General features: G+C 65.2%; 52 protein-coding genes and 1 pseudogene (1 of these 53 only partly in view). 22 read left to right on the forward strand and 31 right to left on the reverse strand.

Going from position 1 to position 55,601, the window contains the following annotated elements:
* Positions 1-153: 153 nt before the first annotated feature.
* The 6 genes from ACODRZ_RS06395 to ACODRZ_RS06420 all read left to right on the forward strand — a co-directional run bounded on the left by ACODRZ_RS06395 (position 154) and on the right by ACODRZ_RS06420 (position 6,329).
* The gene (locus ACODRZ_RS06395; RefSeq protein ID WP_488971245.1) at positions 154-1,230 is read left to right on the forward strand and encodes an endonuclease/exonuclease/phosphatase family protein; all 1,077 of its coding nucleotides are present in this window, start codon (positions 154-156) and stop codon (positions 1,228-1,230) included.
* 785 nt (positions 1,231-2,015) lie between these two features.
* Positions 2,016-2,252, forward strand: coding sequence for an acyl carrier protein (locus tag ACODRZ_RS06400; protein ID WP_488971244.1), 237 nt, complete (start codon positions 2,016-2,018; stop codon positions 2,250-2,252).
* A complete protein-coding gene (locus ACODRZ_RS06405) occupies positions 2,252-3,448 on the forward strand; it encodes a beta-ketoacyl-[acyl-carrier-protein] synthase family protein (RefSeq protein ID WP_488971243.1) in 1,197 nt (398 codons plus the stop codon). The genes ACODRZ_RS06400 and ACODRZ_RS06405 overlap by 1 nt, the downstream gene beginning before the upstream one ends.
* Complete coding sequence (locus ACODRZ_RS06410) at positions 3,445-4,524, forward strand: type III polyketide synthase (protein ID WP_488971242.1); 1,080 nt, start codon at positions 3,445-3,447, stop codon at positions 4,522-4,524. Before ACODRZ_RS06405 ends, ACODRZ_RS06410 begins: the two co-directional genes overlap by 4 nt.
* Before the next feature lie 3 nt (positions 4,525-4,527).
* Positions 4,528-5,229, forward strand: coding sequence for a methyltransferase domain-containing protein (locus ACODRZ_RS06415; protein ID WP_488971241.1), 702 nt, complete (start codon positions 4,528-4,530; stop codon positions 5,227-5,229).
* Positions 5,226-6,329, forward strand: a complete 1,104-nt coding sequence (locus tag ACODRZ_RS06420; RefSeq protein ID WP_488971240.1) for an NAD(P)/FAD-dependent oxidoreductase — start codon at positions 5,226-5,228, stop codon at positions 6,327-6,329. The genes ACODRZ_RS06415 and ACODRZ_RS06420 overlap by 4 nt, the downstream gene beginning before the upstream one ends.
* 218 nt (positions 6,330-6,547) lie before the next feature.
* Here the strand turns inward: ACODRZ_RS06420 and ACODRZ_RS06425 are convergent, their stop codons facing one another.
* The 4 genes from ACODRZ_RS06425 to ACODRZ_RS06440 form a co-directional block, all read right to left on the reverse strand.
* On the reverse strand, positions 6,548-7,018 hold the full coding sequence (locus tag ACODRZ_RS06425; RefSeq protein ID WP_488971239.1) for a nuclear transport factor 2 family protein: 471 nt from the start codon (positions 7,016-7,018) through the stop codon (positions 6,548-6,550).
* Positions 7,018-7,647 (reverse strand): pyridoxamine 5'-phosphate oxidase family protein, encoded by a 630-nt coding sequence (locus ACODRZ_RS06430; protein WP_488971238.1) that lies wholly within the window; start codon positions 7,645-7,647, stop codon positions 7,018-7,020. The genes ACODRZ_RS06425 and ACODRZ_RS06430 overlap by 1 nt, the downstream gene beginning before the upstream one ends.
* A 64-nt stretch (positions 7,648-7,711) precedes the next feature.
* Entirely contained in the window at positions 7,712-8,689 is a 978-nt protein-coding gene (locus ACODRZ_RS06435; protein WP_488971237.1) for an alpha/beta fold hydrolase, read from the reverse strand.
* Between the two features lie 137 nt (positions 8,690-8,826).
* The gene (locus tag ACODRZ_RS06440; RefSeq protein WP_488971236.1) at positions 8,827-9,705 is read right to left on the reverse strand and encodes a LysR family transcriptional regulator; all 879 of its coding nucleotides are present in this window, start codon (positions 9,703-9,705) and stop codon (positions 8,827-8,829) included.
* Positions 9,706-9,960: 255 nt separating this feature from the next.
* On the opposite strand from ACODRZ_RS06440, the gene ACODRZ_RS06445 reads away from it, so the two are divergent.
* A complete protein-coding gene (locus ACODRZ_RS06445) occupies positions 9,961-10,506 on the forward strand; it encodes a class I SAM-dependent methyltransferase (protein WP_488971235.1) in 546 nt (181 codons plus the stop codon).
* 147 nt (positions 10,507-10,653) lie between these two features.
* Here ACODRZ_RS06445 and ACODRZ_RS06450 read toward each other — a convergent pair whose 3' ends face one another.
* Together ACODRZ_RS06450 and ACODRZ_RS06455 are read right to left on the reverse strand one after the other, a co-directional pair.
* Positions 10,654-10,974: a hypothetical protein gene (locus ACODRZ_RS06450; protein ID WP_488971234.1), complete on the reverse strand. Its 321-nt coding sequence runs from the start codon at positions 10,972-10,974 to the stop codon at positions 10,654-10,656.
* 171 nt (positions 10,975-11,145) lie between these two features.
* Positions 11,146-11,976, reverse strand: a complete 831-nt coding sequence (locus tag ACODRZ_RS06455; protein ID WP_488971233.1) for a 23S rRNA (adenine(2030)-N(6))-methyltransferase RlmJ — start codon at positions 11,974-11,976, stop codon at positions 11,146-11,148.
* Positions 11,977-12,232: 256 nt separating this feature from the next.
* Between ACODRZ_RS06455 and ACODRZ_RS06460 the strand changes: the two are divergent.
* A pseudogene (locus ACODRZ_RS06460) lies at positions 12,233-13,214 on the forward strand (IS30 family transposase).
* A gap of 263 nt (positions 13,215-13,477) precedes the next feature.
* Here ACODRZ_RS06460 and ACODRZ_RS06465 read toward each other — a convergent pair.
* Together ACODRZ_RS06465 and ACODRZ_RS06470 are read right to left on the reverse strand one after the other, a co-directional pair.
* Entirely contained in the window at positions 13,478-14,785 is a 1,308-nt protein-coding gene (locus ACODRZ_RS06465) for a protoporphyrinogen/coproporphyrinogen oxidase (RefSeq protein WP_488971232.1), read from the reverse strand.
* A gap of 10 nt (positions 14,786-14,795) precedes the next feature.
* Positions 14,796-15,527, reverse strand: a complete 732-nt coding sequence (locus tag ACODRZ_RS06470; RefSeq protein ID WP_488971231.1) for a hypothetical protein — start codon at positions 15,525-15,527, stop codon at positions 14,796-14,798.
* Positions 15,528-15,663: 136 nt separating this feature from the next.
* Here ACODRZ_RS06470 and ACODRZ_RS06475 point away from each other — a divergent pair, with 136 nt between their 5' ends.
* Positions 15,664-16,581, forward strand: coding sequence for a DUF7064 domain-containing protein (locus tag ACODRZ_RS06475; RefSeq protein WP_488971230.1), 918 nt, complete (start codon positions 15,664-15,666; stop codon positions 16,579-16,581).
* A gap of 16 nt (positions 16,582-16,597) precedes the next feature.
* On the opposite strand, the gene ACODRZ_RS06480 is transcribed toward ACODRZ_RS06475, so the two are convergent.
* The 8 genes from ACODRZ_RS06480 to ACODRZ_RS06515 all read right to left on the reverse strand — a co-directional run bounded on the left by ACODRZ_RS06480 (position 16,598) and on the right by ACODRZ_RS06515 (position 27,418).
* Positions 16,598-17,671, reverse strand: a complete 1,074-nt coding sequence (locus ACODRZ_RS06480) for a phosphotransferase family protein (protein ID WP_488971229.1) — start codon at positions 17,669-17,671, stop codon at positions 16,598-16,600.
* Between the two features lie 61 nt (positions 17,672-17,732).
* The gene (locus ACODRZ_RS06485) at positions 17,733-18,947 is read right to left on the reverse strand and encodes an Rv3169 family protein (RefSeq protein ID WP_488971228.1); all 1,215 of its coding nucleotides are present in this window, start codon (positions 18,945-18,947) and stop codon (positions 17,733-17,735) included.
* Positions 18,948-18,960: 13 nt separating this feature from the next.
* On the reverse strand, positions 18,961-20,403 hold the full coding sequence (locus ACODRZ_RS06490; protein ID WP_488971227.1) for a phosphotransferase family protein: 1,443 nt from the start codon (positions 20,401-20,403) through the stop codon (positions 18,961-18,963).
* On the reverse strand, positions 20,403-21,869 hold the full coding sequence (locus ACODRZ_RS06495; protein ID WP_488971226.1) for a phosphotransferase family protein: 1,467 nt from the start codon (positions 21,867-21,869) through the stop codon (positions 20,403-20,405). Before ACODRZ_RS06495 ends, ACODRZ_RS06490 begins: the two co-directional genes overlap by 1 nt.
* A complete protein-coding gene (locus ACODRZ_RS06500) occupies positions 21,866-22,888 on the reverse strand; it encodes a DUF7064 domain-containing protein (RefSeq protein ID WP_488971225.1) in 1,023 nt (340 codons plus the stop codon). The genes ACODRZ_RS06495 and ACODRZ_RS06500 overlap by 4 nt, the downstream gene beginning before the upstream one ends.
* A 73-nt stretch (positions 22,889-22,961) precedes the next feature.
* Entirely contained in the window at positions 22,962-25,193 is a 2,232-nt protein-coding gene (locus tag ACODRZ_RS06505) for a TonB-dependent receptor (protein ID WP_488971224.1), read from the reverse strand.
* 285 nt (positions 25,194-25,478) lie between these two features.
* Entirely contained in the window at positions 25,479-26,312 is an 834-nt protein-coding gene (locus ACODRZ_RS06510) for an SDR family NAD(P)-dependent oxidoreductase (RefSeq protein WP_488971223.1), read from the reverse strand.
* Positions 26,312-27,418: a hypothetical protein gene (locus ACODRZ_RS06515; protein ID WP_488971222.1), complete on the reverse strand. Its 1,107-nt coding sequence runs from the start codon at positions 27,416-27,418 to the stop codon at positions 26,312-26,314. The genes ACODRZ_RS06510 and ACODRZ_RS06515 overlap by 1 nt, the downstream gene beginning before the upstream one ends.
* Positions 27,419-27,572: 154 nt before the next feature.
* On the opposite strand from ACODRZ_RS06515, the gene ACODRZ_RS06520 reads away from it, so the two are divergent.
* On the forward strand, positions 27,573-29,183 hold the full coding sequence (locus tag ACODRZ_RS06520) for a class I adenylate-forming enzyme family protein (RefSeq protein ID WP_488971221.1): 1,611 nt from the start codon (positions 27,573-27,575) through the stop codon (positions 29,181-29,183).
* Positions 29,184-29,468: 285 nt separating this feature from the next.
* On the opposite strand, the gene ACODRZ_RS06525 is transcribed toward ACODRZ_RS06520, so the two are convergent.
* Positions 29,469-30,266, reverse strand: coding sequence for an enoyl-CoA hydratase/isomerase family protein (locus ACODRZ_RS06525; protein WP_488971220.1), 798 nt, complete (start codon positions 30,264-30,266; stop codon positions 29,469-29,471).
* Positions 30,267-30,307: 41 nt separating this feature from the next.
* Here ACODRZ_RS06525 and ACODRZ_RS06530 point away from each other — a divergent pair, with 41 nt between their 5' ends.
* The 7 genes from ACODRZ_RS06530 to ACODRZ_RS06560 all read left to right on the forward strand — a co-directional run bounded on the left by ACODRZ_RS06530 (position 30,308) and on the right by ACODRZ_RS06560 (position 36,878).
* Entirely contained in the window at positions 30,308-31,081 is a 774-nt protein-coding gene (locus tag ACODRZ_RS06530) for a tyrosine-protein phosphatase (protein WP_488971219.1), read from the forward strand.
* Positions 31,082-31,153: 72 nt separating this feature from the next.
* Positions 31,154-31,951 carry a hypothetical protein gene (locus ACODRZ_RS06535; protein WP_488971218.1) on the forward strand — a complete coding sequence of 266 codons (798 nt, stop codon included), beginning with the start codon at positions 31,154-31,156 and terminating at the stop codon, positions 31,949-31,951.
* Positions 31,948-33,039 carry a spirocyclase AveC family protein gene (locus ACODRZ_RS06540; RefSeq protein ID WP_488971217.1) on the forward strand — a complete coding sequence of 364 codons (1,092 nt, stop codon included), beginning with the start codon at positions 31,948-31,950 and terminating at the stop codon, positions 33,037-33,039. The genes ACODRZ_RS06535 and ACODRZ_RS06540 overlap by 4 nt, the downstream gene beginning before the upstream one ends.
* A complete protein-coding gene (locus tag ACODRZ_RS06545; protein WP_488971216.1) occupies positions 33,036-34,379 on the forward strand; it encodes a protoporphyrinogen/coproporphyrinogen oxidase in 1,344 nt (447 codons plus the stop codon). The genes ACODRZ_RS06540 and ACODRZ_RS06545 overlap by 4 nt, the downstream gene beginning before the upstream one ends.
* A 20-nt stretch (positions 34,380-34,399) precedes the next feature.
* Positions 34,400-35,320 (forward strand): 3,5-dioxohexanoate:acetyl-CoA acetone transferase, encoded by a 921-nt coding sequence (gene kce / locus ACODRZ_RS06550; RefSeq protein ID WP_488971215.1) that lies wholly within the window; start codon positions 34,400-34,402, stop codon positions 35,318-35,320.
* Positions 35,321-35,350: 30 nt separating this feature from the next.
* On the forward strand, positions 35,351-36,154 hold the full coding sequence (locus ACODRZ_RS06555) for a hypothetical protein (protein WP_488971214.1): 804 nt from the start codon (positions 35,351-35,353) through the stop codon (positions 36,152-36,154).
* Positions 36,147-36,878, forward strand: coding sequence for a hypothetical protein (locus tag ACODRZ_RS06560; RefSeq protein WP_488971213.1), 732 nt, complete (start codon positions 36,147-36,149; stop codon positions 36,876-36,878). Before ACODRZ_RS06555 ends, ACODRZ_RS06560 begins: the two co-directional genes overlap by 8 nt.
* 252 nt (positions 36,879-37,130) lie before the next feature.
* Here ACODRZ_RS06560 and ACODRZ_RS06565 read toward each other — a convergent pair whose 3' ends face one another.
* The 9 genes from ACODRZ_RS06565 to ACODRZ_RS06605 form a co-directional block, all read right to left on the reverse strand.
* Positions 37,131-38,108 (reverse strand): alpha-ketoacid dehydrogenase subunit beta, encoded by a 978-nt coding sequence (locus ACODRZ_RS06565; protein ID WP_488971212.1) that lies wholly within the window; start codon positions 38,106-38,108, stop codon positions 37,131-37,133.
* 12 nt (positions 38,109-38,120) lie between these two features.
* Positions 38,121-39,104, reverse strand: a complete 984-nt coding sequence (locus ACODRZ_RS06570; protein ID WP_488971211.1) for a thiamine pyrophosphate-dependent dehydrogenase E1 component subunit alpha — start codon at positions 39,102-39,104, stop codon at positions 38,121-38,123.
* Between the two features lie 17 nt (positions 39,105-39,121).
* Positions 39,122-40,300, reverse strand: a complete 1,179-nt coding sequence (locus ACODRZ_RS06575; protein WP_488971210.1) for an acyl-CoA dehydrogenase family protein — start codon at positions 40,298-40,300, stop codon at positions 39,122-39,124.
* On the reverse strand, positions 40,297-41,175 hold the full coding sequence (locus ACODRZ_RS06580) for an HpcH/HpaI aldolase/citrate lyase family protein (RefSeq protein WP_488971209.1): 879 nt from the start codon (positions 41,173-41,175) through the stop codon (positions 40,297-40,299). The genes ACODRZ_RS06575 and ACODRZ_RS06580 overlap by 4 nt, the downstream gene beginning before the upstream one ends.
* The gene (locus ACODRZ_RS06585) at positions 41,172-41,624 is read right to left on the reverse strand and encodes a MaoC family dehydratase (protein ID WP_488971208.1); all 453 of its coding nucleotides are present in this window, start codon (positions 41,622-41,624) and stop codon (positions 41,172-41,174) included. Before ACODRZ_RS06585 ends, ACODRZ_RS06580 begins: the two co-directional genes overlap by 4 nt.
* Positions 41,624-42,820 carry an acetyl-CoA acetyltransferase gene (locus ACODRZ_RS06590; RefSeq protein ID WP_488971207.1) on the reverse strand — a complete coding sequence of 399 codons (1,197 nt, stop codon included), beginning with the start codon at positions 42,818-42,820 and terminating at the stop codon, positions 41,624-41,626. The genes ACODRZ_RS06585 and ACODRZ_RS06590 overlap by 1 nt, the downstream gene beginning before the upstream one ends.
* A gap of 1 nt (position 42,821) precedes the next feature.
* Positions 42,822-44,279 (reverse strand): 3-hydroxy-3-methylglutaryl CoA synthase, encoded by a 1,458-nt coding sequence (locus ACODRZ_RS06595; protein ID WP_488971206.1) that lies wholly within the window; start codon positions 44,277-44,279, stop codon positions 42,822-42,824.
* A 7-nt stretch (positions 44,280-44,286) separates the two neighbouring features.
* Positions 44,287-45,453: an acyl-CoA dehydrogenase family protein gene (locus ACODRZ_RS06600; RefSeq protein WP_488971205.1), complete on the reverse strand. Its 1,167-nt coding sequence runs from the start codon at positions 45,451-45,453 to the stop codon at positions 44,287-44,289.
* A gap of 89 nt (positions 45,454-45,542) precedes the next feature.
* Complete coding sequence (locus tag ACODRZ_RS06605; RefSeq protein WP_488971204.1) at positions 45,543-46,376, reverse strand: enoyl-CoA hydratase/isomerase family protein; 834 nt, start codon at positions 46,374-46,376, stop codon at positions 45,543-45,545.
* Between the two features lie 205 nt (positions 46,377-46,581).
* On the opposite strand from ACODRZ_RS06605, the gene ACODRZ_RS06610 reads away from it, so the two are divergent.
* Positions 46,582-47,172 carry a MarR family winged helix-turn-helix transcriptional regulator gene (locus tag ACODRZ_RS06610; RefSeq protein ID WP_488971203.1) on the forward strand — a complete coding sequence of 197 codons (591 nt, stop codon included), beginning with the start codon at positions 46,582-46,584 and terminating at the stop codon, positions 47,170-47,172.
* Between the two features lie 98 nt (positions 47,173-47,270).
* On the opposite strand, the gene ACODRZ_RS06615 is transcribed toward ACODRZ_RS06610, so the two are convergent.
* Entirely contained in the window at positions 47,271-48,071 is an 801-nt protein-coding gene (locus tag ACODRZ_RS06615) for an enoyl-CoA hydratase/isomerase family protein (protein ID WP_488971202.1), read from the reverse strand.
* 106 nt (positions 48,072-48,177) lie between these two features.
* Between ACODRZ_RS06615 and ACODRZ_RS06620 the strand changes: the two genes are divergently transcribed.
* Positions 48,178-49,029 carry a MaoC family dehydratase gene (locus tag ACODRZ_RS06620; RefSeq protein ID WP_488971201.1) on the forward strand — a complete coding sequence of 284 codons (852 nt, stop codon included), beginning with the start codon at positions 48,178-48,180 and terminating at the stop codon, positions 49,027-49,029.
* A complete protein-coding gene (locus tag ACODRZ_RS06625) occupies positions 49,026-49,673 on the forward strand; it encodes a PaaI family thioesterase (RefSeq protein ID WP_488971200.1) in 648 nt (215 codons plus the stop codon). Before ACODRZ_RS06620 ends, ACODRZ_RS06625 begins: the two co-directional genes overlap by 4 nt.
* 3 nt (positions 49,674-49,676) lie before the next feature.
* Here the strand turns inward: ACODRZ_RS06625 and ACODRZ_RS06630 are convergent, their stop codons facing one another.
* Positions 49,677-50,255, reverse strand: a complete 579-nt coding sequence (locus tag ACODRZ_RS06630; protein ID WP_488971199.1) for a TetR/AcrR family transcriptional regulator — start codon at positions 50,253-50,255, stop codon at positions 49,677-49,679.
* Between the two features lie 103 nt (positions 50,256-50,358).
* Between ACODRZ_RS06630 and ACODRZ_RS06635 the strand changes: the two genes are divergently transcribed.
* Positions 50,359-51,171: a hypothetical protein gene (locus ACODRZ_RS06635; protein ID WP_488971198.1), complete on the forward strand. Its 813-nt coding sequence runs from the start codon at positions 50,359-50,361 to the stop codon at positions 51,169-51,171.
* Between the two features lie 115 nt (positions 51,172-51,286).
* On the opposite strand, the gene ACODRZ_RS06640 is transcribed toward ACODRZ_RS06635, so the two are convergent.
* The 3 genes from ACODRZ_RS06640 to ACODRZ_RS06650 form a co-directional block, all read right to left on the reverse strand.
* On the reverse strand, positions 51,287-53,551 hold the full coding sequence (locus ACODRZ_RS06640; protein WP_488971197.1) for an acyl-CoA dehydrogenase family protein: 2,265 nt from the start codon (positions 53,549-53,551) through the stop codon (positions 51,287-51,289).
* Between the two features lie 104 nt (positions 53,552-53,655).
* Complete coding sequence (locus ACODRZ_RS06645; protein WP_488971196.1) at positions 53,656-53,886, reverse strand: biotin/lipoyl-containing protein; 231 nt, start codon at positions 53,884-53,886, stop codon at positions 53,656-53,658.
* Positions 53,887-53,901: 15 nt separating this feature from the next.
* Positions 53,902-54,801 carry an SDR family NAD(P)-dependent oxidoreductase gene (locus ACODRZ_RS06650; protein WP_488971195.1) on the reverse strand — a complete coding sequence of 300 codons (900 nt, stop codon included), beginning with the start codon at positions 54,799-54,801 and terminating at the stop codon, positions 53,902-53,904.
* A gap of 242 nt (positions 54,802-55,043) precedes the next feature.
* Between ACODRZ_RS06650 and ACODRZ_RS06655 the strand changes: the two genes are divergently transcribed.
* Positions 55,044-55,601, forward strand: the 5' portion of a protein-coding gene (locus ACODRZ_RS06655; protein ID WP_488971194.1) for a cytochrome c oxidase subunit 3. 21 nt of this gene lie beyond the right edge of the window; only the first 558 of its 579 coding nucleotides appear in the window; its start codon is at positions 55,044-55,046; the stop codon falls past the right edge of the window.

A 55,601-nucleotide genomic window follows, 5' to 3' on the forward strand; every position in this document is an offset into this window, starting at 1 on the left:
CGCATCCGCGCCGCTTCCCTTCCATTGCCCCCCGAACAAAGCCGGGACGACATTGGGACTCCGCCACCCGCAAGGAACCGCACATCGAATTTCGAAGGTGCGGGTCGCGCCGCGCTGCGGGGTCTAATGCGCAAACCTGTAGGAGTATCCCGCATGAAGCGCCTGCGTATGCTGACCGTTGCCGCCCTGGCGGGAATCCTCGCCCTAAACCTGCCCCTGCCTTCTCCCGCCGCCGTCTCTCCCCTGCCGGTGCACGCACGCCTCCGCGCCGCCGATACGCTTTCAGTCATGACCTACAACGTGCAGGGACTGCCCTTTCCCACCGCCTACGACCGTGCAGACAAGCTCACCGAGATCGGGCAGCGGTTGGGCTACTTGCGCCGCGCCGGAGCGCAGCCGCATGTCGTACTGCTTCAAGAAGCCTTCATTCCGGAGGCCAAGGCGATCGCCCAGACCGCCGGATACGCCTATGTCGCGTTGGGGCCGCAGATTTCCGACGTAAGGAAAGTGCCCACGGATCTTGCTGCGGGTTCATCCTGGCTCAAGGGGGAAAGTCTCGGAAAATGGATCGATAGCGGCCTCCTGATCCTGTCAGACTACCCCATCGTCCGCACGCGCAAGATGGCATTCCCGGCCGACATGTGCGCCGGCTATGACTGCCTTGCCGCCAAAGGCGTGCTGCTCGCATGGATCAAGGTGCCGGGGCACGACGCTCCCTTCGCCATTGCCGATACGCATCTCAACTCGCGCAGGGCCTCCGGCGTCGACGTGCACCGGGCCAACACCGCTTACGGGCTTCAGGTCGCCGCCGTGCGGAATTTCATCCGCGCCAACGTGCCAGTTGACGCAGCCATCATCTTCGGCGGCGACTTCAATCTCGGCCACGACCCCCGCCGCCTTGCCGCCGAGGCGGCCGCTGGCGGGATTGTGCCCGGAGCGCGAGAGGTGACCTCTCTGGCGCATTCAATCGACACGACAGGAATGACCGCGGGCGACCGTGCAGCAATTTTCTCACGCGCCAAGGACAAGCAATATTTCCGCGCAGGCGCGGGCGCCGGCAACGGACTCGCCTTGCGCGATCTGGAAGTACCGTTCGGGATCGGCAATGGCGGCCCCGAGCTGTCGGATCATCTGGGCTTCGTCGCCAGCTACGCGGTTCAGTGCCGGCGCAATTCTGCCATGAAAAAAGTTCGCGATGAACCAGGCGATAAAAAGTGCGCCGATCTCTAGCCCGACCACGCTGATAGGCCGAAGTGAGCGCGCGGCGTATCGTGATTCTCAACCCCAGCGCGGCGCCTGAGCGCCGGTGTCGCCTCGATCCTCGATTGATATTGCCGTTGAATCAACCCCAAACGCCGAGACCATGGCGCGCCTCTCAATTCATCTGTGCCATTTCAGGTATACGTCTCAGCCTGCACCTTTAGTCACCTGACATTCAGCCGGCCGGGTGCGAAATCGTGGCATGCAGATTATCCCGCAAGCCATCCGATGCGGCCTCGACAGACACGACCCTGACCGCAGAAATGCCAAGTGGGACGGTCTCTACTACACCGGACAGTGCCGGACATGCGGCATTTCGGTCTATCGCGCATCCAAAGGTAAGTGGCGGGCTATGCCTGTCAAATGTCGAGAGCGCGTTTGAGAAGGCAGGCTTACGCTGTATTCTCCGAAATATCGCGTGGTCACGGAACCTCCGACCCGGCATGAAGAAAAACTGGTCCGACACTAACGAGCCACCTGCTGCCGCAGCGATAGCGGGAAGGAACGCCAAGATACCTCGATGCACCATCATCCCGCCAGTCACAGGCTTGCGCCACCTGAGCGAACATACGTTTGCTCAGGTGAATGCATCAGGAATTGCCCTTCATTCATGCCTTGCCGAGACGAAAATTGGGGCCGATATTCCGGGTTGCCTCAAGGCAACTCCCTTACGGCGTGAGAGACGCTTGACGCGCCGACCTTCCGTCCGCAAGTTGCAATGCGACTGAGGTATCGGTCCGGCGGAGAGCAATATAATGTCGATCAGCCCAGATGCCATCCTCGACATTTTCGAGACCGAGACCGGCCTCCCTCGCGACAAACTCCGCCCTGAAGCGACCTTGGCAGAACTCGACATTGCTTCACTCGACCTTGTCAGCATTGCCTTTGAAGTCGAAGATAAATTGGGGGTCGAGATAAAAACGGACGACCTCAACGCCGACATGACCGTCGGCGCGCTGATAGAGCAGATCCAGCTTCTGCATTCCGCCTGATGGGAGAAGCTGTCGTCCTCACTGGCATGGGCTGCATTAGCGGTCTGGGTGTGGGGATAACGAGAAACTGGTCGCGAACGCTTGCTGGGGAGAGCGCGATCCGACCTATCGAACGGAATGGAATTGCCGGCATAGCTGCTTGGATCGCGACACAGGACAAGCCGGATTCAGCTGTCTGGCGCCGTTTTGGACGGCTCGATCCACTGTCTCTATTTGCGTTGGTTGCCGCAACAGAAGCCGTGGCGCAGGCCGGCCTTGAAGGCCATTCCGTGTTGGCGGACCGAACTGCCATCCTCTTGGGCTGTGGCAGCGGCGGCAATGCCACGATCGATGAGGCATATGAGCGCCTCTATGCTCACCAGTCAAAGATTCATCCCCAGACCATCCCATCCTCGATGATCTCCGCGCCAGCCTCTCACGTGGCCATGGCTCTGGGCGTGCATGGCCCGACCTTCATCCTCGGCAGTGCCTGCGCCTCATCCGCCCATGCACTTGGAGAAGCGATGCACATGATTCGTTCAGGTCGGGTCGACGTTGCCATAGCGGGGGGCACGGAGGCTTGTCTGACGCCGGGGTCATGGACGGCATGGTCGGCGCTGGGCGTGCTGGCGTCCGACACATGTCGTCCCTTCTCCCGTGGCCGGCGGGGCATGGTGCTGGGAGAAGGGGCTGCGATACTGGTTCTGGAACGCGAAACGCATGCCCGGTCGCGCGGCGCAACCATCCTGGGCGAACTGGTCGGCTATGGCGCCAGCAGTGATGCCGCTCATATCACAGCACCTGACCGCGAGGGCGTCATACGCGCCATCCGGGCTGCATATGCCGATGCAGATATCGATCCCACCGCGCCTGCGCTTATCTCCACCCATGGCACGGGAACGCTGCTTAACGATGCGTCAGAGGCGCAAGCACTGCACGCCTTCTACGGCGCTGGCCTCAAAGCGCATCGTGCCCTGGCGACCAAATCAAATCATGGCCATATGATTGGAGCCACCGGCGCGATGGAATTCCTGCTCGGAATGGTGGCTCTTCGCGAGGGATGGGCACCGCCTGTACTCCATCATCTAGGCCCGGACGATAGCTGCGACATGATGCCACTGACATTGAAAGCGGAAAGGATCGGGCAGCGGCTGCTCGTGTCGAACAGTCTCGCGTTCGGGGGCCTCAACGCGGTGCTCATCGGGCGAGTGGAATGAAGGCGCTTGCGCACATCAACGCCATCGGCACCGCCAAGCCGCCGCATGAGGTCCATGATGCTTTCGTTCGTTTCGTTGCGGGTCGCATCGAAGCCCCCAAGACGCGACGGCTGTTCGAGCGGATGGTGGAGCGTGCAGGAATAGAACGGCGTTTCTCCTATCTCGAGCCCGTTACGCTCGAAGATGGGACGATCACGGATAGCGACGGTTTCTATGGTCCTGGGGAGTGGCCTGGGACTGACGAGCGCATGGCACGCTACGAGCGCGACGCTCCACGTCTTGCCCTGGCCGCCATCAGCGCCTTGGGCAAGGCGCTTGACCCTGGCTCCGTGACTCATCTGGTGGTCGCCTCCTGCACCGGTTTCATGGCCCCGGGCCTCGATCAGCGGATCGCTGCGGCGCTCGGCCTCCACCCTGGTGTGGAGCGGACAGTAGTAGGGTTCATGGGGTGTTATGCCGCCGTCAATTCGTTGCGGCTGGCGCATCATATCGTTCGCTCGGAGCCGGCTGCGCGCGTGCTTGTGCTGACGCTGGAACTGTGCACGCTACATTTCCAGAAGACGCTCGATCTGGAGCGGCTTTTGGCGATGCTGTTGTTCGGCGACGGAGCAGCCGTCGCGCTCGTGAGTGCCGACCCGCATGGTCTTGCGCTCGATGATTTTCGTGCAACCACCCTGCCCGGCTCGGCCGAAGCGATCCGATGGTCGATCCGCAATCAGGGCTTCGATATGCACCTGGGCGGCGAGGTCCCGGGGCATATCGGCAATGCGCTGCGGCAGGAGGTGAGGCGGAACGACGCCGACGGGCTGCTACGCGGACAAAAAAATTATGATCTCTGGGCCGTTCATGCCGGTGGCCGATCCATCCTCGATGCCGTGGAGCAGGCACTGGAACTGTTGCCCGATGCGCTGGACGCCTCGCGCACGGTTTTGCGGGAGCAGGGCAACATGTCCTCCGCCACATTGATGTTCGTGCTGGCACGCATGCTGGCAGGGCAAGGGCACGCGCGCGGCATCGCCATGGCTTTTGGACCGGGATTGGCCGCTGAGAGCTTTCGCTTCACGCGGCTTGGTTGATCCATGATCGACCTCTCTGCGCGATCTGGCCAACTGGAATGGATGGACGGTGAGAATGTACCGGAAGCGCTGTTCGCCGCCTGCCTCACCGATCTGGCCAGGGTAAACACTGTCACGCTCGCCCGGCCGCCGACGCTGCGTTTTGTGGCGCAGGCGTTCGAGAGGACGCCGCCGGGCCAGATCCTGACCCTGGTGGATGTAGGCTATGGCGCGGGAGACATGCTGCGCGCCATTCGCCGGCTGGCCGAGCGCAAGGGACGGGAGATCCGTCTGATCGGCATCGACATCAACCCGCGTAGCCTGCCCGCTGCTCGGACCGAGACGCCAGCGGAAATGGCGATCGACTTCCGAACCGGCGACGCCATGGCGATGGATGAGCCGGTCGACCTCATCATCAATTCGCTGGTCACGCATCATATGAGCAATGAGGAGATCATACGCTTCCTCGGCTGGATGGAAAATCGAGCGCGAGTCGGCTGGTTCGTGAATGACCTGCATCGCCATGCGCTGCCTTATCATGGCTTTCGACTGCTTTCGGCGGTGATGCGCTGGCACACCTTTGTACGACATGACGGACCACTCTCCATCGCACGCGCTTTTCGCCGGGAGGATTGGCTAGCGCTGATGGAGCGAGCAGACCTTGCAGACAAGGCCACGCTCCGCTGGCATTTCCCTTTCCGTTATTGCGTGTCGCGCTGGCAGTGAAGCCAGACGCACTGATCGTGGGCGGCGGACTGTCCGGGGCTGCAGCGGCAATCTGCCTCGCGCGGGCGGGCCGATCCGTCCATCTGCTGGAATCGCAGGAAGGCGCTCATCACAAGGCCTGCGGCGAATTCCTGTCCATAGAGGCGCAACAGCATCTGGAGCATATCGGGCTCGACCTCGACGTCTTTGGCGCCTCCCATGTGCGCTTCATGCGGCTGGTGACGAGCGGTGGAATAGCCGAGGCCCGTCTTCCGTTCGTGGCGCGAGGTCTTAGCCGCTGGCGGTTGGACGAAGCACTGATCGACATAGCGACGAAGTCCGGGGCATATATCGAGCGGCCGGTACGCGCGCTTGAACTCCTGCCAGGCGGCATACGCACTAATGTCGGCGAGCGGAAAGGTGGAGCTATCTTGCTGGCGACTGGCAAGATCGGTCTGCGCACCTTGCCAAAGGTAGTGCCCGAAAACGCGCATGTTGGTTTCAAGATGCACTGGCGTCTGCCTGTCCCCGCACTCGCCCGGCTTGAAGGGCTGATCGAATTGACGCTTTTCCCCGGTGGCTATGCAGGTCTTCAATTGGTCGAGGGTGGCACCGCGAACCTCTGTCTTGTCCTGCGGCGGGAACGGCTGGCTGCGCTGGGTGGAAGATGGGAGGATGTACTGGCAATGATCTCCCAGCTTTCGCCTGGCCTGCGCACCATTGCAGATTGGGAGCCCCTATTCGCCCGGCCTGTAACCATCGCCAATCTGCCCTATGGGCGCATCCATGCGTCAGACGATGCGAAAGACATTTATCGGGTGGGAGACCAGGCCGCGATGACGGCCTCGCTCACGGGTGATGGTATGGCCATAGCCCTACGCAGCGGCTGGCTTGCGGCGCAAGCCATTCTCGCAGGACAACTCGCGCCAATCTATCATGAAAGGCTGCGTGCAATGATCGGCCCGCAGGTTCGGCGAGGTATGGCCTTGCAGCGTCTTGCCGAACTATCCTGGTTGCCTGGCACGGCCGTTGACCTGATACGAACTTGCCCCGCTTTGCTTCGATGGATGGTGAGCATGACCAGATTGCCCGACATGAGGGAGGAAGAAGGAGCCGCCTAAGGATAGATGCTCAATTCCCGCGCTTTGTGCTTGCTCGATCATCCAGTGCGCAGAGATATGTCGGGGCGATGACTGGTCACAGAACAGATCGGCCGGCAAGATCCTGAGAAAGGAAAATTTTCGACGGAACGCCTTAAAGGGTTGGCGACCTGCAAACGGCTGGGCCTGCCGGAGACCGCCACCAATGGATTTTGTTCGGAACGAACTAGACGCAGCCGCTAGAAGCCAAGGTCGCTGAGGCCTGTATGTTCATCGGGACGTCGACCGAGAGGCCAGTGAAAGCGCCGGTCTTCGATGGCGATCGGAGTGTCGTTGATGCAGGCGAGGCGCCTTCGCATCAGCCCACTCTCGTCGAATTCCCAGTTCTCGTTGCCGTATGAGCGGAACCAGTTGCCCTTGTCGTCGTGCCATTCGTATGCGAAGCGCACCGCGATGCGGTTGTCCTGGAAAGCCCAAAGCTCCTTGATCAGCCGGTAATCCAGCTCCCGCTGCCACTTGCGCGTCAGGAACGCGATGATGGCGGGGCGACCGTCCAGGAATTCGCTGCGATTTCGCCACTGGCTGTCCGGGGTATAGGCCAGGGAGACCCGGGCGGGATCGCGGCTGTTCCAGCCGTCTTCGGCCAGACGAACCTTCTCCACCGCAGTCTCCATCGTGAAGGGCGGCAAAGGCGGGCGTGGACTGTCCATTATGCTTCTCCTTGGTGTTCCAGGCGGAGGCGCAGCGCCTCGTTCTCGGATTGAAGTTCGGTTATCCGCTCATGCAGCCGGCGGACGGCCTGTTGGATCTCCCGCTCGGTGAAGCGCGGGGTGATGTGCTGGGGACAATTCCAGTCAAACGCCTTCAGTCGGAACCGGAAGATGCGCTCCGGTCGCGCCTTGTAGACCTTGTCCGAGACGAGATCCGTCAGTGCCGGATCCTCGTCGAGCGACAGCCTGTCGGCATGGGCATAGATTTTGAGCCGCATGCGGCGGGGGTAGTCCATCAGGAACAGCGAAGCCTGGTCATTCGCTACCAGATTTCCGGTGCTGATGTACTGGCGGTTGCCGCGATAGTCGGCAAAGGCCAGCGTGCGCTCGTCAACTATCTTGAGGAAGCCGGCGGGGCCGCCGCGATGCTGGACATAAGGCCAGCCGTCTTCCGAGACGGACCCCATATAGAAGCTGTCGCGCGCGGCGATGAAGGCGGCCTCGTTCGCGGTGAACCGGTCGAATTCGCGGTTCCCTTCGAAATTGGCCCACTGCCTGTCCGCGCCCATCTCCGCCTGCGCCGCGCGGACGCTGGGGGTCATGGCGATATCGAGAAATCCGTAAGACATGGTGCATCTCCGGTTTGACGAGCATCAGCGCGTGGGGCAGCCTGGGCGACTGCCCCGCCCTCTTTCAGCGCGCCGCGACCTTGCGATCGAGGAAATCGCGGATCAGCGGCGCCATCTCGTCCAGCTTGTCCTCGAGGGCGAAGTGCCCGGTATCGAGGATGTGGAGTTCGGCCTCGGGCAGATCCCGCAGGTACGGGTGGGCGCCGGACTCGGGGAAGATCGTGTCGTTCTTGCCCCACAGGATGATCGTCGGCGGCTTGCGCTCGCGGAAGAACTGCTGGAACTGGGGGTAGAGCGGCACATTGGTGCGATAGTCATAGAACAGGTCGAGCTGGATATCCTTGTTGCCCGGCCGGTCGAGCAGGGCCTGGTCGTGAACCCAGTTGTCCGGGCTGATCCGCGAGACGTCGCTGACGCCATCGGTGTACTGGAACCTGGTCGCCTTCGGCGTCACCAGCCATGCCTGCGCTGCGCGGTCCTTTGCCGAACCGCTCTTCCAGTAGGTCTTGATCGGATCCCAGAAAGCGCCAAGCCCTTCATCATAAGCGTTGCCGTTCTGGACTATCAGCCCGCTCACCTGTTCCGGGTGCTTGAGCGCCAGCCGGTAGCCCACAGGCGCGCCGTAATCCATGACGTACATCGCATAGCGCTGGGCACCGATCTGGCCCATCAGCGCATCGACCATGTCGGCATAGTGTCCAAAGCCGTAAGCGAACTGCTTGTGATCGGGCGCGTCACTCTCACCGAATCCGGGATAGTCCGGGGCGATCACGTGATAGCGATCCGCCAGCAGCGGGATCAGGTTGCGGAACATGTGCGAGGATGTGGGGAAGCCGTGCAGCAGCAGGACCACCGGACCATCGGCCGGTCCAGCTTCGCGGTAAAACATCTTCACGCCCTCGATTGTCGCGGTGCGGTAGTGAACGGTCGCCGGTGCCGCGCGGGACGCGGTGATCTGCTGCGCGGGGGTCGCCACTGCACCGGTCGGAGCGGTAATGGCCGCGCCCGCGAGCATCAGGGACAGGATCAGTTGCTTGGTCATTTTTCCACCCTCGTCGAGAAGCGCTGAGCGATCTGCATCAGCTTCTGGAGGGAGATATAATTCTTACGATTTGAAGCGATAATTCGAGAATTTTGAAAATCATTGTTCCTATAAATGGAATTATAACGCATTGGCCGTTATTGAAGGCGCGCGTTGTTCCGTAGCGTTTCGACGGCAAGATCGACGAACGCCCGCACTTTGGCGGTCGCGCGTTGACCTTCGCCATGGACCACGTGGATCGGCATCGGGCTTTCCGCATGATCGTCGAGCACGGACTGGAGGCGGCCCTGCGCCAGTGCCGGAGCGATCTGGTAGGACAGCACGCGGGTAATGCCCCAGCCCTGTTCGGCTGCAGCTATGGCTGTCTGGTTGGTGTTGCACAGCAAGCGCGGGTGAACGGTGACACTGGTGCGCGAATCCGGGCCAAAATGCCACTCGGGCGAGACCCAGGCGCCGGTCGGCATGATGACGCGATGCTCCGCAAGATCGGCAGGGGATCGGGGAACACCGTGCTCGGCAAAATAGGAAGGCGCGCCGCAGATCACGCGGCGCACCCAGCCCACGCGGGTGGCGGTCAGGCCTGACGGCGGCAGATTCCCGATCCTGATCGCGACATCGATCCCTTCCTCGATGATATTCACGCTGCGGTCGAGGAACAGGCTTCTTCCGGTCACGCGCGGGTAGAGGTCAAGATATTCCAGCAGGATGGGAAGCACGTGCATCTGCCCGAACATGACCGGCGCGGTGACGACGAGCGTGCCTGCGGGGTTGCCGTGCGATCCCGCCGCAGAAGCCTCGGCCTCCGCAATATCGACAAGGATGCGCCTGCAGTCGTCGAAATAGCGCTGCCCGGCCTCGGTCATCTTCACCGACCGGGTGGTCCGTGCAAGGAGTCGCACGCCGATCTCGTCTTCCAGATACGATATCGCGCGTGTGACGGCTGGTGGACTAAGGTGCATTTGCCTTGCCGTCTCGGCGAAGCTCGCGGTTTCTGCCACCCGGATGAAAATCCTCATGGCCTGCCAGCGATCCAATTTCACGTCCTCCGTCAACACAGCGCGTCGATGGAGATGATCGGAATCAGCCCATGGGGTCAATGCTTTCGTCCCGACTTCGGCACCGAACCTAAGTTGTGAGGCGGCTCCGGGGACGCTTGAGGTGTGAAGCCCGTTGTCTTGATCTTGGGCCGCACTCGAATATCAACTTGGACTCATTTTAGGACGGCGTTGTGGCTAATGCTCAGGGTGGGGGCGCGTTAAGCCATTCCCGATATGTCAATTACCCAAGATGATGTCGAAGCCCGCACCATGGACGGACAGGCCCTCGCGCTGCCCGACGGGGCGTTCGACGCCGTCTTCTCGATTTTCGGGGTCATCATGTTCCCCGACTGGCGAAAGGGGCTAGCCGAAATGGCACGGGTTACGCATCCAGGCGGGCATGGCATTGTCGCTACCTGGCAGGAACGTGGCGCAGCAACCTTCCTGCTGCTGGGCAATATCCGCAGGAACCTCTTTCCTAGTCGCGACAGCATGGCCATGCCGGAAGCGGTGAAAGCTTTGAGCGACCCGGACGACTTCGCCCGCGAGATGATCGCCGCCGGCTATCGCGATCCAGATATCGAGCGCGTCACCCATGACTATGCACTCGAGATCACGGCCCTGGATGATCCCGACACATTGTTCGGCATGTCGCCCGACTGGACCAGTCTTAGCGACGAGGAAAAAGCAGATGTTGTCACCGAGGTTCGGCGAATAGCGGCGGGGCGCCTCATCCTGCCCATCCCATCCACCGCGCTGATCGGAGTGGCTCGGCGCTAACATGGTCCGACCCTGTTGGTCACTCAATCGCCGATTCCCATTCCCCAGGTGCAGCCCGTCTGCTTTGTCGGTCATAAACTAGGAATGGTACGATGTTGTCCGACTAAGTCTATATCTGCGGTGTGGGAGTCCACGATTTGCGTCCGCCTAATCGCCGTTGGCATCGACCATAAATACAATAGGTTTGCCTCGCGATGTCGGATCCCATCCTGCCGACAATGCTGCTCGCACGCCGCGCGAAGCAATCGTGTCGTTGATATGCAGTCGCCCTTTCGGCAATCCTTTCAACAGGCGCTTTGGCGCCGGAAATTCCAGCACTGCTCCACGTGGCATGTCGTGCTGACGCAGGGAGACCGTCATGCCCTTCCAGCCATCGGAAGAGGATAATTGAGGGTCGGTGAGGAGTTCCCAGTCATACTTGAACCCATCGATTTCGACGGTGCCGCCACGGCCATGTTTATGAAGCATGACATGCCTCTAGCATACCGGCAGCGGCACTCCACCCTTCACTCATGCTCGTCGCCTGATATGCGCCCACTTCCTTGAGGCATGCGGCGGACGCAGGCTGATTGCCTGTGCAGGCGGCGTCCTTCAGCGCCCGGCTCTTCCCCCTTCGAAATAAGGGGGAAGAGGGGCATTTCAGCCGCCCAACCAGTCGCATATAATCTCGCCTTTATGTCCTTCGGGGGCTAACGCCGCGCGCAAAGCTTCCAGCAATGGAGCCAGTGTCTGCGTGAAAGCGTAAGGCGGATTGACGATGAAGAGGCCCGCGCCGTTATAGATGCCAGGCTGCTCGCTATCGTAGAGCCAATGCTCCACCACCAGCAATTTCGGGATGCCGAGCTTGCGCAACTGCGCCTTCCATCGCAGGTGCGTGGCGCTGTCTTTCAGCGGATACCAGATCACCGTCACGCCATGCGCCCATTTGCGGTGAGCGGCAGAGAGGGTGGCGGTGATGCGTGCACGTTCGTCTGTCTGCTCATAGGGCGGGTCGACCACCACCACGCCGCGCGCGGTACGGGGCGGCACCATAGCCAGCCACAGTTCGTAGGCGTCGCGTTGATGCACGGCCGCGCCGGTGCCCCGCATCACGCTGCGCAGGGTGTCAGCGTCTTTCGGGTGTTTTTCGTTGAGGATCAGGAAATCCTGTTGGCGCAAAAGCTGCGTCAGAAACCGCGGCGAGCCGGGGTAAAGCTGTGGTTCACCCCCCACATTCACCGCCTGCACGGCAGCACGGTAGTCGTCCAGCAAGGGGTTTGGGTCGGCAAAGGCCTGCATAACGCCCTGCGTGGCCTCGCCGGTGCGTTGAGCTTCGTCACCGCCAAGATCGTACAGCCCGCAGCCGGCATGGGTATCGATCAGAGTCAGCGCGCCCGGCTTCTGCTGCAAGGCCCGCACCAAGGCGATGAGGAGGCTGTGTTTGACGACATCGGCGCTATTGCCGGCATGGAAGGAATGGCGATAATTCATTGCGGTTCAAAAAATCCTGACGATCAGCCTTTAAACGAACTGCTGAACCTTCTGCAAAGCGAAGTTATGATCGTGGCTGTATCGTTAGGCGCGAAAGCGGAGCGGGATCCGACTGAATTGACCAATCCGGTACCTGTATGGAGACCCACATCGCGTTTCGGCGCAAGGCTTCAAGCCTGCGTTAGCGATCGTCATTGGAGGTACGGCTGCCGGTGGGTTCAACGGGTGGTGGCAACGCTTTAATCTTTTGAGGAAGATGGAGCGTCGCGATGAAGCAGCGTCGTCGGATCTCTATTACACGGCCAGTCAGCGAGCGGAGATATGGGATCGCTGGCAGCGCGGGGAGTCGATGAGTTCGATCGGACGAAGGTTTGATCGAGGGTCATCTTCAGTATTTTCGGTGATCTCGCCGACCGGTGGCATCCGGCCTGCCGATCGCAAGCGTTGCAGCCGTGCGCTGAGCCTTGCCGAGCGGGAGGAGATATCGCGGGGCCTGAACGTCAGTGAACCCTTGCGCGCGATAGCACGGCGGTTGGGCCGGGCGCCTTTGACGATCAGTCGCGAAGTCAGGCGTAACGGCGGCCTTGCATGGTATCGGACGACCGCGTCCGATCAGGCGGCATGGGACCGCGCCTTGCGGCCCAAGCCCTGCAAGCTGGCTTGCTCATACCATCCGCAGATCGCGGCACGCCAGCCTCAAGCGCAATGGACATGGCCAGATCAAGGATGCCGTGTCGATCAGTGAACGCCCCGCGTCGGTCGAGGATCGCGCCGTCCCCCGTCACTGGGAAGGCGATCTGATCGGAAGTGCGAAGAACAGCTACGTCGCGACGCTAGTCGAACGGCATTCGCGCTACGTGAAGCTGGTCAAGATCGCCAACAAGGACACAAGGAGCGTCGTGTCGGCGCTGATCAGGCAGACGCAGCGCCTGCCGCGCGAACTCTACAAGTCGCTCACCTGGGATCGCGGCAAGGAACTGGGCGATCATTCGCGCCTCTCACTGGCTAGCGATGTCGAAGTCTATTTCTGCGACCCGCAATCGCCTTGGCAGCGCGGTTCCAACGAAAACACCAACCGCCTGCTGCGACAGTATTTCCCCAAAGGAACCGATCTGTCGCTATACAGCCAGGCCAAGCTGAGTGCCGTTGCACGGCAACTCAACGAACGGCCAAGGAAAACGCTCGAATATCAAACGCCCGCAGAGCGTTTCCAAGCATGTGTTGCCGCCACCCGTTAAATCCACCATGTATAACGGGCGTAGAGAGCGACTTTGGGCATCAAGGGTCCGGTGACGAGGGCCGGCGCTTCTGGGACAGTTTTGACGTGGATAATTCAAATTATGATCGGAGAACTAAGGAAGCGGAGTGAACGATATCCGGGAACGAAGCTTTCCAAAACGTATATTGCCTCCGTGATCAAGCAGCCTGCGTATGTGGGCCGTTTGCCTGCTTGCTGTCTACCGTGACGACGAAGAGCAGTTTCGCGTCGCCGTACAGAAACTCACACTTCTACCGAAGGACTCCCGATCAAATTAGCCGCCGCCATTTCTCCCCAGTGGATCGCACTATTTTGCCCGGTGCAGGTAAAGTAATCGCCCGCTAACTGTACAGGATCGGAAGGGGCCAGCAGATTCTTCATACGATTGATCTGTGTGTAAATTCCTGGTGCAGGATTTGGAATTGCAGCCGCCCAGCGGACCACTTCCACCATGTCGAGTTTCCCCGCGAGTTCGGGAAACAGGCGGGTCACGAAATCGTCGGCCATCTTGCCGAAAACAGCATCATCGCATCCCTGCAGGTCATTGAGACCGCCTTCCTCGAAGTAGCAAGTGATGAGCGAATGTCCGTCAGGTGCGGTTTCGGCGAGCTTGTTGTGGTCAAGCCAGACGAGACCGATATGCGGGTGTTCGATGGTCGGCACCATAACCCCCAGCGCATCGGTCAGGGTCCGACGGCGATAGCCAAGATAGACGTTGACGGCACGATTGTATTTCAAGCACGCATCGAGCGGCGCTACCGCATCGACCAGATCTGGCGCCATGGCGGCCGCCTGCGGCAACGGCGTGGCGATCACGCAGCCATCGGCGGATATGGATCCGCCATCCTCAAGCGTCACCAGCACCCCGCCCCGGTCGCGTCGCACCTGCGACACCGGCGTCGATAACCGGACGTCAAGCATCGCAGCAAGCGCCGCCGGAAAGCTGCCGATGCCCCCTCGCAGCGCCAGCATCCGCTGCCCCGCCAGATTGGCGAGTCCGGAAAACCATTCGAGCGCCGACACGTTCGCACCCCGGTTTATCGTGTATGTACGGATCAAAGGGTCGACGAGAACGTCGAATATCTCGCGATTCAAGCGGCGTTCGCAGTAGGCCTCGGCGGTCTCCGTATCGGCCCGCCAGGCTTCGCTGACATCGAGCACGTCCTTGGGACGACACCGAAGGTAATCGCAAACTCCCCGGATCATCCGCAGCTTGGAACGAAACGACAGCGCCTTCGAGAACAACGCCGCAATCGGCCTTGTCCCGTCGATCTTGTATAGCCGCCCGCCCCGCATCAGCATCACGGTATTGGCGCATTCGGCGATCTGGCCGCCAAGGCCGATCTCCTCGGCGAGTTTCAGATAGGCCCGGTATCCGGTCGACAACTGCGTCGCCCCGCGTTCGAGAAGGTAGCCGTCCTTACGGAACGTGCGGGTACGCCCGCCGATTTCCGCAGCCGCCTCCAGCACGATGACTTCCCAGCCGGCCTTCTGCAGCCGATACCCTGCGGCCAGCCCCGCGAAACCAGCCCCGACGACGACAGCCTTCATTTCTCCAGCCTCATTTCGCGACCGGCACGGGATCGGCATCTGGATAGACGCCGCGCTTCATCGCCCGCACCATCAGCACGGATGCAAGCAGGAACCAGCCGCCGAACGAGCCCAGCGGAATCCAGATGCCGAACAGGCCGTTCCAGGCAAACGGCCCGGTCTTGAAGAAGAACAGCAACTGGTCGGGCAGCAACAGGAAGAACATCCACAGCGCGGTCCAGCCCGACCAGCGCGGGAACACCGGATCGGCGCTGCGGTCGCACAGGGCCGCGATCGCCATGCCCAGTTGCAGCGGCCAGAAGATCGTGGCGCCGCCGATGAGCTGGATCCAGGCCCAGTCGTTGAGCATATAGATGATCTCGGGCGAGCGGTCAGGACGGTAGGCCGCCACCAGCCAGAAGATTGCCGGGTAGAAGGTCAGCACGACGTTGCACACGCCCCCCATGACCACGGCGTACGTCAGGATGCCTGGTTTGCCTTCGATCCGCGCGACGTACTGCGCAAGGATCGAGGTGAAGGGGATGCAGAGCATCGCGCCGATCATCAGGAACACCATGCCCACTCTGATATGGGTGACCGATCCCTGGTAAATGGCGGCGATCTCGTCCGCTCCGGCGGACGGCAGGTGCGGTGGCAGGAACCCGGCGAACCCCGCCCAGCCCAGCAGCAGCACTCCCACGTACCAGAAGCCGCCCCAGGCGCAGAACCTCTGGATCCTGCGCCGCGCGCCGATGCTCATCATCCTCGTTTCTCCCGATGAAACGACGGCCTGACGCCTTGACCCCGGCCGTTCTATAAAGTGAGTTAGCGCACTAGATGTCAGGCGGTCAAGCTGCTATTTGGATGAACATACTAGACAGCGACAGCCGAGGATGCCGATGACCGAAACCGCCGAAAAACTCGAAGGCTACCTGCCCGCCGAGGGCCGGACGAAATGGAACCAGAGCTTCTACTTCAACGCCTTCGACCCGCGGACGCGGATGGGCCTGATCGCGCGGCTGGGCTTCCTGGAAGGCACGGGCAGCGCCAATAGCTGGATGGTCGCGTTCCGGGATGGCTCACCCCTGTTCCAGCGCTTCAACAATGACCTGCCCTGCCCATCCGAGCGGCTGCGCGAAGGTGTCACGCTGGGCGGCATGCACTTGCAATCGATCGTGCCGCTGCAAAGCGCCCGGCTTTCGTTCGACAGCCCCGAGTTCGCCTTCGACCTAACCTGGGAGGCGATCCATCCGCTGATGGACGCGATCGCCTTTGGCAGTGCGGGCGGCGATACCGGCAGCTTCGCGACGAGCCTTGCCCATGCCCATCTGGAAGGCAGTTGCCGCGTCACCGGAGAGATGGTCGTGCGCGGCGAGTGCTTCGCCTTCGACGGTACGGGCGGACGCGACATCGCCGCCGGAGAGCGCGAATGGGGCCGCATGGAACACTACCGCGTCGCCTGGCCGATCTTCGCGGACGGCACCGCCGTGATCGGCATCCATGGCATCGCGGGCGGACGCGATTCCTACATGAGCATGGTCCACGACGGAACCGGATGGACGCGCATGGCCTCCACCGAAGATACCTTCGAATTCGCGGATGACGCCATGACCGTGCGCGCAACCCAGTGGAACATGGTCGACGAAGCGGGGCGGAACTGGAGCTACCAGGCCCGCCCTATCTTCCGCACGTTCCTGCCTGCGGACAACTACGTTCTGGCCGAACACATCGCGCAGTTCACCCGCAGCGACGGCGTGACCGGCCACGGGCTGGTCGAATGTGGCTACCGCCTGCCGTGGCCAGCAGCGCCGGGATGACGCCGCCGGGGCAGGCTCAGCCTTCCATCACCCCCCAGAGCCGCTCGATGAAGCCGCGCTGGGCGGCGCGTACGTCATCGGGCATCGCGCGCTGGAGCGAGCAGATGGCTATGACAATCATATAGGCGCACAGGCGGCGGTAATAATCGAGGTCGTCCGGCTGCCGCCCGCCCAGTTCCTCGTAGCGCTCCAGCCACTGCGCCTGCGAAGGCGGCTGCGGCAAACCGCTCTCGACGGGCGCGGCGAACAGTTCGTTGCCCAGCGTCTGCAGCGCAAGATCGCTTTCGGGCCGCCCGATGCACGACATCTCCCAGTCGAGCATGCTGGTCAGGCGGCTGCCCACGAACATGTAGTTGTGCAGCGTGGAATCGCCGTGCGTCAGCGTTTCGCCGCCGATCGGCGCGTTTTCCAGCAGCCAGCGTCGCACCGGAATCATGCGGGCATGCTCGGGCAACTGGATCCAGTCCCAGGTGTCCCAGTACCAGTTGACGCACTTCTCCATCGGCGTCGTCCCGGCCGCATCCATCGCGAAATCGCCCAGCCCGCGCGCCGCATAGTCGAGCTTGTGGACGGTCACCAGCGAACTGAGGATCTGGTCGACCATGAGCGCTCTGTCCTGCGCGGATGCCTCTGCCATCGGTCCGACCGCGAAGGCGGAAGGGTTGGGCGCCTCGCCGGGGTTCATCTCCATGATGAAGCCCGGCACGCCCAGATGGGCACCGCCGGCATCCAGCCACAGACCGTCGGGCACCGGCAGTCCGCTGCCCTGCAACGCGCGCTGCACCCGGAATTGCCGCGCCAGATCGTAGCGATAGAAGATGCGGTTCTCGCTCGCGGGCGAATAGCGCAGCACCAGATCGCGCTCGACCAGCGCAGTGCCGCTGTCCCAATTCGCGGTGAAGACGATGATCCCGCTCGACGCGCCGACCTTGGAATTGCCACGCACGTTCGACACCCTGACGCCGCCCGCGACATCCGGCTGCGCTGCGATGAAACGCTCGATGGTGGCTGCATCGATGCTCTGCCGGGACGACTGCCCGGTGGCGATGACGGCATCCAGCACGTCCTGCGTGCGCGCGGCCTCGCTCATGTCCTTCTCTCCATTATTATGTTTGCTAGCGTACGATATTGCACTGTAACCGGATGGTCAATCACTCGAAGCCGTAGGGACGGTAGGCTCCGTTGACGTAGTGCTCGAAGTGCGCACCGCCCTCGTACGTAGTCCCGTCCGGTGCGCGCAGCACCGCGCGGGTCAGGTATTCAATGCCGATGATCGGCTTGGCGAAGTTGAAGCCCAGCCCGAAATTGTCCGGCGCATTCGGATCGGCAAGGTTGTAGGGCATGTGCGCCACCGGTTGTTCGCGAAAGTTGAACTCGTCCCATTCGGTCGCGAGGTCTTCCGACCCGTGATAGGTATGGAACGTGCCGCCGTCCTTCCAGCTTCCCGGCGTATAGCCGAGCGTAGCGGGCATCCAGGGCATTGCCACCGGGGTGAGTTCCAGCTGCCAGGCCCCGCCCTCCTCGTCGGTCAGGTCCAGCACGGCATGCGTGGCGATCCGGGTTCCCTCACGATAGGTGATGCGGTGGCTACCGCTGGCGAGGTGCAACACGTCGTCACGTCCCGGCACGTTGAACACGCCGCCGAACGGTGCGCCGAAGGGGTCATCGAGCTGCCCCTGCTCGCCGTCGGCATCCTCGTGAATATGGAAGAAGCCGCTCACCGGGCCGGTGCGAAAGCAGGTCCACACTCGCAGAGCGCGCGGCTTGCCCTTGGGTGCCATCTTCGGCGGCAGCAGGTGCGCAGGGGGAGCCAGCGGCGCGCGCTCGACGTAGAGCCCCCAGCTGTGATCGCGCCCGCCGACCCACTTCTCGGGATCGAGCGCCCAGGACCGATCGCCCAGCGACAGCGAACCGTGCACCCGCCCGGCCTGCGAATAGCGTGTCTGGTCCGTGGTGCGCCGCCCGCGATGCACCACGGTCTGGCGGTCCTCCTGATAGGCGGCGGAGGTGCCCTCCCACAACAGGTCGAAGGCGATACCGGACTCGTTGTCGTCCAGCGTTAGCGCGATCTTCTTCATCGGCTCGGGAAAGCGGATATGCAGCGGGCCGAGGTCCAGTTCGAAATTGCTGCGCCAGGTCCGGCTGAAGCGCACCGTGCGCTGGATGCCGTCGACGTTGATCATCGCATAGCCACCGAACATGTCGGTGTTCGGGTTCACCCGCGCGCCGATGCCAAGGAACACCTTTTCCTCGGGGTTGAACACGGCGAACCAGTAGCCCTCGTCCCAGCTGTAGTCGGTCGAGGGGATGTAGCTGAACGGCTGGGGGGCCTGGTGGACGGGGTATTCGTCGTAGGGGGTCAGCAAGGGACTTCTCCGTTCAAGTTCCGCGCACGGCCTCGGCCGCGGCGATCCGGGTCTCGGTGAGCGCCTGGTAGGCGCCGTGGCCGCGTAGCGGCATCTGCATCCAGTCGATCAGCGCCGGTTCGGTTTCCTGGTACATCGCGGCGGCCGACAGCGTGGAGACGAGCACCTTGCCGATGCTCAGCACGTCGAAATAGGCCATGCGGAAGCGGCTGATGCGGTTGCCGGACAGCTCTTCGTAGAGCGCCACCGCAGCATCGCGATCGATCGCAGAGCCGGCGCACTGGACAAAGAACGAGAGGTCTTCGGCGGGATCACCAAGCCGGGCGATCTCCCAGTCGAGGACGGCGCTGACCGCGTCACCTTCGACGAGGATGTTGTGCGGGCCGAAGTCGTTGTGGAGTACGCGAACCGGCTCCTCGTCTTGCGGAACGTTGGCTTCCAGCCAGTCGAACAGCCGCGCGAAGCTGGGCGAGGCGGGTGCGGGGCTCAGCCAGATCTGATGCCGCCACGCCGCGATCTCGGCGCGGGTGTTCTCCGCAAGCGTGGCATGGCCGGTCCATTGGCCGAGCGCGGTGGCGACAAGGCGGTCGTCGATGGGCTGGTTGTGAATGCGTGCCAGCGTGTCAAGGTAGGAGCGCATCAGCGCCTCCGGGAATCGCTGCGAATCCCCGTAAGCGCTGCCGGTATTGCGCCCCGCCGCGCGGCGCGACACCATGAAGCGGCGGCCCAGGCGCGCCTCGTCGGCCTCCAGCCAGAGTGGTTCGGCAACGAGGACGCCGCGCTTCCACATAAGGCGCACCACGGAGAATTCGTCGGTGATCGCGCTGGCGGTGAACTTCACGAAACGGTCGCTCTTCTCCGCGCGGATGACCATGGCGACTTCCTCACCGTCGCTGCGGATGGCGTCGACGAGGACCGTCTCCTTCTGGAACCCGCCGACGAGGCGGGTGAAGCGCGATACGCGGCTGTAATCGCCGGGAAACCGGGCGTGGAGATAGGCTTCAAACCGTTCGGCCGTCAGCGGCGGTATTTCCGATGCCGCGCCGGCGGCAGTGGGCATGAGCGCGGCATAGAAACGCGCTTCCAGCGCCTCGGCCTCCCGCAGGACGCCCGGATCGACCACAACGCCGTCGTGAAGCACAGCCGTCAGGCGTGCCATGCTGGCGGTCAGCCGCGCGACCATCGCGTCGTATCCGGTGAGCGGCGAGGCGGGCGCGATGCCTCCGCCGCAGCGGGCGACGAGGGCATCGATATCCGCCTCCAGCACCCCCAGAACCGCAAGCGTTTCGGCGCTTTCGCGGGTGACGAGATTGCCCAGCACCATCTGCGCCATACCCAACACATGCGCGATGTCGGTGCGCTCGCCGGGGTCGATCTCGGCCAGCGCCCGCAAAACGCCGCGCAAGGTGCGGTCGGTGGTCGGCACCAGCCGCGCCGGGGACTTGCCGCGCAGCATCACGCGGGCACCGGCTGGGCGAGATGCCGCAGCAGCACCTCGCACTGGTCGACGAACATGTAGGGCGCGAAGATGTGGCCTGCGAGGGCGAAGCGCATCTCGCCGGGCATATGCCGGTCGAACAGCGTCTGGGCATCGACGCAGCCCACCGCATTGCGGGTGCGCGTCCACAAGTCATAGAAAAACGAGGCTTCTTCACACGGCGCCGCGCCGCCGGCCTCGATGTAGGCGGCGAGGAAAGCGTCCCAGCCGACGATCGGGTCGACGAACTGGCGCACGAAGCACAAGTCCTGCGTCGGGTCGCCGAGGGTCGAGAATTCCCAGTCCAGAAGCGCCGTCACCTGCCCGTTTTCGTCGAACATCAGGTTGTGGAAGCCGACGTCGCCGTGGACCACGCGGGCCGGGCGATCGAACAGGACGGGCGGGACATTGGCGCGCAGCCAGACCAGCGGGAGTTCCTGCAGGGGGAAAGCTTCGGCGCGCTTGCGGTGGAACAGGTCGATCCACAGGTCGACCTCGCGCACCATCTGCTCGCCCGCCGAAAGCGCCGCCACCGCCGGGTCAGCGCCCAGCGCCACGGGGTCGTAAGTGTGGAGCCTTGCCAGAAGGCGGGCGAGTTCGTCGCAGGCGGCGCGGGCGCGCTCGGGGTCGCTGCTCCAGGCGGCGACGTCGCTGGTTCCCGCGACCCGGCGCGAGACGAGGAAGGCGCCCCCGAAAAGGCTCGCGTCGTCCTCCAGCCACAGCGGTTCGGCCACAGGAAAACCCTGCGCATGCAAATGCTTGAGCAGCGGAAATTCGCGCACCACGGTCTTTTCGATCAGCGGGACGGGCAAGTCCTTGCGGATCACCAGCGGGTCGCTTCCGCCGCATTTGGCGTCCTCCAGCGTGAAGAAGATCGTCTCTTTGGAGAACCCGCCAGGGATGCGTTTCAGGCCAGTCGCGGTCACGTCTTGGCGCCCGAAACGGGTGCGCAGATAGCGGGTCAGCCCCTCTGTATCGAGGTCTGGGAAATCGGCCTCAGCCGCGTTCACCCGCTCGCTTTCGATGCGCCCGCCGCGGTAGACGACGGCGCTGCCGTTGGCGACGTCGGGGTCCTGCGAGATGTAGAAATCGCGCTCCGCCGCGACCAGTTTCGCCAGCGCCTCACCCCCCTCGCCATCGGCCCCGGACCGCCATTCGGGCAGCTTTTCCGCCACATTCGCCTCTGCCTCGCCCCGCAGCCTTTCGAGGGTTTCGAGATCCGCATCGGCGGGCGGCGCGGGCAGGCACCCAACGGCACTCAACGTGCCCACAAGGGTACGCAAGTCCTCCTCACGCGCCGAAAGCCGCGCGGACACGTCCCACAACAGGCGCGTCACGTGATCGAGCTTGATCCGCGACACGGGGTCGCCCAGCAGCGGCAGGATTTCCCCCCGCAGCGTGGCGACCGCCGTGTCGAGCAACCGGGCAGAGCGCAGGTCCGTCATCCGTCGACCAGCGCTTCCTGGCTATGCACCGCATGCGCGAAGTCGTTCCAGATCACGCACTGCTCGTCGCCGTGACCGATGCGGCCGTCGACCTCCCAGCGGATCAGCGAGATGTGCGCGAGCATGTTCGGCCAAGTCGCATAAGGGCAGCTGGCGATCGTGCGGCCGTTGGCGGTGATCTGCGATCCGTCCTCCAGCGTCATGTCCAGCACGATCGTCTGCGGTCTGAAATTGCCGTCGTCGCGCCGCACCTGCTTGCGCGCAGAAGTGACCAGCAACTGCTTGCCGTCCTTCCACACCCAGCCGCCGTTGAGCGCCTTGTCGGTCGGGATCTCGAAGGGGGTAGTCAGTTGCGGGTTGCTGCCGACGTGATCCATCATGTTGCAGTTGAAGATGAAGTCGTCGCCGAAGCATCCGGTCATCCAGGCGACCGGCGGCATCGGCATGATCGCCTCGGGGCGCAGCTTGCCCCAGCTGCGATCGCGCACGTTGTGGCAGTCGACCGCGTACTCCCTGCCGCGCAGGCGCAGGGTGCCGCGCACGCGCATGCCCTGCTCGAAGTGCTTGCCGTCGCCGAACAGCGCGATCGGGGTGACGCCTTCGGAAATCAGGTCGATCCCGTTGCCCCGCGCCGCGTCGTCATAAGTCAGGTGGAAGCGCTTGTTGGGCTCCAGGATCTTGACGCCGAAGCCGTTGTCCAGCCGGTAGTCGTGAAGGTCGTTCGCCAGCACACCGTCATTCATGTAGGCGCGGAAGTCGAACAGTTCCGCCGCCATGCTGACCGGCTTGATGCCCTGCCAGACCATCAGCCCGCCGGTTACCACCTTGAGGTTGGGATGGTGCCACATGTAAGTGAGGCCGTGGATGTTCTCCTCCGGCACGTTGAAACCGAAATACTGCGTCTCGGTGAGCGTGTCCCCCGATACCCCGGCATTGACGGCGGGGTGCAGCAGATCGTCTTCGGGCACGGCCTGTCGCAGCGCCGCGTTGTTGGCCAGATAGAATGGCTGGTCGGTCATCCGTTCTCTCCTCGGTGTTCCAGTCGCGGACTGCGACCGGGCACGCCTGCAACGCGCCCGGTCGCAGCCACCCTTATCCGCCGAACTTGGTGCTCAGCGTGATGCCATACGTCAGCGGCGCGGCAGGCGTCGTCAGCGCCCCCAGCGCCGAAGGCACGCCCTGCGCCAGATAGTACTTGTCGAGCAGGTTGCGGCCCCACACCCGCACCCCGAAACGGTCGTCTTCGGAGCGCCACTGCAGCGAGGCATTGAGCAGCGTGTAGCCGCTGTTGCGCAGCAGATTGTCCGAACCGACCGAGAAGCCGCTGTTGTAGCTGGCGGTCACCGAAGGCGTGACCTTGCCGAAGCTGCCCTCGAAATCGTAGCTGGCGGTCAGGTTGCCGGTGAACTTGGGCGTGCGCACGGTCGGGTTGCCGCTGGCGTCATAGGGCGCGACGACCACGCCCGCCGAATTGCCGTAGGACACCGTGTTCTGGAAATCGTCGTAGCGCCCGTGGATATAAGCCGCTCCGCCCGACAGCGCGAAGCCGCCGAAGGGGCGCCATTCGAAGTCGGTCTCGATGCCCTTGATCGTCGCCGCCGCCGCATTGGTGGTCTGCACCACACCCGCGCTGGTGGCGCCCGCCGGGATCACCTGCACCTGGATGTTGGTGTAGTCGTAGTAGAAGCCCGCCACGTTCAGGCGCAGCGTGTTGTTCAGCAGCTTGCTCTTGATGCCCACTTCATAGGCATTCAGGAACTCGGGGTCGAAGCTGGTGACGGGCGCGCCGCCCAGCGCGTTGAAGATCGACAGCACGTCGAAGCCGCCGCCCTTCACGCCGCGGTTGAAGCTGGCATAGGCGTGGATATCGTCGGTGAAGCCGTAATCGATCGCCGCGCGCCAGGTCCATTCCTTGTATCCGCGCTTGTCCGAACTGACCCCGAAGTTGGGCAGCACGCCGAGGAGGCCGACATTGCCGCGCATGCTCTGGCGCTCGTCGGTATAACGCGCGCCGCCGGTGATGCGCAGGCGCGGCAGGATTTCATACGTCGCCTGCACGTAGCCGGAGATCGATTCCGTGCTTTGCAATGTCGTGGCAGAGATCGGCACCGGCACCGACGGCACGATGAAGATCAGATCCTTGTACCCGGCCTTGTTGCTGTAATAATAGCCGCCAAGGGTCCAGTCGAGCTTCGAGCCCTTCTTCGACACCAGCTGCAGTTCGCCCGAAACGTTGGCCTGGTACGTAGGCAGCTTCGCTTCCACCAGCGTCAGCGGTGTCGCGTCGGCCTCGGCGTAATAGTATCCGTCCTGATGGCGGTAGGCGAGCGTCGTCACCAGATCGGCAAAGCCCATGTCGCCGTTGGCCTTGGCGGAAAATCCGTACTGCCGGTTCTTGATGACCGGCACGAAGGGATCGCCGAAGCTGGTGATCGCACCGCGCGTATCGTAGCCGTTGGCGGGCGATTCCACGCCGTCCGCGCCGATCGCGCCCTTGGGCAGGCGGTAATCGGCGAAGTTCGCCTTGATCGTCGAATAGTCACCGGCCAGCGTCAGACTGAACGCATCCGACGGGCTGATGAGGATCTTCGAGCGGATCGACTTGCTCTTGCTGCGATACGTGTCCGCATCGACCGTCAGGTTGCGCCCCCAGCCGTCGCGCTGGTTGGAATACATCGCGGCGATGTCCATCGCCACCACGTCGCCCAGCCCGCCCGAGGCATAGACCGAGCCGGAGATCGTGTCGTAATTGGCATAACCCACGTCGGCTTCCAGCGTCGGCGCGAAGCTGGGCGTGCGGGTGACGAGCTGGATGACGCCGCCGGTGGCGTTGCGGCCGAACAGAGTGCCCTGCGGCCCCTTCAGAACCTCCACCCGCTCAAGGTTGTTGAGGTTCATGATGTTGGCATAGGGCGAGGCGATGTAGACGCCGTCCACATAGGTCGCCACCGAAGGTTCGTCGTTCGGGTTGGCGGCGTTGGAGCCGATGCCGCGCAGGAAAGCGGTGCCCGCGCCCGCGACGTGCGAGAAGTTCAGCGCCGGAACCAGCGTCGGCAGATCGGCCGAAAGCGAGACGCCCGAAGTCTTCAGCGTATCGCCGCCCACCACATTGACCGCGATCGGCACGTCCTGCAGGCGCTCCGAACGGCGCTGCGCGGTGACGATGATGTCCTGGATGCCGCGTGTTTCCGGCGGAGTCGAGGCGGTGGCGGCGGGTGCCGGATGGGCCTCCGCCGGGGACGGCGTGGTCTGGGCCTGCGCGGGAGCCGCCGCAATGGCAAGGCCCGCCGCTCCGGTCAGCAGAATGGGGAAATGGCGCTTCATGTCATCCTCCTCTGAAGGCCGCGCATCGGCGTCGGCCCGTGTACGGACAGGGTCTGGTGCCCTGCTCTCCTTTATCCTTGACGCCGGAATCTCCGTCCGGTCAGACGGATAAATGATATGCTGGCATACTATCTGTCAAGAGATTTCGTGTTCGGTGCGATCAGCTGATTTGCGGTATGTTCGGTGGTAATACTCGCTAAATCGGGCATAATAGCGCTCATCGAATTATCCTGAAGCATCAGGATGATCGCCGAATCCGGTATGCTTGCTATTCTTTTTCGGACACTACTTGAGGAGCATCGCGAAGGCGCGGTCCAGTGCGCGGTCGGGGAACAGGCGGGCCAGCGCGGTGACCGCCCTGGCGTCCGCCCCCACCTTGTAGCGGGTGCGCGGGTTGGCGGCGGAAACCGCCGCGTCGATCTGCCGCGCGCATTCCTCGGCCGAAACGCCGCCGCCGCCGTTTTTGCGGATCATCGCGTGGTATTTCCGGTAGAGGCCCTGATAGAGCCGCGCGTCCTCTCCGGTCAGCGCCTGGGTAGCGCGCTCGGCCTCGGCCACCTGCCCCTCGACCATGCGGGTGCGCACGACGCCCGGCTCGATCAGGATGATGCGCGCGTCCTGCCCCGCCGTCTCGCGCCGGGCGGCATCGACCACTGCCTCGATTCCGAACTTGGAGGCGCAGTAGGCGCTCAGCATCGGCCCCGATACTTTGCCCCACAGCGAAGTGACGAGGGCGATGCGCCCGCCATGCCCGCGCAGACGCGGCAATGCTGCGCGCAGCATCCGCACCGAACCCACCGTATTGACGTTGAGCGTATCGAGCACAACCTGTTCGGACTGCACCTCCACCGCGCCCAGCGGACAGACCGCCGCACAGTTCACCACGACGTCCAGCGGCTGCCCCGCCAGCCAGCGATCGGCATCCGCGAACCCGGCCTCGACCGAAGCCGTGTCCAACACGTCGATCCGCACGCCGTGCAGGTTCGGCCCCGCACCCAGTGCGGCCAGATCGGCATCCGATCGCACGGCCGCGATCACCCGGTCGCCTTGCGTCAGGCAACGCTGCACCAGCGCCTGCCCGATGCCGCTGCCTGCGCCGGTGACGAGGATGCTGCGCATCAACGCCCCTCCACCGGTGCAGCATTGCGCATGTCGGGCTTCCAGTGGAACTGCGGCAGCGCGGGCTGGAGCAGCCCAGGCGCCGCAGCGATCACGCCAGGCACCGCCTGGAGCATCGCCACCACCGTCATGATATAGCCCGGCGGCGTCGGCTCCTCGGGCTTTACGTAGACATCGTCCCGATAGGACGCCTGCCCTGCCACGGTGATGCGCAGCGAGGGGCGGCCCTCGATCTCGATCAGCCAGAAGTCGTTGACCGGACACTCCTCGGGCCGCATCGATTCGCCCAGATACCAGTAGACTTCGGTGGTGTAGAACGGCTTGCCGCCCGAATATCCCGTCCACGCATAGGAGACGAGGCCGACGGTGTTCGCCTCCACCGCCATCACTGGCTCGGACAGCGCGACGGGCGTTTCGGCAAGACGCGCGGTGCGCTCGATCCGATCGACCGGGATGCCGAGGCGGTCGGCGTAGAACAGGATCGGCTGGCGCAAGTACGCCTCGGCCATCTGCGCGGCGAAGTCGCTGCCTTCGACATCCGCCTTGGGGCTGCCGAAACCGAACATGCGCAGCATGTCGCCGCCGCCCTCGACCGGTGCGATATTGAAGAATTCGGCGAAACGGATATGCGTGACGTCGTTGACGAGGCCCGTCGCCGCAAGGGCGAACCGCTCGTTGAAGAAACCGGGAGTGATGCCCGAGCCATGGAGAGTTGCCCCGCCCCGCTCCGCCGCCGCGCGGAACCGCGCTTCCACCGCGTCCCCGCGCGAGCGCAGGAAGTGGTAGGGCAGCATGGTGACGACGTTCACGCCGCGCTCCAGCATGCGCAGGATCTCGTCGTCGGTGCGCCAGTCTCCGAAATCGCGGCCGCAGTGCAGCACGCATTCGATGTCAGCGGCCAGGAACGTGTCGAGATCGGTAGTGGCGATCACGCCCGTCGGGCCGACGCCCGCCAGTTCACCCGCGTCCACCCCCTGCTTGTGCGGCGAATAGGCCAGCACGGCGGCAAGTTCGAGTTCGGGAAGGCGCAGCACCTCGCGGATCGCGCAGAGCCCAAGCCCGCCCGGCCCCGCGATGCCCACGCGATAGGGTTTCCTCACCGGCATCCGATGTCTCCCATATGCGATTATCGTAATGAACCTTACGATCTATTCGCGTATTTCATGTTGCAGATGGAACGATACAGAGGATAAACACGCTCAGTCAAGTTCGCATGCGAACCTTTTTTCGAAGTGCGACGCCAATGCTCCGGGAGGAACCGTGACCACCACCACATCGCACAAGCCTGCCCCCGCGACCGCCCACGCAAGCGGAGGCACCGCCGCCATGCTGCCGGACTGCACCGTGGGCGACCTGCTACGCGATCGCGCCGCCGCCTTTCCCGACCGTCTCGCGCTGATCGTCCCGGCGGGCGCGGATGGGGCCGAGCAGCGCTGGACTTATGCGGCGCTGCAAGAGGACGCGCGCCGCGTCGCCGCCGCCCTGCTGGCGCGATTCTCTCCCGGCGACCGGGTGGCGACATGGGCAGGCGGCAGCGCACGGATCGTGCTGCTGCAACTGGGCGCGGCGCTGGCGAGCATCACGCTCGTCACCATCAACCCGGGCAACCGCTCGGTCGAGCTGGACTATACGCTTGGACAGAGCCGCGCGCGTGGGCTGTTCCTCGACCGCGTCTATCGCGGCATGGACAACCAGGCGGTGCTCGAACCCCTGCGCGCAGGCCTGCCCGCGCTGGAAACGGCGGTGTATTTCGACGAGTGGGACGCCTTCCTTGGCGAGACCGCCGCCGCGCCCCTGCCCGAAGTCTCGCCCGACCAGCCCGCACTGATCCTGTTCACCTCCGGCTCCTCGGGCAAGCCCAAGGCGGCGATCCTGCCGCACCGCGCGATCGTCAACAACGCGGCGCTGACCGCGCAGCATCTGGCCGTGCCGGACGGTGCAGTCTGGCTGAACCTGCTGCCGATGTTCCATGTCGGCGGCAGCGTGACGATGACGCTGGGGTGCCTGTCCTGCGCGGGCACGCAAGTCCTGCAGGCGCAGTTCCAGCCCGAGGCGGTGCTGGGTGCCATCGCCAGCTACCGCGTCCACGTCACCATGGCGGTGCCGACGATGCTGGTGGCGATGCTGGAAAGCGCCGCGCTGGCCGATACCGACTTCTCCGCGCTGGAACTGATCGTCGCGGGCGGCAGCGCCGTCGCGCCAGACCTCATCCGCCGCGTGCGCGCAGCGATGGGGGCGGAGATCGCCAGCCTGATGGGCCAGACCGAGGCGAGCGGCGCGATGTTCTCCACCCGGCGCGGCGACAGCGACGAACAGGTGGCCGGCAGCGTCGGCGGCCCGCTCGATCACTCGGAAGTGCGCATCGTCGACCCGGAGGACGGCCGCGTGCTGGCGCCGGGGGAGGCGGGCGAGATCTGCATCCGCTCCCGCTCCACCATGAGCGGCTATTTCGAGATGCCCGAAAAGACCGCCGAAACCCTGCGCGAAGATGGCTGGCTCCACACCGGGGACATCGGCCTGCTACGCGAGGACGGCTACGTCGCCGTCACCGGCCGCAAGAGCGACATGATCATCCGCGGCGGCGAGAACATCTACCCGCGCGAGATCGAGGACGTGCTGGTCGCGCACGAGGATGTCGGGCAGGCGGCGGTCTACGGCGTCCCGGACGAGCGCTGGGGCGAACAGGTCGCCGCCGCGCTGGTGCCGCGCGCCGGGCGCACCATCGATACCGAGGCGCTGACCGAATGGCTGCGCACGCGCATCTCCCGCCACCGCGTACCGCGCTTCTGGCAGGTGCGCGATGCGCTGCCGACCAATGCCTCGGGCAAAGTGCAGAAGTTCGTGCTTCAGGAGGAACACGGGGCTTCGTAGGGGAGCGCTGTGAGCTTCGCTTCCCCGGCCGTCACCCTGAACTTGTTTCAGGGTCCATCGGGCAGTGGGGGGCTGAGCGTCGGATGATAAACCGCCGGACCTGTTTGCGACCGCTGACCACCGCGCGTGCGGAGCAATGGACCCTGAAACAAGTTCAGGGTGACGGGTTATCGGAGAGTGACGTGGCCACGAAAACTCTCCCCGTTCATCATTGCGAGCGCAGCGAAGCAACCCAGGGCGGCCTTGAACTGCCCTGGGTTGCTTCGCTGCGCTCGCAATGACGAGTTAGGTGGGTGTGCCATGGCCCGTCGATGCCGCGAACGCCCGTATTCGCGCCACGAATTCCTCGCCTTCGACAGCCATGAGCACGCCGTCCCGCTCCGCTCCCAGTTGCGCGGCGAAACCCGTCGTCGCGCTGCGTGCCAGCAGCGACTTGGCCTGCCGCACCGCGAACGGCGGAGCCTGCGCCAGATCGCGCGCCAGAGCCATCGCGCGGGTTTCCGCCTCGCCCGCCTCCGCCCGGTGAGTGACGAGGCCAAGGGCCAGCGCCTCGTCCCCGGCCACGTTCGCCGCGCCGAGCAGCAGCCGGGCCGCCTGCCGATGCCCCACCACGCGCGGGAGCAGCCAGCTGACGCCGCCGTCGGGCGGCACACCGATATCGCGCTGGGCGAAGCGGAAGGTCGCGCTGTCCTCGGCCACCACGAGGTCCGCCGCCAGCGCCAGCCCCACGGCGCCGCCCGCGATGGTGCCCCGGCACGCGGCGATCACCGGGATCGGCATTTCCACCAGCGCGGTCAACATCCGCTCCGCCGCTTCGAGCAGCTCCGCCATCGCCGCGCGCCGCCGTGCGGGCGGCTCGTCGCACAGCGCCGCGAAGGCCCTCAGGTCGCCGCCGACACTGAAATGTCGTCCTTTTGCGGCAAGAATCAGCACGCGCACGCTCTCGAGCGCCGAGACTTCGGCCAGCGTTCGTGTCACGGACGCGATGAGTTCGAGATCCAGCGCATTGCGGCGTTCCGGCCGGTCGAGCGTGAGCACGCCGATGCCGTCGGCATGATCGAACAGGACGGCGGGCCGGGTCATCGCCCTGCCCTCGCCGCGAAGACAGTTTCAGGAGGCACCCGATGGAAACTACATACGGCCTTATAAATTTCCGGGACTTCGGCGGCCTGGAGGCTGCCGACGGCATGCGCGTACGCAGCGACCGGCTGTTCCGCAGCGGCCATCTCGGCTGGCTGGACGAAGTGGACGCGCGCTTCATGATCGACATGGATTTCGACGTGGTGGTGGATCTGCGCTACGCCGAGGAGCGGCGCAAGGAACTGTCCCCCTGGCCCGAAGACCGGCTGGCGCGACTCGTCGCCCATGACGGCGCGGCGAACCGCGACGCGCCGCATTTCCAGATCATGCGCGCCGCCGACGCCAGCATCGCCGACATCCGCCGCGCCTACGTCGGCTTCTACGCAGCCCTGCCGTTCGACCGCTGGTATCGCCCGCTGTTCGCCGAAGCGGTGCGCCGGATTGCCTCGGGAGAGGGCCGCGTGCTGGTCCACTGCACGGCGGGCAAGGACCGCACCGGCACGCTCGTCGCCCTGCTGCTGGCGCTGCTGGGCGTCGATGACGAGGCGATCCTGACCGACTACCTGCGCACCCAAGGCGCGCCCGGCATGGACGCGCTGCGCGACCACGTCGCCCGCACGATGCTGTCGCGCCGCGCGGCGGCCGATCCCGGGCTGGTCGATGCGCTCCTCGGCGTCGCTCCGGACTATCTGCGGGCCGCCCTCTCCGCCGTGCGGCAGGAAGCGGGTTCGGTGGAAGGCTACTTCGCGGCAAGCGGTATCGATGGGGAAATCCTTTCGCGGCTGCGCGGCGCCTTGCTGGTGCGACGAGACGATTGACAGGTAGTACGCTAGCGTCTAATTGGTGTTTAGTACAAACGTACTAATTGCACCAGCCTTGGGAGAGGCAAGATGCAGCATTCCCTGATACCTTACCCGCCGACCGATCTGGCGGGCGATCCGCATGTCGACGGCATCGTCGTTTTCGTGATGGGCGCCCTGTTCCTGTGCGCGCTCGGCTATGCGCTGTTCAGTCTTGCGCGCACGCGCAGCCCGGTGGTCCTGCTGATGTTCATCGGCGGCGGCTGCATGATGCTGATGGAGCCGCTGGTGGACACCACTGCCGGTGTCTGGTTCGCCGACAGTTCGCGCATGTTCCTGCACGGCTGGGGCCGGGCGATCCCCTTGTGGGTGTGCCTGACCTACTTCGTCTACTTCGGCGTGGGCAGCGCGGTGCTGTGGCAGATGATGCAGCGCGGCGTCTCAGCGCGGACGATCTGGACGATTTACCTGTGCGAGGTGCTCGCCGACTTCGTGCTGGAAACCGTGGTTCTGGGCACCGGAATCTACACCTATTACGGCGATCAGCCGCTGCTGATCGGCCGCTTTCCGCTATGGTGGGCGGCGGTCAACGCGCTGATCTCGCTGACTTCGGCTTATGCCGTGACGCAAGTGACGCGGCGGGTTGAAGGCTGGCAATTGCTGCTGATCGTGCCGGTGATGGTGTGTGCCAGCGCCGGGGCGAATGCCGCCGCCGGATGGCCTGCATGGTACGTCGTCAACAGCGGCCTGGGGCCGGTGCTGACGCAGATCGGCGGCCTCGCCAGCGTGGCGATCGCCTGTTCGATCGTGGCCATGGTCGCGCGCTCCGTATCCGTCGCGCCGCGCCCCGGTGCGATCCACCCGCTGACACCGATGAGGACCGCATGAACCGCATGTCCCCGCAGGTGCATGTGGCGCAAGCCGAACGCCCCCTCCACGCCACCGCCACGAAAGTCTGGATCAGCGTCGGCGCGTTCTGGGTCGCGCTACTGGCCTATTGCATGATCGCCTGGGTGACCGGACCGGACTTTCGCCCCAACACCTTCGGCCACGCCGCCGCCCCGGCCAGCTACGTGCTGTTCCTGCGCGGGCTGGAAGTGGCGATGCTGGCGCTGACCGCGTGGATCCTGTGGCACTTCATCCTCGGCCCGCTGGTGCGGGACCGGCGCTTCAACTTCGAGGGGCTCTACTTCCTCGCCTGCTTCACGATGGTCGTGCAGGAGCCGTGGCACAGCTGGGTCCGCCCGCAGCTGCTCTACAACGACCTGTTCTTCAACATGGGCAGCTGGATGGGCACCCTGCCCGTCTCCAACCCCACCGCCCACCTGACGCCGCTGCCGCTGGCCTTTGCGGGACTCGGCTACTTCTGGATCTATGGCCTGCCCGCTTATGTCGGCGCGAAGATCATGGACCGGATCAACCGCCCTCGCCCGGGCCGGAATCGTCCGCGCTTCTCGCCTCTGCAGATCATCGCCATCGGCTTTGCGGGCTTCTGCGTCTTCGATCTGGTGATCGAGAGCTTCATCCTGCGCACCGGCATGTTCGTCTATCCCAGCACGATCCCGGCGCTGACGCTGTTCGCCGGCACGGCGCACCAGTTCCCGCTCTACGAGATGGTCGCCTGGGCGGGGACCTACACGTTCGCCGCCAGCCTCCTGCACTTTCGCGACGCGCGCGGCGAGACGGTGGCCGACCGCCACGTCGACATGATCGCCCCGCCGGGCAGGCGCCGCACCCTTGCACGGTGGCTGGCGCTGGTGGGGTTCCTGCAGACCGGCATCCTCGTCACCTACAACCTACCCTACATGTTCTGGGCGCTGCACGGCGGCCCCTTCACCATCAGCGAGGCCGAGAAGCCCTGGCTCACCGCCGGGATGTGCGGCCCCAGCACCGCTTACGACTGTCCCGGCCCCGGCGTGCCCTTCGCCCGCCGCGACAGCCGGACCAACCGCATCCCGCAGGAGCTTTCGAAATGACCACCAGAGGTTCGGTCGCCGTCATCGGCGGCGGCATCGCGGGCATGACCGCCGCCTATCGCCTGCAGCAGCACGGCTGGGCCGCCACCGTGTTCGAGACTCGGGACCGGGTGGGCGGGCGCATGTGGTCGCTGCGCAAGGGCGATTTCCTGATGGACGCAGGGATGTCCGCATACCTCGGCACCTACCGCGAGGCGATCCGCCTGATCGACGAACTGGGCCTGACGCCGCAGATGTCCGACATCCCCGCCATCGGCGCCACCATGCGGGGCGGCAAGCGCCACCACTTCGACTACAACCGCCCGGTATCGACAGCGCTCTCCACCTCGATCCTGTCGTGGCCGAGCAAGCTGAAGGCGCTGCGCCTTGGCCTCGACACCTTCCGCAACCGGGCGAGCCTTGGCTATTCGGACTATACGAAGCTGGCCGAGATCGACGTCGAGACAGTGGGCGAATACTGCAAGCGCGCGCTCAATGCGGAGCTGCACAACTATGTCGGCCGCCCGCTCGTCAGCGGGACATGGGCGGCGGATGACGACAACACCTCGATCGCGCTGCTGTTCTGGACCATCCGCAACATGCTGGCGCCTTCGGTCTACAACCTCAACGAAGGGGTGATGGCGCTGCCCGTCGCGCTTGGCCGCCATGTGGACCTGCGCCTGAGCGCACCGGTTGAGCATGTCGCCGATACCGGTCACGGCGTCGAAGTGACCGCGCTTGGCCGCACCGAGACGTTCGACGGCGCGGTGATCGCCACTACCGCCGAGCCTGCACTGGCGATGTATCCGCAGATGGATGCCGAGACCCGCGCGCTCTATTCCACCGTGCGCTACCGCAAGCTGGGCAACATCGCGATCGGCTACGACACGCGGCCCGGCGATCCCGCCACCTACTACCTGCCCACCCCTTACGAGGACGCGGACACCGTCGCCGTCATCGCCGACCACAACAAGGCCCCCTGCCGCGCGCCCGAGGGTAAGAGCCTGTTCACCGTGCTGCTCAGCCACGACTACCTCGAACGCAGCGCCAACCTCAGCGACGAGGACGTGCTGGACTACGCGGCGGAACGCGCGCGCGCCTACTACGGCATCGCCCCGGGACGAATGGAGCAATTCAACGTGGTGCGCTGGCCGGAGTCGGTGCCCAATCTCGACAAGGGCCGCTTCCGCCTGATCGCGGACTATACGCAAAGGCTGGACCGCACGGCGCGGGTGCAGTTCGCCTCCGACCTCGACCGCATTCCCGGCTGCAACGGCGCCCTCGTCAGCGGCGAGGAAGCCGCCGTGCGGCTCGCGCAGGCGCTGGAAGCACTGCCCGCCCGTCCGCGCGTTGCGGCCTGAAACCATCCGGAGATATTCGCATGAAGACCATCATCAGCTGCGCCGTGACCGGCTCGATCCACACGCCGTCGATGTCGCCGCATCTGCCGGTGACGCCCGACGAGATCGCGCAGAGTGCGCTTGAGGCGGCAGAGGCAGGCGCCGCGATCGTCCACCTGCACGCGCGCGATCCGCAGACCGGCAAGCCGGTGCACGAGCCGGAGGACTTCGCGCCGTTCCTCAAGGTCATCAAGCAGGCGAGTAACGTGGTGGTCAACATCACCACCGGCGCCTCGCCCTACATGCCCGTCGAATATCGCGTGAAGCCCGCCGAGACGTGGCAGCCGGAAGTCGCCAGCCTCAATATGGGCAGCATGAACTTCGGCCTGTTCCCGATGCTGAAGAAGGATCGTGAATGGAAGCACGCCTGGGAGCCGGAGATGCTGGAGGCGAGCCATGACCTAGTCTTCCGCAACAGCTTCAAGGACATCCGCTATGCGCTGGAAACCCTGAACAAGACCGGTACCCGCTACGAGTTCGAGTGCTACGACACGGCGCACCTCTACAACCTGCACTACTTCTGGAAAGAGGGCCTCGTCGAAGGGCCGCTGTTCATCCAGACCTGCTTCGGCCTGCTCGGCGGCATCGGCGCCCACCCGGAGGACGTGATGCACATGAAGCGCACCGCCGACCGGCTATTCGGCGATCAGTACCGCTGGTCGGTGCTGGCGGCAGGGGCCAGCCAGATGCCGGTCGCGGCAATGGCGGCGAGCATGGGCGGTCATGTGCGCGTGGGGCTGGAGGACTCGCTGTGGATCGGCAAGGGCCGGCTTGCGACCAGCAATGCCCAGCAGGTGACCAAGGTGCGCCAGATCATCGAAGGCCTCGGCGGCGAGATCGCAACGCCTGCTGAAGCGCGCGAAATCCTCAGCCTCAAGGGCGGGGACAAAGTGGGGTTCTGACAACGACAACAACTAGGAGGGAGACGTGCCGTGAACTTGCCGAACCAGATGCCCGATCCGCCGGTCAACATGGCGATGTCGCCCTTCTATCCGTATATCCTCGCGCTCAGTATCGGCATCTTCATCGCCGCGCTGGCTTATGGCTGGCGCGACATGCAGCGTACCGGGCGCTGGCTGCCGCTGCTGGTGCTGGCGGGCGCGGGAATCGCCTCGTTCCAGGAGTGCATCTACGACGTCGCCGTGCTGGTCTGGTGGGCGGAGGTGGACACTACGCCGATGTACCGGCTGTTCAACCGCTCGGTGCCGCTGTGGATGGTCTTCGCCTATCCGTGGTTCATCGGCGGCATGGGCTACTGGGCCTATAGCCGTTTTCGCGAAGGGATGAGCCGGGGGCAGTTGTGGAAGCTCTACTTCTTCGGCTGGTTCGCCAACCTTGTGCTGGAAGTGCCCGCGCTGCAGATCGGCCATATCTATACCTATTACGGCGAACAGCCGTTCAAGCTGCTGGGCTTCCCGGTGTGGATGGCGATGACCAACACGCTGATGCCGATCTTCGTGGGCGCGATCCTGCACCTGCTCGACGACGTGCTGCGCGGCCCCCGCGCCCTCTTCGCACTGATCCTGGTGCCTGCGGGCACCGCCTCTGCCGAAATCGCGGCGGGCTGGCCGATGTGGCTGGCGCTCAATTCCGGGCAGGGCGTGTGGGTGACGCAGCTTGCCACGGTGGTGACGCTGGGCCTGTCGCTGAGCTTCGCCTACCTGATCTCGCTCAAGCTGTGCGTCGCCGTGCCTTCGACCGAACGTTCATCCGGGATTGCACCCGCCCATGCCTGACCGGTCATGGCGGTGGGCCTGCGTCCTGCCCGCCGCCTTCATCTGCACGCCCGCCCAGGCCGAGGAGCCCGTTACCATCGGCGTCGAGCCCTATCTGTGGGCGCCCTCGATCGACGGCTCCGTATCGCTGGGGCCGCTGGTGCTGCCCATCGACCTGAAGCCCGGCGACCTCGCCTCCGGCCTGAAGATGGGGGCGATGGGGCGGGTGTCGCTGGAGAAAGGCCCCGCCTTCGCCGCCGTCGAGATGATCGGCGTCGATTTCCAGCGCGACGCCTTCGCGCCCACGCTGGGACAGGACGTGGCGGTGCGCGCGGTGGCGGCGGAACTGACCGGCGGCTACCGCTTCGCCGTGACGCCCACCCTGGACATGACGCCGATCGCGGGGTTTCGCTACAACTATCTCAAGGTGCGCTTCGGGCAGGCTCCCGCCGCCATCGCCGTGCGCGGCGAGTGGATGGAGCCCGCGATCGGCCTGCAACTCGCCGCGCGGCCGCTGCGGCGGGTGAGCGTGCAGGGCAAAGTGCTGGCCGGGCGGCGCTCGGGCGACCGGCATTCGCTGGATCTGCGGGCGGACGTGTCCTACGCGCTGCGGCCCTGGGCGCAGGTGTTTGCGGGGGTATCGGCATATGAAGCAGGACTTCGCTTCTGCGGGGCCAGTGCCGTTCGCGATCGACCTCGGAGCCGATGGTCCGCTGGTGGGGGTGCGGGCGCGGTTTTGAGGTAGCGGCACACCATGTACGGTCTTACCCCGTCACCCTGAACTTGTTTCAGGGTCTATCGGGCAATTGCACCCGACGCGCAGAGCAGCAGACCGCCAGCGCGGTTGGCGACACTACCCACCGGATGCAACCGAGGGATGGACCCTGAAACAAGTTCAGGGTGACGGGGAGTGGGGCTACAAGATCAGTGCACAAAAAAGCCGCCGTGGCTTTCGACCACGGCGGCAGACGGAGAGTTCTTTGTTACACCGCTCGGGTCAGACCATCGCCCTGACCGTCGCGACGATCTGTTCATGCGAGGGCGGGAAGGCGTTTTCGAGCGGCTTGGAATACGGCACCGGGCAATAGGCCCCGCCCAGCCGCCGCACCGGGGCCTTGAGCTTGCCGAACAGTTCCTCGTTCACTTCCGCCGCGATCTCGGCGCCGACGCCGAAGGCGCGCACGGCCTCGTGGACCACCAGCAGGCGCCCGGTCCTGGCGGCAGAGGCCATCACCGTCTCGCGATCCCAAGGGGCGATGGTGCGCAAGTCGATCACCTCGCACGATACGCCGCCAGCAGCCAGTTCCTCGGCCGCCGCGTTCACCGGGCCCATCATCGCCGCGTAGCTGACGAGGGTGACGTCATCCCCCTCGCGCACCACCTTCGCCTTACCGAGCGGGATGACCTCTGGCGTCACCGCGGCGGGGGTGAAGTAGGTCGGCAGGTTCTCGATGAAGATCACCGGGTCGGGGTCCTCGATCGCCGCGCGCAGCAGGCCGTAGGCCTCGTTCGGGCTGGAGGGCGCGACCACCTTGATCCCCGCCGTGTGCGCGAACCAGGCTTCCAGGTAATCGCTGTGCTGGCCGCCGTTGGAAAAGCCCGCGCCGGTCATCATGCGGATCACGATCGGCACGTGCGTCTGCCCGCCCGACATGAAGCGCAGCTTGGCCGCGTGGTTGACGATCATGTCCATCGCCACCGTGGTGAAGTTCATCAGCATGATCTCGGCTACGACCTTGTGCCCGCAGATCGCAGCCCCGATGGCCGAGCCGATGATCGCCTGCTCCGAGATCGGAGTGGAGCGCACCCGCTCTGTCCCGTAGGCGGTCGACAGGCCCTTGGTGGCGCCGACGACGCCGCCTTCCTCGCGGTCGCCGACGTCCTCGCCGATGACCAGCAGGGTGTCGTCGGCCTTCATCGCGTCATGCAGCGCGAGATTGACGGCCTGGATGGTGTTGAGGTTCAGGGTTTCCATGGAGCTGTTCTCTCAGGCCAGTTCGTTCGCGAAGACATCGCGCTTGAGTTCGGCAAGGTCGGGGAAGTCGGCGGCGAAAGCAGCCTCCACGGCGGCCTCGATGGCGGCCTTGTGGGCCTCGTCGATGGCGTCGAGTTCGGCCTCGGTCGCGGCGCCGCTGTCGATGACCTTGCGGCGCAGCAGCGGCACCGGATCGGCGGCCCTGGCGGCTTCCAGTTCGTCCTTGGGGATATAGGCGGCGGCATCGCCGATGAGGTGGCCGTTGAAGCGGAAGGTCATCGCCTCGATCAGCGTCGGCCCCTCCCCCGCGCGGGCGCGTTCCACCGCGACGCGGGCGGCGCCGTACATCTCCTCGGCATCGTTGCCGTCCACCGTGACGCCTGCCATGCCATAGCCCGCCGCGCGCATGGAAAGCTTCTCCACCGCGGTCGAGTTGGCGAACTTGGTATGCTCGGCATAGCGGTTGTTCTGGCACACGAAGATCACCGGCAGCTTCCACAGCGCGGCAAGGTTGAGCGATTCGTGGAAGGCGCCGATATTCGCCGCGCCGTCGCCGAAGTTGGCGACCGCGACGCCGCCCCGGCCCGCCAGCCGCGCCGCCCAGCCCAGCCCCACCGCGATCGGCATCGACGAGCCGACCACGCCGGTCGTCACCATGCAGCCGGTCTCCGGGTGAGTGAGGTGCATCGTCCCGCCCTTGCCCTTGCAGCTGCCGGTGACGCGGCCCGCCAGTTCCGCCCACAGCGGTCCGAGCGGGAAGCCCTTGGCCAGCATGTCGTGGGTGCCGCGATAGATGGTGGAGATCTTGTCGTCCGCCGTCAGGTTCACTGAAAGCGCGGCGGGGATGATCTCCTGCCCCGCCACCGAATAGTACGGCGTCATCAACTTGCCGGTCATCATCGCCTTGATGACACGCTGGTCGTTGTGCCGGATCAGCGACGCCTTGCGGTATATCTCCACCAGCGTGGCGGCATCGGGCCTGGGGTAGTTTGCCATGAGCCTCTCCTTTTATGTCAGTGCGCGCGGAACAGGTCGCGGGCGATGAGCTGGCGCATGACCTCGTTCGCGCCGCCCGCGATGCGCGAGATACGGGCGTCGACGTAGGCCTGCGAAATCGGGTACTCGGTCATGTAGCCGTAGCCGCCGAAGAACTGCAGGCACTGGTCCACGACCCGGCCGTTGAGTTCGGTGGCAAGCAGCTTGATCTTGGATGCGTCGGTCGCGGTCAGGCGCCCGTCCATGAAGCGGCGGATACCCCAGTCGACCATCACCCGCCCCTGGCTGACTTCGGCGCAGAGCTGCGCGAGCGTGAACCGGGTGTTCTGCATGTCGCCCAGCGCCTGCCCGAACAGGCGGCGCTGCTGCACGTAGTCCACCGTCCAGCGCAGCGCGGCTTCGCTGGCGGCGAGGCCCTTGATGCCGATGGACAGGCGTTCCTGCGCCAGCTTGGTCATCAGCATGCCGAACCCCGCACCCTCGCTGCCCAGAAGGTGCGAGAGCGGCGCGCGGGCATCGTTGAAGAACAGCTCGGCGGTGTCCTGCGCTTTCAGGCCGATCTTCTCCAGCCGCCGCCCGCGCTCGAAGCCGGGCTGGTCGGCCGCGACCGCGATGAGGCTGACGCCTTTCGCCCCGGCGGCGGGATCGGTCTTGCAGGCGAGCACGACGATGTCGCACTGCGAGCCATTGGAGATGTAGGTCTTCTGGCCGTTGATGCGGTAGCCTTCGCCGTCTTGATCCGCGCGCGTGCGCAGTTCCTTGGCGTCGCTGCCCGCGCCTGGCTCGGTCATGCCGAGCGCGCCGATCACCTCGCCGGTGACCATGCGCGGCAGCCATTCGCGCTTCAGTTCCTCGGTACCCCAGGCAAGGATATAGGGCGCGACCATTTCGGAATGGACCATAAAGCCCGGCCCGGTGACGTTGGCGCGGGTGATCTCCTCGATCATCACCACGCTGTAGAGGAAGTCCGCGCCGATGCCGCCGTATTCCTCGGGCACGGAGGGGCACAGCATGCCGACCTCACCCGCCTTGAGCCAGGCCGAGCGCGGGACGATGCCATCCTTCTCCCACTGCGCGTGGTGCGGTTGAAGTTCCGTCTCGACGAAGCGGCGCACGCTGTCGCGATAGGCGTCGTGCTCGGGCTCGAAGATGTCGCGTTCGACGAAGCTGCCGCTGTAGTGGGCGATCGCGGTCATTGCGCTAAATCCAGTGTACGGCGCGCGGCCTTGAGGTGGGGAATGTCGTACATCCGCCCGTCGATCCCGACCGTGCCAGCATCGGGCTGCGCGGCGAAAGCGTCGATCACCCGGCGGGCGAAGGCGAGTTCCTCGGCGCTTGGCGCGAAACTCTCATTTATGCCCGGCACTTGCGCCGGATGGATGGCGATGCGCCCGGCCCAGCCCTCGGCGCGCGCTTCGCGGCAGGAGGCACGCAGGCCCGCGTCATCACGGAAATCGACGTAGAGCGTCTCGTAGGCCGGCACCCCCGCCGCATGCGCCGCCATCAGCGTGAGCGAGCGGACCATGCGATAGGTGAACGCCCATGCGCCGTCCGGGCCGAGGTTGGTGCTCGCCCCCATCGCGGCGGACAGATCCTCCGCCCCCCAGGTCAGCCCGGCAAGGCGGGTGAGGCCCGCGCCCGCGAAGTCGCCCAGCCGAAACGGCGCGATCGGGGTTTCGGTGGCCACGGGCAGGATGCGCGTCGATCCCGGCGCGATGCCGTGCGCCCGCTCCGCCTCGTCCAGCAGTGCGGAGAGGCGCGCGACGCACGCCGGACCATCGATCTTGGGCTGCATGATTCCGTCCGGCGCACCGGCGATGATCGCGGCGACGTCCGCTTCCGTCAGGCCGGTGTCGAAGGGATTGACCCGCACCCACAGCTGCACAGAGCGCTCTCCACGCGGGCGCGTCTTGAGGAAATCGGCCACCATACGCCGCGCCAGCGGCTTGGCGGCGGGGGCCACGGCATCCTCCAGGTCGAGGATCACCGCATCGGCGCCGCAGCCATCGACCTTGCACAGCTTCTTCTCGCTGTCGCCGGGGATGAACAGGAACGAGCGCAGCGCGGTCATGCCGGCCTCTTCAGTTGCAGGCCCGACCGCCTGCACGAGGCGACCAGTTCGTCCTTCTGGTTGAAGGCGCGGTGCAGGAAAGTGACGACACCCTGGCCGGGCCGCGACTTCGATTCCTGCAACGCGATCACTTCGCTTTCGACCCGCACGGTATCGCCCGCGAACAGCGGCGCGGGGAACCGCACCTCGTCCCAGCCGAGATTGGCGACGGCGGTGCCGAGCGTTGTATCGCCCACCGAAATCCCCACCATCAGCCCCAGGGTGAAGGCCGAATTCATCAGTGGGCGGCCGTAAGGCGTGCCCTTCATGTATTCGGCATCGAGGTGGAGCTGCGCCGGGTTGTGCGTCATGGTGGAGAACAGCAGGTTGTCCGTCTCCGTCACCGTGCGCCGGATCGCATGGTCGAACGTCTGCCCGACCGTCAGCTCATCGAACCACAGCCCGGCCATCAGTGCAGCCCCAGTATCGAGATCGCCGCGATGCCCTGATAGGGCACGCCGCCAAGGTTGTGCGTCAGCCCCAGCGACGGCGCGGCCAGCTGCCGCTCCCCCGCGCGCCCGAGCAGTTGCTGGTACACCTCGTAAGCCATGCGCAGGCCCGAGGCGCCGATCGGATGGCCGAAGCACTTGAGCCCGCCGTCGATCTGGCACGGGATCGCCCCGTCGCGGTCGAACTTGCCGTCGAGGATGTCGAACACCGCACGGCCATCTTCGGAGAAGCCGAGATCCTCCATCGTCACCAGTTCGGTGATCGAGAAGCAGTCGTGCACCTCGCTGAGCGAAATCTGGGCGGCGGGATCGCTTACCCCGGCCTCGGCATAGGCGCGCGCGGCGGCGTTGCGGGTGGTGGCGACGTAGCTGCCGTCCCACTCGCTCGTCTGCGTCTCGCGCCCCGAGCTGGTGGAAAGCTGCAGCGCCTTGACCGTGACCAGATCCTTCTTGCCCAGCGCGCGGGCGATCTCGGGCGTCGTCACGATCGCGCAGGCGGCGCCGTCCGACACGCCCGAGCAGTCGAACAGGCCCAGCGGGTCCGAAATCATCGGCGCGTTCATGATGGTTTCCATCGAGACCGCCTTGCGGAAGTGCGCCTTCGGGCTGTGGACACCGTTCTGGTGGCTCTTCCACGAGACATGGCTGATCGCGCGCTTCAGATCCTCCTTCGAGGTGCCGTACTTGGTACGATAGTACGGCGCGAGCTGCGCGAAACCGGCGGGCGCGGAGCCCATCGGCATCCACATGTCATTGAAGGTGCCCTTGAACGGCGGCGGCAAGCCGCCGAAGCCGGTGTCCTTGAGCTTCTCCGCGCCAATCGCCAGCGCAATGTCCACCGCGCCGCTCGCCACCGCGTAGACCGCGCCGCGCAGCGCCTCGGTGCCGGTGGCGCACATGTTCTCCACGCGGCTGACCGGGATGCCCTCCAGCCGCAGCGCCATCGCGGCGGGGATCGAGGAATTGCCCACGTTGATCCCGTCGCCCCAGCAGCCGAACCATGCCGCCTCGATCTGGCCGCGCTCGATCCCGGCGTCGGCGAGCGCTTCCTCGAAGGCTTCCGCCATCAGCTCCGGCGAACCCGCGTCCCACCGCTCGCCGAACTTGGAGCAGCCCATGCCGAGGATCGCGACCTTGTCCTTGATGCCCGTTGCCATGTCAGTTGTTCCCCGCGCCGATCGGCGTCGCTTTCCAGAAATAGCGGTTGTAGCCGCGCTGGCGGTCCTTCTCCTTGATGCGATAGACCATGCGCAGCGGCGTTCCCGCCTCCAGCGCGGCGGCGCCCGCATCGACCATCTCCATCAGCAGCCGCGCGCCGTTCTCGAACTGCACGAAGCCGACATTGAGCGGCGGCGCGGGGTGATAGGAAAGCCAGTCGGCGGTCGAGGTCAGCACTTTGGCGGGCGCATCGCGTAGCGACACTTGCGCGAAACCCTCGGCAGGCGCGTGGCACGAAACGCAGTATTGCAACTGCGGGAACTGCACCGCACCGCACGATCCGCATTCGCCCGCATTGAAGGCTTCCAACTGCCCGGCGGAGCGGTACTGCTCGGTCAGCGCGGTCTTGGCGCTCTTTTCCGAGCGCATGCCCCATTCCATCTCGATCCCGCCCTGGAAGCTGAGCATCCGCAGGTAGCTGTCGGTCGCCAGCCCATCGGCGAGCGAGCCCGAAACTCCGCGCGCCGGGCGGCGGGTGAGGATCGCATCGGTCGCCTGCAACACCAGCACGTCCGCGCCCTGCCCGAAGCCCACCACCAGCAAGCGGTCCCCCGGTTGCGCCGTTTCCAGCGCGGCGGCGAGCATTAGCAGCGCATGCGCCGCGCCGGCATAGCCGACGCCATCGTCCAAGCCGTCGACCACGGTGCCGCCAAAGCCGATCGCCTTGGCCACCGCCGCCGCCGCGCCCTTGAGGTAGGACGGCATGACGAAGTGCTGCATGTCGCCGATGGCCAGCCCCGCATCCTCCAGCGCCGCCTTGACGGCAGGCGGTACGATCTTCGCGTAGCCCTCGTCGCGCACCCAGCGCTCCTCCCAGCCGTAATCGGCCGAGGCATCCGCCAAACGGAAGTGATCGACGAACACCGCGCTCGACGTGGCTGAGCCGATCAGCCGCGCCACCACGCCCTCAGTGCCCAGCACCAAGGCCGCCGCACCGGCACCAAAGCTCAACTCCTGCGTGCTGGCAGGCTTGCCGCGCGGGTTGTCCGCACTGACGACCAGCGCGTGCTCCCGGCCCTTCAGCGCCTGCAACAGCGCCGAAGTCCCCGCCCGCTGCGATCCCGCTACGTCCGAACAGGCGACCGAGCCCGCCGCGCCGATCGCCCCCGCCACAATCGCGGCATTCTGCAGGTCCGCATAAGGCAGGTTGGTGGAGGCCAGCCGGATCGCATCGACGCCCTGCGTGCCGCCCCCAATTCCGCCAGCGCCCAGTGCATCGCGCGCGGCCTCGACGGCCATGGTGATCGCGTCCTCGTCCCAGCTGGCGAAGGCGCGGCTGCCCTTGGCGGCGGAGCGCAATCCCGGCGCCGCCCACTTGTGGGCCGCAGCGATATGCGCCCTCTCGATCCTGAGGCGCGGGACGTAAGCGCCATATGCGGTGATGCCGAAGTCGGTCATAAGGCTCTCAATAAGATTTCGGAAGGCCAAGCTCTCGCTCGGCGATGAAGCTGAGGATCAGCTGCTCGGTGATCGGGGCGATGCGCATCAGGATGGATTCGCGGAACAGCCGCTCGACCTGATATTCGGTGGAGTAACCCATGCCGCCATGCGTCATCACCGCGCGGGTGCAGGCATCGAAGGCCGCGCGCCCGCCCAGGAACTTGCCCGCGTTCGCTTCCGCGCCGCACGACAGGCCGTTGTCATAGAGATAGGCGGCGCGCATGATCATCCAGTAGGCGCTTTCCAGATAGATCCAGTTCTCCGCCAGCGGGTGCTGGATGCCCTGGTTTTGCCCGATCAGCCGGCCGAACACCTTGCGCTCCCCGGCATAGCGCGCCGCCCGCGCCAGCGCCCCGCGGCCAAGGCCGACCGCCTCGATCCCCACCAGCACGCGCTCGGGGTTGAGGCTGTGGAGGATGTAGTGGAACCCCTTACCCTCCTCACCGATGCGGTCCGCCTCGGGCACGAAGTAGTCGTCGATGAAGGTCGCGTTGGAATCCACTGCGTTGCGGCCCATCTTGGGGATGCGGCGCACTTCGATCTGATCGTGGTCGAGGTCGGTGTAGAACAGCGTCATGCCGTCGGTCGGACGCTTGCAGTCCTCCTTGGGCGTGGTGCGGGTGAGCAGCAGGATCTTGTTCGCCACCTGCCCGGACGAGGTCCACACTTTGCGCCCGGTCACACGGTAGCCGCCGTCCACTTTGGTGGCGAACGTCTTGATGCTGGTGGTGTCGAGCCCGGCATCGGGTTCGGTCACGCCGAAGCAGGCGCGGTCGGTGCCGGCGATCAGCGGGCGCAGCATGCGCTCCTTCTGCTCGGGGGTGCCGTTCACCACCACCGAGTGCGGGCCGAAGATGTTGAGATGGATCGTCGAGGCTGCCGAATAGCCGCCCGCGCTCGCCGCGACCTCGTGCATCATGATCGCCGCTTCGGTGACGCCCAGGTTCGCCCCGCCCAGCTCTTCGGGCATCGTGATGCCCAGCCAGCCGGCATCAGCCATGGCCTTGTGGAACTCGAACGGGAACGCCTTCAGTTCTTCCTTCTTCGACCAGTATTCATCGTCGAAGCCGTCGCAGACGCGGCGGACCGCATCGCGAATGGCTTCCTGTTCCTCGGAAAGGCGGATTTCCAAACATCCCTCCTGATCTTCTATTAGTTTGCATGCGTACCTGTTTCAAACGGACTTTTCAAGAGGCTTGGCAAAGTCCGCGAAAGGCCGCTTCAGCGCGTGGAAGGAAAGGAAGGTCGCCGTTTTTCGATGAAGGCGCGCACGCCTTCTTCGAAATCGGCATCGGCCACCGATTCGGCGACGGCGTCGCGTTCTGCCGACAATTGATCCGTTGGCGTACTTTCCAAAGACTGCTTCAAAAGTCTCCTGGCCCGGCGCACCGAACCGCGCGGCGCATTGGCCAGACGGCGTGCCACCTTGAGTGCCTCGTCCTGCAGTGCGTCCGTCTCGACGATCCGGCTGACGATGCCGATGCGCATGGCCTCGGCCGCGTCGATCGACGCAGCAGTCAGTGCCAGTTCGATCGCCTTGCGTACCCCCACCGCGCGCGGCAGCAGATACGAGAGCCCGCCATCCGGCGGCAGGCCCAGCTTCTGATGCGGGAACACGAAACGCGCGCCCGGCTCCGCCAGCGCTATGTCAGCACCGCAGACATAGGCCACCGCCGCCCCGGCCACCGCGCCTTGGCATGCCACCACGATCGGCATCGGCAGGGCGATATAGGCTTCCATTTGAATGCGCGCCCGGTCCATGCGCGCGTGATAGTCGGCGTACCGGTCTTCGGCACTCTGGTCGATCGTCTGCGCGAAGCCCTTCACGTCGCCGCCGACGCAGAACGCCGCGCCTTCCGCCCGCATCAGCAGGACGCGCACATCCGGCGCCTCGGCAGCCGCAGTAAATATCGCGCCAAGCTCGGGAATCGCCCCGCTGGCGATGGCGTTGCCGATGTCCGGCCGGTTGAACGTGAGGTACAGCACCCCCGCCTCCAGCCGTACCGTAAAGCCGGTGCAGGAACGGACGGCCTGCGCTCCCAGAATATCCGTCATGGCACCCCTCCTGTCCCGCCGTCACTTTTGGTTTGCCTACGTACTATCTTTGCATGGCCAGGCCTGTCAATGGTACTAGATGGCCCGGAAGGTTCGTGACAGATGCGTCATCATCGGGCATGAACACAGGTCAGGCTTTTGTAAGCTTGCGCACGCTTCCGGTCATCGGAAGCAGGACGCCCGAACCGTTTTTGATTGGAAGGCCATGCCCAGCAAGAAAAGTGATACCGCCGTCGCCGAGGCTATTGTCGAAGCTCCCGTCGCCGAAGCGGGCGCCCCGCCGCGCCGTCCTTCCGCCAAGCAGTTCACGTTCGGCTACCTGATCCACGACGTCTCGCGCCTGCGCAGGATCGTCATGGACGATATCATGAAGCCCTACGGCATCACCCGTTCGCAGTGGTCGCTGCTCAGCGCGCTGTCGCGCAGCGGCAATTCGGGCATGATGCAGGTGGACCTCGCCCGGCTGCTGGAAATCGGCAAGGTCACCACCGGCGGCCTGCTCGAACGTCTGGAAAACAGCGGCCACATCGAACGCCGCCCCGACGAGAACGACGCCCGCGCCCGCCGCGTCTTCATCACGGAAAAGGGCTACGAGACGATCGGGCTGATGATCACCGTCGCGAGCAAGGCGAACAAGCGCGTGATGAAGGGCCTCACCGCCGAGGAATCCAAGATCGCCGAAAAGGTGCTGTTCAAGGTCAAGATGAACCTGAAGGACATCCACTACGAGCACGTCCTAAATGGCAAGACCGAGGAAAACATCAACTTCCTCAAGGCGTCGGAGGACGATCTCTAGAGGCCGCAACCATCCGTCATTGCGAGCGCAGCGAAGCAATCCAGGGCAGTCTTGAGCCGCCTTGGATTGCTTCGCTACGCTCGCAATGACGAAGAGGACTATCGCCCCGTAAAGTTCGGTCGCCGCTTCTCCACGAAGGCCGTCACGCCCTCGCGATAATCGTCGGTGTGGCGCGACAGGCCCTCGAAGGCGACGCTGGCTTCCAGGATCGAGGTCAGCTTGTCGCGCAACCCGATGTTCGCGGCCATCTTGGTGTAGCGGATCGCCGTCTGCGCGCCCCGCGCCATGCGGGTAGTATAGGCCGCGACCGCCGCGTCCAGTTCGGCGCCGGGGAGCGCGAAGGCGATCAGGCCCTGCCGCTCGGCTTCGCTCGCCTCCACCGCCTCTCCCGTCAGCAGGTAGTGCCGGGCCTTGCCGTAACCGATCAGCGCGGGCCAGATCAGCGCCCCGCCGTCGCCCGCGACCAGCCCCACCTTGACGTGCGGATCGGCGAACCGCGCACCCTCCGCCGCGAAGACCACGTCGCACAGCAGCGCGATCGTCGCACCGAAGCCCATGGCATCGCCGTTGACCTTGGCGATCACCGGCTTGGGGCAATCGAGCAGCGAGGAGACGATGCGCTTCATCGTGCGCGCCTCCACCACGAAGGGCGCCAGCCCCTCTTCCAGTTCGCTAGCCAACCAGTTCATGTCGCCGCCCGCACAGAACACTGAGCCTGCGCCGGTCAGAACTATGATGTCGCTATCCGGGTCATCGGCCGCCTCGTCGAACACCCGCGCCATTTCGAGATGAAGCCGATGCGTCACCGCATTGGCCTTTTCCGGCAGGTTGATGCGAATCGTCAGCACGCGGCCGTCGCGTTCGAATTCCAGCGCCTGATAGCTGCCCTGATCCAGCATCCTCGTCACCTCTTCCTTGTCCGGGCTTTCCTATCCCGCTTCATATTGATACGCTTGCTTATCAACAAGCCCGAATCTACGGGCTCATCCATCCGGGGGAGCATACATGGACATCGACAGGATCCGCACGATGCGCATCGAGCCCATCGTGCAGGACTATGGCAAGCGCGAAACGATACTCTATGCGCTGGGGCTGGGCTACGGCGCCGATCCGCTCGACAGTGCCGAACTGCCGTTCGTCTATGAGGGCGACCTCAGGATCGTGCCGTCCTACGTCAACCTGCTGTGCCATCCCGGCTTCTGGGCGCAGCGCCCCGAATTCGGCATCGACTGGGTGAAGATTCTCCATGCCGAGCAGGAACTGCGCATGCACGCCCCCCTGCCGCCGACCGGGGCGCTGCGCGGCGAATACCGGGTGCGCGCGGTCGAGGACAAGGGCGAGGGGCGCGGCGCGCTGCTGCACCAGGACAAGGAGCTGTTCGACGTCGCCACCGGCACGCACATCGCCACGGTGCGCTCCAGCCTGTTCCTGCGCGGCAATGGCGGCGAAGGCGGCTTCGGCGAGCCGCCCGCACCCGCCACTCCGCTGCCGGACCGTGCGCCGGATCGCTCGATCGCCATCCCCACCCTGCCCCGACAGGCGCTGATCTACCGCCTGTCGGGCGACTGGAACCCGCTCCATGCCGACCCCGCCATCGCCGCCAAGGCGGGCTTCGCGGTGCCGATCCTGCATGGCCTGTGCACCAACGGCATCGCCTGCCGCGCCGCGATCGCAACGTATTGCGACCACGACCCGACGCGCCTCGCCGCGCTGTTCACGCGCTTTTCCAAACCGGTGATGCCGGGCGAGACGATCCGCGTCGATTTCTTCGAGGAACCGGGCGTCATCCGCTTCCGCGCCGTGGCGCAGGAGCGCGAGGAAGTGGTGCTCGACCGCTGCTCTCTGGAAGTGCGATGATGGCGCCGTCCGGCCTGCTCGGAAGCGATCCTGCGGAGATGCGGGCGCAGCGCCTCGGCATAGGCCGCCGCGTCGCGCTGGCGGGCAAGCTGCGTGCGGTGATTCATGCGATGGCCGCCACCAGCGCCGACGACGCCACGCTCGACCGCGCCGCCGAACGGATCGACGAAGCGCGCGCATTGCTCGCCTCGCAATCCTCGGAACGCGGCAGCCGCCTGCTCGACGGGCCGCTGATGGGGCTGGGCAAACTCAGCGAACTTGGCCCTTTCACCACGCCCAACCATGCCCTCGCCCCGTCGCTCGACCTGAAGCTGGCCGAGACGGAGGCGGAGGCCGTCGCGGTCTACGGCGCGGCGCACGAAGGCGGGCCGGGGCTGCTCCACGGCGGCTTCATCGCCGCCACGTTCGACGAACTGCTCGGCGTCGTCCAGCGCGGCGCGATCCGCATGACCGGCGAGTTGACGATCCGCTACCGTGCGCCTGCGTACCTCAATCGCCCCTTGCGCTATCGCACCTGGCTGGACCGGATCGAGGGGCGCAAGGCCTTCGTCAGCGGCACGCTTCACGATGGCGACACCCTGTGCGCCGAGGCCAGCGCGACCTTCATCGCCCTGCGCGAGGCGCCGTTCGTCGTTCCCGACTGACGGCTATTCCACCGCCAGCGCCTGCGCGATCATTGCGTTCAGGCGGCGGCGGCCTTCCTCGCGCAAGTTCTCGCCGATCGTCTCGACGCTGAGAATGCCGTTGAGCACCGTCGCGCCGATCACCAGGATCAGCGCCAGACCGGCGCGGATCTGCGGGCTGTCCTCCCCCAGTTGCGCGGCGAGCGGCGCGAAGACGTCCTCCACGAAAGCCTCGCCGATGATCCGCGCCGTGGCGGGCGAGGAGGCCGAGCGCAGGATGATGTAGAGCCGCTCCAGATCGGCGCGCTGTTCATCTTCCTGCCCGGCGAAGGCGAGGTCGCCCAGCCATGCCGCCAGTTCGGCGCGGCTGGTGGCGCCGCCGAACCACGGCTCGTCGCGCCGTTCCAGCAGCACCTTGCGGAACAGCTCCTCCTTCGATCCGAAGTAGCGGCTGACCAGCGCCACGTTCACCCCCGCCTCGCCCGCGACATCGCGCATGCCGACGGCCTCGTAGCTTTCGGCCGCGAAACGGCGGCGCGCGGCGGCGAGGATATCGTCCCGCGTGGCGGAAGCATTGCGCGAACGGGAAGAAGCAAGGGCCATGCGCATGGCCTAGCCCCGGCAGCACCGCATGTAAACCGCTGTTGACTTATAGCGAATATGGTACTAATGCGAACCATATCAACACAACAGGAGAGGACCTGTCATGGCTCCGGTACAAAGCCTGGCGATCGACCAGCTCGTTCCACAGCCGAACGAGATGTATGCGCTGGCGTTCACCGCCGTCGTCGCATTCGTTTCGGTGTCGCTGGTGGTGCGCTATTGCATGAAGCACGGCATCTGGTGGCCGATGATCGTGGTCGTGGGCGGCCTCATCACCTGCCTGCAGGAGCCGCTCTACGACCATCTCTATGGCCTGTGGTTCTTCGAGCAGGGGCAACTCAAGGCCTTCACCACGTACGGCATCCATGTGCCGCTGTGGCTGCCGGTGATCTACATCGCCTACTACGGCGCCAACACGATGTGGTACTGGCACCGGCTGGAAAGCGGGTCGAGCATCAAGGCGATGATGGCGATGTTCGCGGTGGAAGTGCTGCTGGCGGGGCTGGCCGAGCAGTTCTACATCAACGTGGTGGGGCTGTATAACTACCAGAGCAACCAGCCTTTCTACATTCTCAACTACCCGATCTTCGTCGCCATCGTGAACGGCGTGCCGCCGACGTTGGGGGCGATCATCATCTACAAGCTCAAGCCGCACCTGCAGGGCTGGCAAAACCTGCTGCTGCTGTTCCCGGTGCCCTGGGCCTTTGCCGCCAACTCTTTCGGCAGCGGATACCTGTACCTCTCGGCGCGCCATGCCGTTCCGGCAGTGTCGCAGCCGGTGCTCTATCTTGCCGCGGCGACAGCGGCGCTGGGCTCGATCGTGACGATCTGGGCGGCGCTGAAGGTAGCGGGCGTGCCGGTGGCGCGGTCGGTAAGCCGGACGGCATCGACGGCAAGAATGGTGCCGGCGGAGTAAGTCTCCCAGCGCGGCCCTCGGGCCGCAAACCTCAAGGGGCGGAGGAACCGGCTGGTTCTTTTCCGCCCCTTTTTCGTTTGCCACCCTCGCTCGCAATGACGAGGCGGTGATCGACTTACCCCAGCATGGCCCGCGCGATGAGGCCGCGCTGGATCTCGTTGGTGCCGCCGAAGATCGACCAGCACCGGCCGTAGAGGTAATGGTGCGCCATCGCGCTCGCCTGCTGCGCGGCCGAGAGTTCGGCGCCCGGCGCAAGGTGGAGGTCGGCTGGATCGTGCACCGCGCCCAGTGGCCCCTCGATGGCGAGCGCCAGTTCGGAGAGCAGTTGCAGGATCTCGGTGCCGCGCACCTTGAGGATCGAGGCTTCCGGCCCGTCGCGGCTGCCGCCCTGCTGCCAACTGCGCACATAGTCCCGCTCCAGCGCGCAGAGCGCCGTCAGCTGGATTTCGGCATCGGCCAGCCGGTCGGCGATTAGCGCGACTTGCGCCGTATCGCCCTCGGCCCCGCGCAACTGTGCGAACATCACCTTGATCACGCCAAGCAGCTTTAGCTTCGGCCCGGTATCGGCGATCGCGACGCGCTCATTGGCGAGGAGGAACTTGGCGATCGTCCAGCCCTGCCCTTCATGACCGACAAGATTTTCCACCGGCACCCGCACGTCGTCGAAGAAGACCTGATTGGTGTGGTGCTGCCCGTCGATGGTGACGATCGGGCGGACTTCGATGCCGGGCGTCGCCATGTCGATCAGCAGGAACGAGATGCCCGCCTGCGGCTTCACCTCGCGGTCGGTGCGCACGAGGCAGTGCATCCAGTCTGCCCAGTGCGCCTCGGTGGTCCACATCTTCGTGCCATTGACGATGTAGTGGTCGCCGTCGCGCACCGCCGTGGTCTTGAGCGAGGCGAGGTCGGACCCGGCATTCGGTTCGGAATAGCCCTGGCACCACCACACGTCGCTCGACAGGATGCCGGGCAAGTGACGGGCTTGCTGCGCCTCGTTGCCGAACGTCTGGATCACCGGGCCGACCATGTTGACGCCGTAGGGGATGATAAGCGGCGCGCCGCTGCGCCCGGCTTCCTGCACGAAGGCGAGCTGGCGGTTGAGGTCCCAGCCCTGCCCGCCCGCATCTTCCGGCCAGGCTCCGGCGAACCAGCCCTCGGCGCGCAGCAGTTTCTGCCAGCGCACGAAATCGTCCTTGCCGAATTCGAGGCCCTTTTCGCCCCTGAGGCGGATGTCCTCGGGCAACTTGTCGCGCACAAAGGCGGCCACTTCCGCGCGGAACACGGCGAGTTCGCCGTCGTCCTCCGCCGCCGGATCGAGGTCGGCCGCGCCTGCGAAACGGGCACGGTGTACCGCTGCCGAACCTTGCGTCGCGCGGATCGCGGCGAGGCGGCGCATATAGTGGCTGACGTCGAGTTCGTCGGACACGCCCATGCCGCCGTGCATCTGCACCGCCTCATGTCCGACCAGCCGCCCCGCGTCGTCCGCCAGCGCCTTCGCCGCGCTGGCGCCGCCCGTATCGCCCGTGGCGTCGAGCGCGGCGATGGCCCGCTCGGTCAGGGCACGGGCACTTTCGGTGGCGATCATCATCTCGGCCAACCGGTGCTGCAGCGCCTGGAAACTGGCGAGCGGCACGCCGAACTGCTTGCGGGTCTTGAGGTAACCGGCGGTGCGTTCGCACAGCGCACCGAGAATGGCGACGCTCTCCACCGCCAGCGCGCAGACGTGGCGCGCCAGAGCCCGCTCGATGGTCGCCGCGTCAACTGGGAGGCGGCGCGCCGGGGTCCGCTCGAAATGGAGCGTCGCGGCCGAGGAACCGTCGATCAGGCGGGTCGGCTCGCGGCGCGTGGACGGCGCATCGGCCTCAACCAGCAGGCAGGCGAGCGCGCCGTCGATTTCGGCGGTGACGATCCACGCATCCGCCAGATCGGCGTGCCGCACCGCGCGCTTGGTGCCGCTGAGGTGCCAGTGCGCGCCATCGGCCTGCGCCGTAACTCGGCGCGGCGCGAAGCTGTCCAGCCCCTCGTCATGCGCAAGGACGACGACCCGCTCGCCGCCGATCAGCGGTTCCACCGGCTCGCCCGCCTGCGCCAGCAGCCAGCCCGCGACGGCGCTGGAGGCCAGCGGCTCGACCAGCAGGTGCCTTCCGGCCGCTTCCATCACCGTGGCGAGATCGCGCATGGTGCCGCCGAAGCCGCCCAGTTCCTCCGGGAAGGCGGCGCCGAGGATGCCCTGCTCGGCCAGATCGGGCCACAGGGCCATGCGCTCGGGCACGGCGGCGGCAAGCCGGTGGCGTCGCGCCTCGAATTCGTTGCGCTGCGCCAGCAGGCGGCCCGCCATGTCGGCCAGCATGCGCTGCGTATCGGTCCTTGCGAAACTCATGACAAACTCTCCGGGCCGGGCGCCATGCGGTCCGGCCCGGTCATTGTCTTACGCCAGCATAGACGCGACCGGTCAGGTTCGCCCAGCCGCGACGTGCCTTCTTTTCAGGAAATCTCGCCGAGCACGGTGCCGACGGGATAGGTCTCGCCCGGCTGCGCGATGATGCGCAGCGTGCCCGAGACTTCAGCCTCGACTTCCTGCGTCGACTTGTCGCTTTCCAAGGCGAACAGCGCACTGCCGGCAATCACCTGCCCACCGTCCGCCACCAGCCATTCGGACAGGACGCCCTCGTTCATCGAAAAGCCCAGCTTGGGCAACACGATCTCAGTCGCCATGGGTGATACCTCCGGTCAGGGGTTGAGCCAGGTTTCGCGGTCGATCCCGGCATTGGCCTTGGCGAGCGCGGCGATTTCCAGCACGCCCGCACCGATGGCGGTCGGATCCTTGCTGGCTTCCATCTGCGGGCCGTGCTGCCAGCTTTCGATCACCGAGTAGCCGAAGCCCCAGGCCTCGAACACGCGGCCGGAAACCGCCTTCGCCTCCGGGCTGCACAACCACGTGACGAGCGCGGCGATCCATTCGGGGTCGCGGCGCTGCTTCTGTTCCTCGGTCAGTTCGCGCAGGCCTGCGGTCATGCGCGTTTCGGCGCGCGGGGCGATCGCGTTGACGGTGACGCCGAAGCGCTGCAACTCGCGCGCGGCAAGCTGCGTCAGCGTGGCGATGCCGCCCTTGGCGGCGGCGTAGTTGGCCTGCCCCATGTTGGCGAACAGCGCCGAATGCGACGTGGTGTTGACGATCCGCGCATCGACCGCCTCGCCCGCCTTGGACAGCGCGCGCCAATGGTTGGCGGCATGGTGAAGCGGCGCGAAAGTGCCCTTTAGGTGCACCTTGACCACCGAATCCCAGTCGGACTCGCTCATGTTGACGAGCATGCGGTCGCGCAGGATGCCGGCGTTGTTGACGAGGATGTCGAGCCTTCCGAACGCGCCCACCGCCTGTTCGATCATCGCCTTGGCATCGTCCCAGCTGGACACGTCGGAGGTGTTGACGACCGCCTGACCGCCCATCGCCTCGATCGCGGAGACGACTTCCTGCGCCGGGGTCTGGTCGGCGCCTTCGCCCGCAGCGCTCGACCCGAGGTCGTTGACGACCACTTTCGCGCCGTGCTCGGCCAGCTTGAGCGCGTGTGCGCGCCCCAAACCGCGCCCTGCACCGGTGACGATCGCGACTTTTCCTTCCAGCAGACTCATTATCCCTCCTCCCGGCGCCCTGCGGCGCGCCGCGGCTCATGCCTTGCCTTCTCCTTGCATGATTCTAGTACGCCTGCAAACTGTTTTCTTGCAATGGAGTTCGCAACCGCTGCGGCGACAATCCGTGGAATTATTCGGAATTATCCCAAAAACCATAAATGTCTTGCGATCGCCATTTTGGTATGCTCGATTACGATATATACGGAATCGCACAAGCGATCGACAGTGGAGGACGCCCCGAAGTGCAACCGCATCAGCCGGTTACCGACACGCCTGCGCCACACATCCCCGGAGAGCCGGGCGTGTGGATTCTCGTCATGGGCGACATGTTCGTGTTCGCGCTGCTGTTCGGCACCGTGGCCTATTACCGGATGGACGGGCCGGAGGTGTTCCATGCCTCGCAGGCCAGTCTCAATCAGGCGCTCGGGCTCACCAACACCTTCGCGCTGCTGACCAGCTCGCTGTGCGTGGTGCTGGGCCTGAACGCCGCGCGCGAGCGGCGTGGCGGGCGAGGCTGGATCACGCTGGCGATGGTGCTGGGCGCGATGTTCGTGGGCTTTAAGCTGCTCGAATACGCACAGAAGGGCGGCGAGGGCTTGTTGCCTGACACCAACATGTTCTTCATGCTCTACTTCGTGCTGACCGGCATGCATCTGGGTCATGTGCTCCTCGGCCTGCTCGCGCTGTTCTTCATGCGCCGGGCGATCGATCCCGACATTTCGCCCGAGAACCTGCGGCTCGTCGAATGCTGCGCCATCTTCTGGCACATGGTCGATGTGCTGTGGGTGATCCTGTTCGCC

The sequence above is a fragment of the Novosphingobium sp. FG90 genome, assembly GCF_057808725.1.

Coding starts and splice junctions, on each gene's coding strand:
- ACODRZ_RS06635 (WP_488971198.1), top strand. CDS start 50,359: ATGGCTCCGGTACAAAGCCTGGCGATCGACCAGCTCGTTCCACAGCCG.
- ACODRZ_RS06565 (WP_488971212.1), bottom strand. CDS start 38,108: ATGGAAACCCTGAACCTCAACACCATCCAGGCCGTCAATCTCGCGCTG.
- ACODRZ_RS06465 (WP_488971232.1), bottom strand. CDS start 14,785: ATGAAGGCTGTCGTCGTCGGGGCTGGTTTCGCGGGGCTGGCCGCAGGG.
- ACODRZ_RS06495 (WP_488971226.1), bottom strand. CDS start 21,869: ATGACGGACCTGCGCTCTGCCCGGTTGCTCGACACGGCGGTCGCCACG.
- ACODRZ_RS06610 (WP_488971203.1), top strand. CDS start 46,582: ATGCCCAGCAAGAAAAGTGATACCGCCGTCGCCGAGGCTATTGTCGAA.
- ACODRZ_RS06400 (WP_488971244.1), top strand. CDS start 2,016: ATGTCGATCAGCCCAGATGCCATCCTCGACATTTTCGAGACCGAGACC.
- ACODRZ_RS06590 (WP_488971207.1), bottom strand. CDS start 42,820: ATGGCAACGGGCATCAAGGACAAGGTCGCGATCCTCGGCATGGGCTGC.
- ACODRZ_RS06525 (WP_488971220.1), bottom strand. CDS start 30,266: ATGACCCGGCCCGCCGTCCTGTTCGATCATGCCGACGGCATCGGCGTG.
- ACODRZ_RS06455 (WP_488971233.1), bottom strand. CDS start 11,976: ATGAATTATCGCCATTCCTTCCATGCCGGCAATAGCGCCGATGTCGTC.
- kce (WP_488971215.1), top strand. CDS start 34,400: ATGAAGACCATCATCAGCTGCGCCGTGACCGGCTCGATCCACACGCCG.
- ACODRZ_RS06645 (WP_488971196.1), bottom strand. CDS start 53,886: ATGGCGACTGAGATCGTGTTGCCCAAGCTGGGCTTTTCGATGAACGAG.
- ACODRZ_RS06575 (WP_488971210.1), bottom strand. CDS start 40,300: ATGACCGCGATCGCCCACTACAGCGGCAGCTTCGTCGAACGCGACATC.
- ACODRZ_RS06445 (WP_488971235.1), top strand. CDS start 9,961: ATGTCAATTACCCAAGATGATGTCGAAGCCCGCACCATGGACGGACAG.
- ACODRZ_RS06560 (WP_488971213.1), top strand. CDS start 36,147: ATGCCTGACCGGTCATGGCGGTGGGCCTGCGTCCTGCCCGCCGCCTTC.
- ACODRZ_RS06530 (WP_488971219.1), top strand. CDS start 30,308: ATGGAAACTACATACGGCCTTATAAATTTCCGGGACTTCGGCGGCCTG.
- ACODRZ_RS06475 (WP_488971230.1), top strand. CDS start 15,664: ATGACCGAAACCGCCGAAAAACTCGAAGGCTACCTGCCCGCCGAGGGC.
- ACODRZ_RS06415 (WP_488971241.1), top strand. CDS start 4,528: ATGATCGACCTCTCTGCGCGATCTGGCCAACTGGAATGGATGGACGGT.
- ACODRZ_RS06540 (WP_488971217.1), top strand. CDS start 31,948: ATGAACCGCATGTCCCCGCAGGTGCATGTGGCGCAAGCCGAACGCCCC.
- ACODRZ_RS06510 (WP_488971223.1), bottom strand. CDS start 26,312: ATGCGCAGCATCCTCGTCACCGGCGCAGGCAGCGGCATCGGGCAGGCG.
- ACODRZ_RS06500 (WP_488971225.1), bottom strand. CDS start 22,888: ATGACCGACCAGCCATTCTATCTGGCCAACAACGCGGCGCTGCGACAG.
- ACODRZ_RS06440 (WP_488971236.1), bottom strand. CDS start 9,705: ATGAGGATTTTCATCCGGGTGGCAGAAACCGCGAGCTTCGCCGAGACG.
- ACODRZ_RS06515 (WP_488971222.1), bottom strand. CDS start 27,418: ATGCCGGTGAGGAAACCCTATCGCGTGGGCATCGCGGGGCCGGGCGGG.
- ACODRZ_RS06570 (WP_488971211.1), bottom strand. CDS start 39,104: ATGGCAAACTACCCCAGGCCCGATGCCGCCACGCTGGTGGAGATATAC.
- ACODRZ_RS06410 (WP_488971242.1), top strand. CDS start 3,445: ATGAAGGCGCTTGCGCACATCAACGCCATCGGCACCGCCAAGCCGCCG.
- ACODRZ_RS06605 (WP_488971204.1), bottom strand. CDS start 46,376: ATGACGGATATTCTGGGAGCGCAGGCCGTCCGTTCCTGCACCGGCTTT.
- ACODRZ_RS06435 (WP_488971237.1), bottom strand. CDS start 8,689: ATGACCAAGCAACTGATCCTGTCCCTGATGCTCGCGGGCGCGGCCATT.
- ACODRZ_RS06625 (WP_488971200.1), top strand. CDS start 49,026: ATGATGGCGCCGTCCGGCCTGCTCGGAAGCGATCCTGCGGAGATGCGG.
- ACODRZ_RS06650 (WP_488971195.1), bottom strand. CDS start 54,801: ATGAGTCTGCTGGAAGGAAAAGTCGCGATCGTCACCGGTGCAGGGCGC.
- ACODRZ_RS06405 (WP_488971243.1), top strand. CDS start 2,252: ATGGGAGAAGCTGTCGTCCTCACTGGCATGGGCTGCATTAGCGGTCTG.
- ACODRZ_RS06470 (WP_488971231.1), bottom strand. CDS start 15,527: ATGATGAGCATCGGCGCGCGGCGCAGGATCCAGAGGTTCTGCGCCTGG.
- ACODRZ_RS06425 (WP_488971239.1), bottom strand. CDS start 7,018: ATGGACAGTCCACGCCCGCCTTTGCCGCCCTTCACGATGGAGACTGCG.
- ACODRZ_RS06450 (WP_488971234.1), bottom strand. CDS start 10,974: ATGCTTCATAAACATGGCCGTGGCGGCACCGTCGAAATCGATGGGTTC.
- ACODRZ_RS06545 (WP_488971216.1), top strand. CDS start 33,036: ATGACCACCAGAGGTTCGGTCGCCGTCATCGGCGGCGGCATCGCGGGC.
- ACODRZ_RS06480 (WP_488971229.1), bottom strand. CDS start 17,671: ATGAGCGAGGCCGCGCGCACGCAGGACGTGCTGGATGCCGTCATCGCC.
- ACODRZ_RS06615 (WP_488971202.1), bottom strand. CDS start 48,071: ATGCTGGATCAGGGCAGCTATCAGGCGCTGGAATTCGAACGCGACGGC.
- ACODRZ_RS06585 (WP_488971208.1), bottom strand. CDS start 41,624: ATGGCCGGGCTGTGGTTCGATGAGCTGACGGTCGGGCAGACGTTCGAC.
- ACODRZ_RS06505 (WP_488971224.1), bottom strand. CDS start 25,193: ATGAAGCGCCATTTCCCCATTCTGCTGACCGGAGCGGCGGGCCTTGCC.
- ACODRZ_RS06395 (WP_488971245.1), top strand. CDS start 154: ATGAAGCGCCTGCGTATGCTGACCGTTGCCGCCCTGGCGGGAATCCTC.
- ACODRZ_RS06620 (WP_488971201.1), top strand. CDS start 48,178: ATGGACATCGACAGGATCCGCACGATGCGCATCGAGCCCATCGTGCAG.
- ACODRZ_RS06640 (WP_488971197.1), bottom strand. CDS start 53,551: ATGAGTTTCGCAAGGACCGATACGCAGCGCATGCTGGCCGACATGGCG.
- ACODRZ_RS06430 (WP_488971238.1), bottom strand. CDS start 7,647: ATGTCTTACGGATTTCTCGATATCGCCATGACCCCCAGCGTCCGCGCG.
- ACODRZ_RS06580 (WP_488971209.1), bottom strand. CDS start 41,175: ATGACCGCGCTGCGCTCGTTCCTGTTCATCCCCGGCGACAGCGAGAAG.
- ACODRZ_RS06595 (WP_488971206.1), bottom strand. CDS start 44,279: ATGACCGACTTCGGCATCACCGCATATGGCGCTTACGTCCCGCGCCTC.
- ACODRZ_RS06535 (WP_488971218.1), top strand. CDS start 31,154: ATGCAGCATTCCCTGATACCTTACCCGCCGACCGATCTGGCGGGCGAT.
- ACODRZ_RS06490 (WP_488971227.1), bottom strand. CDS start 20,403: ATGCTGCGCGGCAAGTCCCCGGCGCGGCTGGTGCCGACCACCGACCGC.
- ACODRZ_RS06630 (WP_488971199.1), bottom strand. CDS start 50,255: ATGGCCCTTGCTTCTTCCCGTTCGCGCAATGCTTCCGCCACGCGGGAC.